A 57671-nucleotide genomic window follows, 5' to 3' on the forward strand; every position below is an offset into this window, starting at 1 on the left:
AGGCCGCTTCGTAATGATGTCCCGTCTCTTCTGCTTCATAAACGATGACAGCTTTTACATGCGGCTGTTTGCTTTCAAAATCGACTTCATTAATCCCGTAATTTCCAATGAGCGGATACGTAAAAACAATCATTTGATTTTTATACGACGGGTCTGTTAACACTTCTTGATATCCTGTCATTCCTGTAAAAAAGACAACTTCTCCCGCAATATCTCCCGTCCACGCTGTTTCTAAATTGCCGACAAACGTTTTGCCGTTTTGTAAATGTAAATACGCTTCCATTTCAACACCCCAACCGAATGTTTATTAAACAAAAAGAATTTTTATTCATTTATGCGTATAAAAAATTGCGTTCATATAACGTTAACGCTTCTTGTAACATATCAACTGCTTCATCAAGCTCTTCTTTCGTGACAATGAGCGGTGGTAACAGACGAATCACGTTCGGCCCTGCGGCTAAAACAAGCAATCCTTTATCGTGAATATGTGGTAAGATGTTTGCGACTGGTTCGCGACATACGATGCCAATCATTAACCCTAAACCGCGTACTTCTTGAACGATGTGAACGTCTTTTAATTGCTCGGCTAATTTACTTTTGAAATATATTCCTTTTTCCTGCACTTGTTGTAAAAATGACGGCTGTGCTACGATCTCAAGCGTTGCTTTTGCTGCTGCCATCGCCAAAGCGTTGCCCCCAAACGTAGAACCGTGTACGCCAGCGCTAAATGTTGAAACGACATGTTTTTTTCCGATCATCGCCCCAACAGGAAATCCGCTTCCTAACCCTTTCGCAATCGTAATAACATCAGGTGAAATGTCAAACTGTTCGTAAGCGAATAACGTTCCTGTTCGCCCGATGCCCGTTTGCACTTCATCGACAATCAACAATGCTCCATACGTTTGACAAAGCTGTTGTGCTGCCTGTAAAAATGATTTTTCTCCGACGACAACACCGCCTTCACCTTGCACGACTTCCACCATGACAGCCGCTACCGTTTCATCCATTTCTCTCTGAAGGGCATCGATATCGTTAAACGGTACATACACAAACGTCGGCAACAACGGGCCAAAGCCGTCATGAATTTTCGCTTGCCCTGTTGCTGACATCGTCGCAAACGTACGCCCGTGAAACGACTGTTCACACGTAATGATTTTCGAACGTCCCGTATGTTTGCGTGCAAGCTTGATCGCCGCTTCGTTTGCTTCCGCTCCGCTATTGCAAAAAAATACTGCATCGCCAACAGAATGTTGAACGAGAAGAGAAGCGACTTCTTCTTGAATCGGGAGATGAAATAAATTGGACACGTGCCATACTTCATTTAGTTGCGCCTCAAGCGCTTGTTGCACTGCAGGATGGCGATGACCGAGATTGCATACGGCAATCCCTGCGACAAAATCGAGATATGATGTTCCGTCTGTTGCGATAAGTTTCGTCCCCTCAGCTTTTGCCACCGTAATCGGGAATCGTTGATACGTTGGAAAAATCATACGTACACCTCTTTCTTCATCATCGTTCCATGCCACGTTCCTTCTTTATAAAATGAAGCCTTTCCGCTCACAATCGCCACTTCTTGAACCGAATGGAGCGCGTGAAGAGCAGCTTTTACTTTCGGAATCATTCCACCTGAAATTGTTCCATCAGCCATCATTGCCTCAATCGTTTGAGCAGTTGCTTCTTTAACAACTTCTCCATTTTTTAAAATACCAGCGACGTCTGTGACAAAAACGAGTTTGTCAGCCGAAAGCGCCTGCGCAATGGCAGAGGCGGCTGTATCGGCGTTAATGTTGTACGTTTGTCCACGTTCATCCACACCGATTGGCGCAATGACAGGGACGTATCCGTGACGCAACAACATATGCAACATTTTCGCATGAACGTGTACGACTTCTCCTACATAGCCGAGCGTTTGTACGTCGATCGGTTTCGCTTGTAACAAGCGATCGTCGACACCGGACAAACCAACCGCACGAATGCCGTTTGTTTGCAAAAGTGAAACGAGCGTCTTGTTCACTTTTCCGTTTAACACCATTTCAACAACGTCTAGCACGTCTTTTGTCGTTTTTCGCAAGCCGTTGACAAATTCGGACGGAATGTTGAGCGCCTGTAACAAATGCCCAATGTCTGGTCCACCACCATGAACGATGACAACATCAAGTCCACTTTCTCTTAGTTGTTTAACGCTCGTAAAAAACGATGGAGATAACTCATGAAGCACACTGCCGCCGCATTTAATGACAATCACAACGATCCCACCTTATGTGCGATAGCTCGCATTAATTTTAATGTAGTCGTACGTTAAATCGCATCCCCATGCGATCCCTTCTCCTTCGCCGACATGCAAATCGACTGTAATCACCACGACATCTTCCATTAGAGCGGCTTTCGCTTCTTGTTCTGAAAACGGCATCGGTTGGCTTTGTTTTAACATGTGAATCGAACCGATCCATACGTCGACACAATCTGGTTTGATGTATGCTCCGCTATGTCCAATCGCACCGATAATACGCCCCCAATTTGCATCTGCCCCATATACTGCTGTTTTCACCAAATTCGATCCGACGATATGTTTCGCCGCCCATTTCGCTTCTTCGTCTGTTTTTGCTCCTTTTACACGCGCCTCAATTAATTTTGTTGCGCCCTCACCGTCACGTGCAATTTGCTTCGCTAAATGTTCACACGTTTGGCGAAGCGCTTCATAAAAGTTTTCCCAATCCGGATGTTGCGGGGAAAGCGTCTCATTGCCTGCCAATCCGCTTGCCATGACGATGACCATATCGTTTGTTGACGTTTCTCCGTCGACCGTAATTTGATTAAACGACACATTTGTAATGGAGCGCAGCGCATCTTGTAATACGTCTGATGGGATGTTCGCATCCGTCGTAATAAAAGCAAGCATCGTTGCCATATTTGGATGAATCATCCCCGAACCTTTTGCCGCCCCTGCAATAGTCACGACTTGACCGTCTACAACCGTTTCGTAACACGTTTTTTTCATAACAAGGTCAGTCGTTAAAATGGCCGTTTGAAAATCAACTGCACTATCCCATTCCGCCTTCGGTTTCAATTTTGGAATGCTCGCACGAATTTTTTCCATCGGCAAATACTCACCAATGACTCCTGTCGATGCGACCGCTACGAGATGCTCATGAAGTCCAAATGTTTCCGCACACAACTTCCGCATTTCGTACGCATCTTGTAATCCTTGTTCTCCTGTACATGCATTCGCATACGCGCTATTGACAATGACTGCTTGAAGTTTTTGTTCTACCGCAATGCTTTGTTTCGTCACTTGCAAAGGGGCTGCTTGAAACACATTTTGCGTATACACTGCCGCACATGTTGCCGGCACGTCGCAAACAATCACCCCTAAATCTTTTTTCGTATAACGCAGTCCCGCATGCACACCAGCGGCTTGAAATCCTTTCGGTGTAACAATCGTTCCATCGGCTATATATTTTACTTTTTTTTCTTTCACTTTCACTTTTCTCCCCCCATTTACGGATACATCGGCATCGCCGTCAGTCCCGTTTGTTCGTCGAATCCAAACATCACATTTGCATTTTGAACGGCTTGCCCTGCCGCCCCTTTCATTAAATTATCGATCACGCTCACAACAGTAATGCGATTCGTGCGCTCATCATAAGCAATCCCAATATCACAATAATTTGAGCCATATACGTCTTTCGTACATGGGAACGATCCAGCTTCCCGCACGCGCACGAACGGGCAATGTTTGTACGTTTCTTCATATAACTCTATTATTCTATCAACCGATACGATACATGCCGCTTCCGCATATATCGTCGCCATAATGCCGCGCGTCATCGGAATTAAATGCGTGCTGAACGTAATCGGCCCAATTTGGTCATTCCAATCGCCTAACATTTGTTCAATTTCAGGAATGTGTTGATGCGTATTCACTTTGTATATTTTTACGTTTTCATTCGTTTCTGCAAAATGAACGCCAAGCGACACCCCGCGCCCTGCACCAGACACACCTGATTTCGCATCGACAATAATCGAATCAGAAACAACCCATTTTTGAATGACGAGTGGCGCTAATCCGAGCAACGTCGCTGTCGGGTAACAACCGGGATTGGCAACGATATTCGCCTTCGCAATATGCTCACGATTCCATTCCGTTAAACCGTATACAGCCTGCTTAAACATTTCTTCACTCGGTGGCGTTTTTTTATACCATTTCGCATATACGTTCCCGTCACGCAAACGAAAGTCTCCGGATAAATCGATGACTTTATGCCCTGCTGCCAGCAATTTCGGCGTCCATTCGCTCGATACGCCAGGCGGTGTCGCTAAAAACACAAGCTCGCCTTCGATATCATCGCTTCGAATATCACGCAAGACGAAACGCTCCTCGATATGCGGATACACGTCATGTAGCGAAACACCTGCTTGTGAAGATGAATGAACAGAAACGACATGCATATGCGGATGATGTTGCAATAAGCGAATGAGTTCAATTCCCCCGTATCCTGTCGCTCCAATAACGGAGACTTTCATTAACCTGTTCCCCACTTTCTGTATATTTTATAAATTTAGTTATCATTATAATACTGTATAAAAATAAAATCAAATGTATATTTAAATATTTTTCGTTTTTCCCATTCATTTATTGACGCCGCATCTGTTTTTCTTTTTAATGGAATTAGATAACAACAAAAGGTGGTTAGCATATGACAATTCAACCGATCTCCTTATCCGAGCTTCTTTCCCTCCCTCACCATACGATCGACATTCAAAAAGGAGAATATATTTTTCAAGAAGGGGAAGCGGCAAGTGAGCTGTATGTTGTATGTACAGGAAAAGTACAATTGAGTAAAACGACTGAGGAAGGGCGCGAACTGTTGCTTCGCATTTGTGAGCAAGGGGACGCGTTTGGGGAGATCGTTCCGTTTCAATCGATGTGCGTTTGTACCGTTAGCGCAAAAATGATGGAGGCGGGGACGTTAGCTGTCATCAACAAGCAACAACTCGAAGAAAAATTGACGACAGACCATGCGTTTGCGTTGCAGTTTATGCAATGGATTCATTTACAATTACAACGGATGCAAACAAAAGTGCGCGATTTAATTTTGCACGGAAAAAAAGGTGCGCTTTATTCCACACTCATTCGTTTAGCGAATAGCTACGGCGTTGAAACAGAAGACGGTATTTTTATCGATCTTCCGATGACGACACAAGAACTCGCCAATTTTTGTGGCAGTGCACGCGAAGTCGTCAGCCGCCTGTTGAAAGAATTAAAAGAGCGTGGCGTCATTTCTTTCGAGAAAGGGAAAATGACGATTTACGATATACAATTTTTAAAAGATGATATTCGTTGCGAAGGTTGTCCAATCGACATATGCAACATGAAATAAACGGGTGTCCGAAAAATGAAGACACCCGTTTTGCATCATATTAATAAACGATCATCACAACAAGCGCAAAATAAACAGCATTGACAATTTCATAAATCCCTACTTTTTTAATCGACAACGCTTTTCCATAAAAATAAATCGCCCGTACGGCGCTCGGCACATACGCGAAGGCAAGCCAACCGTTTCCTGTTGCAACACATACGACAACGACAAATAGATGAAACAACCATGACGCCCACTTATAGCGTGGATTGTTTTTTTCGCGAATCATCGTTTTCACGTAAAATGTGCTTCCGATGAAAAACAAGACGGAAGCAATAAATAAAAACAACGCTTTTTCATCCATATGTCCCGTACCGATGTAGTAACTCCCAAGTCCACCAATGGAAAAGTTGATAATGGCAGCGACATCGTTTACAAACGCACGCTCTTTTTTCTTTTTCGCAAAATACATATTTACAATAAAGAACGGAAGCATCGCTAAACCGAAATAAATGAGCGACGGTTTGTAAGCAAGTGGAAATGCGACAAAAATAAGCGCGATCAACATATATGTTGCAAACCATTTTTTATGACGAACAGTTGCTTGTTTTTTTATCATTAATGTCCATATATATGTGGCTAAATATAGGAAAAACCATGCGACAAATAACGGAAGATGAAGCCATGTCGCTTGACCGATATCGATGCCGAATAAAAACGGAATAAGTAACATCGCCCAAGCGCCATGTTGTTTTGGAATCATCGTATCCCCTCCTTCATCTTCGATTGTACCACTCTCCTTCTTTTTTCTTTGTGACGTCTGTCACATTTTTTTATAAATGTGTGACAAACCATTGAACCGTTTGTAAAAACGCTTCGCGCGTCACTTTATGTCCCGCATGTTCATCAATTAGCATCGTAAGCGGCTGATGAAACGGCTCAATTTGTTTATAAAAGGCGTATGTATAATCAAACGGAACGACATCATCTTGTTTTCCGTGCCAAATAAAAAGCGGACGGCCATTTAATTTTTCAGGTTGCAATGATAAATCGTATGTCATTAACGTGTTGCGCAACGATTCAAGTTGCTGCCTAGAGAGCGGCAACGTCATCCCTTTTCTTTCTGCAAATTGCAATTGTAAATCAAAAAACGTTTTATAGCACGGACTTCCCATCAATGAGCCGGCGACGCGAATCCAATCGTATTGCGTAAGTGCCCCGAACGTCACAATGCCCCCCATCGATGTACCAACGACGCCAATGCGCTCACGATCGACAAGGTTTCGTTCGACTAGTTCATTTTTTATGTCCTCTAATTCACGAATAGTCGTTAATACAATATCCCAAAACGACAAATGAAGTTCATCGTCAGAAAGCGGATTTGGACGTTCCCCATGATACAGCGCATCCGGCAACACGACGCGATATCCAGCTTCGGCAAGCAAATAGCCGAAATGAAGATTATGTTCTTTTGCGCTCGTAAAACCATGAATAAAAATGACAAGTGGACGCATATGATGGATATCATCTTCTTTTACGACATGTAAGCAAGGAATGTTTGCGATCGACTCGCGAATAATGGATACCATGTTCTCATCTCCCATATGATGTTTTAACATTATATTACCATATAGACAAATATTTTGGAAAAACGATACACTGAATGAGGAATAATTTTAACGAAAAGGGGAACGGTTATGGAACAACATTTAATTGCAATTGATTTAGATGGGACGTTGTTAAAAGATGATAAAACGATTTCTTCACGTTCTTATGATGTTATTCAAAAAGCAAAAGAGGCGGGACATGTCGTCGTCATCGCAACAGGTCGCCCGTATCGCGCAAGTAAAATGTATTATGAACAACTCGACTTAACGACACCGATCGTCAATTTCAACGGTGCATTCGTCCATCATCCGAAAGATGACAGCTGGGGAATGTACCATACGCCACTTCAGTTAGAAACAGTAAAAGAAATTGTTGAAGTAAGCCGAAAATATAACGTACGCAACATTTTAGCTGAAGTGATGGACGATGTTTATTTTCACGAACATGACGAGCAATTACTTGATTTGTTTAATTTAGGAAATCCAAATGTATATATCGGAAACTTACGTGACATTTTACGAAAAGATCCAACGAGCATTTTAATTTTATCTGACGAACAAAACGTCGGGCGCATTCGCACATATTTGTCTGAAGTGCACGCAAACGTCATCGACCACCGCAGTTGGACAGCCCCGTGGCACGTCATTGAAATCGTCCGAACCGGCATCCATAAAGCAGTCGGTCTTGAAAAAATTGCTTCCTATTACGGTATTCCACGCGAACGCGTCATCGCTTTTGGCGATGAAGATAACGATATCGAGATGTTAAAATGGGCTGGATTAGGTGTCGCGATGGGCAATGCGATTGAACCGCTAAAAGCGGTCGCAGACGATGTGACAAAAACGAACGAAGAAGACGGGATCGCTGTTTATTTGCAATCATTATTAAAGTTATAAAAAATTCCCTTACGTATTGTGACGTAAACATGAACAAACTATCATCGACGCCATATGCGTCACAAGCGGCAAACAAGGGGGCATATCGTGTGGGCAAACGAAATAAATCAAAACGTTTCGTTCAACAAGGTGCTGATGCGGTTTATAAACATGATGAGCGCATTCCGTATCATATGACGTATGAAGAAGCGGAACGACGCAAAGCAGAAGAAGCGGATCATACGAATCTCGGGGGATTTTAATATGGGTAATCCGTTATTTCAACAAGCAAAAAGAGCGGTCGCTAAAGCAAAAGAAGAAAAAACAGAACGCGCCATCGCTGTGGCGAAAAATGCGCTCTCATCCGCCTTTGCGAATGCGAACGATGCGGAGCGAAGACAGTTGCACGATTTGCAAGATGAGCTCGATACATTGTAAAAAGCTGCGCGTCACGCGCAGCTTTAATCTTTTCGGAAAAACCCGACAACTTCTGTCGTTTGCATAATGTTTGTAAACGCCTTTGGATCGACTTCTTTAATAATTCGTTTTAAATCAAACAACTCATAACGTGTAATAACGATCATTAGCATATCTTTATCTTCGTTTAGAAATGCCCCTTTTGCCGGAATGACGGTAATGCCGCGAATCATTTGTGACTTGATCGCTTGCTTCATCTCTTCCCCTTTTGTCGTAATAATAAGTGCGGTAAGCTTTTGATGGCGCGTATGAATCGCATCGATGACACGCGTCGTCACATACAGCGTCACAAGCGTATATAACGCCTTTTCCCAGCCGTACATATATCCGGCTGTTAAAATAATGATGGAGTTGAGTGCAAAAATGTACGTCCCAACAGAGCGATCGTTTACGCGCGACAACACAAGGGCAATAATATCTAAGCCACCTGTTGACGCCCCCCATTTTAACGTCCAGCCCGTTCCGACTGCCGCAATCACCCCGCCGAATACTGCATTCAGTAAAATATCTTCAGAAAGTGAACGAACCGGGATAAGCTCAAGAAAGAGCGACATGACTACAACGCTTAAAAAGCTATAAAACGTAAAAGATTTACCCACTTTCTTCCATCCTAAAATAGCGACCGGAATGTTGAATAAAAAAAGCAACAAACCTGTCGAAAGCGCATAAGGTGTGTAGTCGCCCACGACTTTGGAAATAAGCTGCGCCGCTCCAGCAAACCCACTCGTATATACGTTCGCTGGAATTAAAAATAAATTCATGCCGATGGCGTTTAATAATCCGCCAATGACGACGACAAACAGTTTTTTTACGTCCACAGAACATCCTCCTACAAAGCACTAAAATTGTTTTTTTTCCTTATAACCGCTACACTTAAAATAAGTATGTACATAGGGGTGATTGAAATGAATATTAAAATTATAGCGGATAGCGGGTGCGATTTGCCACTTTCTTTTATAAAAGAAAAACAAATTGCTTTTTTACCGTTAGCTGTTCATATAAACGGTCACGACTACGACGACCAACTAACGATTCAACCAAAGCAAGTGTACGACGCGATGCGTAACGGAGATGTACCGAAAACGTCGCAAGCAAAACCAGCGCAAATGGAAGAGCTATTTACGACGCTCGCCAAAGAAAACATTCCTGCCATTTATATCGCCTTTTCCTCTGCTTTATCCGGTACATATCAAACAGCGGTCATGATAAAAAACGATGTGCTTGAACGATATCCTGACGCGAAGTTAACGGTTATCGACTCGAAATGCGCATCGCTCGGTCTTGGGCTTGTCGTGAAAAAAGCCGTTGAGCTTGCAGAAAGCGGTATCGCATACGAAGATGTCGTGACAACCATTGAAACGTATTGTCGCCATATGGAACATATTTTTACCGTTGATGACTTACAATATTTAGCGCGCGGCGGTCGCGTCAGCAAAACAGCAGCATTTGTCGGTGGGGTACTAAACATTAAACCACTTCTTCATGTCGAAGATGGGAAGTTGATTCCGATTGAAAAAGTGCGTGGGCGGAAGAAAGTGCTAAAGCGCATGGTCGAGATCATGCGAGAGCGCGGAGCAGACGTACAAAACCAGCTCATCGGCATTAGCCATGGCGATGACGAACAAACGGCGCTCGAACTAAAAGCGATGATTGAAGAAACGTTCGGCTGCAAACAATTTTTCATTTCTGAAATCGGCGGCGCCATCGGAGCACACGCCGGACCGGGAACGATCGCCCTCTTTTTCTTGAATAAACAGCTTGCGCAATGACTACACTACCCTTTAAAGGGGGCGAACATATGACGAGCGATAACGACAAAAAAGCAAAAGACAATAACGCGAAACGACACGAGAAAAATATGGAGCGCGAAAAAAACCGCCAAGCTGGCAAACGCGCCTATTCAAAAGAAACGAACCATTTGTAAAAAAGATGCTCGCGCGGAGCATCTTTTTTACTTCATTTGAAACTTTGCCATCATTTTTTGTAAGTCGTCTGTTAGTTGGCGCAACGTCGTCACTTTTTCGCTCATTTTTTTGAACGCTTCTAATTGCTCAACCATCGACGCAGCAATTTCTTCGCTACCTGCTGCGGACTGTTCGACAACGGCACTAATGCTTTCGACGTTTTGCAAGACGTTTTTACCAAGCTCTTTCGATTCGTCCATACCGATCACAAGCGCTTGCATGTCTGTTGTAATATGTTGTACTTTACTTTCAATTTGTGCAAACGCATCGGTTGTCATCTCAATCGCTTTCGTTTGCGCTTCCGCAATATTTACCCCACGGCGAACCGCCTCGGTCACATTCGTTAACCCCGATTGAATGAGCTGCACCATCTCAAAAATTTGATTTGTCGCTTTCGACGATTCTTCTGCAAGTTTGCGCACTTCTTCAGCAACGACGGCAAACCCTTTCCCCGCTTCTCCTGCTCGTGCTGCTTCAATCGCTGCATTTAACGCCAATAAGTTCGTTTGTGTCGCAATATCAGATACCGCTTTTGCCATATCTTCAATTTTGCTTGCATACGTCGCAAACTGTTCCGTCGATTGTTCGATTGAGGCGGTCGCCTTTGCATTTTCATCAATAAATGCTTTTTGTTCTGCTAACGCTGCTTGACCGTGCACAATCGCTTCTACCGCTTCGTCACTATAACGCGCCGCTTGTTCCGTACGCGCAACGTTTTGTTGTACAGTTCCTTCCATGCGTTCAATGAGCTGTACTGCACTTTGCAAGTCTTCCGAAATGCTTTGCGCCCCAGCGGATAATTCATTCGTCGAGACAGCGACTTGATTGTTAATTTCTGTTAACATTTTTGTTTCTTCATCAATTTCTTTCGCAAACGTCTCGACTTGCTTACTTACTGTATCGACCGACTGAAGCAAACCGTTTAGTTGATCAGCCATCGTTGTAAACGCTGCATTTAAATCAGCAAGCTCATCTTTCCCATTATATTTCACAGGCTCGATGCGCAAATTGCCGCTTGCGATTTGCTTCGCGTTTTCAGCAATTTTTTTGAGCGGCGTTGTAATTTTTTGCGTTAGACGGAATCCGCTAAATCCAGCAAACAATAACACGATGACAATCGCAACGAGCGAAATGGTAATGACGCCTGAAATTTGCTTTTGTAACGTTTGTTGCATATACGTATAATATTCAGCGACATACGTGCTCACGACGTATATGTCGTTTAATACTCCTTCTGCCCGCATCGATTGGCGGCGAATTTCCGCTACATTTCGCGCATCAAGTGCCGCTTTCGATTCCGCATCAAGCGCCGCAAATTTTTTATTCGCCTGTTCAAGTGCAGAACGGAAATACGGTTGAGTTAATCCTTTATTTAACGCTTGAAGTAGCTTTTCCGATTCCGCTAAATGAACAAGCACTTCTTGTTTATTCCCTTCTGTCGGGCTATACGCATAGTTGCTTAAACTTTGCTTCGTCGCCTTCAATTCTGCTTGTAAATGTTGCGCCTTCATCATGAGTGGCACAAAATCTTGATTGGACGATTGAATCGACAGCATATTCATAATAATAAACACAATAATGGCGCCCGCAATAACTGGCGTGGCTAATGAATGAAATAACAATCGCTGTTTAATGGACATCGTATCCCTCCTTTATTGTGCGATGCCGTTCGTCGCTTTTTCTTTCCATTTTTCAAGCGTTGCTTGTTGTTCTGGAGTGAATGTCACAACGCGAATCGGTGCTAAATCAACACCGTTTTCTTTTAAGCCGAGTTCGACCGTCCCTTTAGGCACTTCTTTCTTTTCGACATATTGTTGAATAACCGTATATAGCGCCACATCGACATTTTTTAACATCGATGTCACAACCGCTTTTTCCGCATAAAAATATTGGTCGCTATCGACACCGATCGCATATTTTTTATTCATCTCTGCCTCGCGTAGCACCCCGACGCCTGTAAACCCAGCCGCCGCATACAACACATCTGCGCCAGCAGCAATCATTTGTTTTGCGATGTTTGCTCCGAGCTTGTCGTCACCGAAATTGCCTGCGTACACTTCTTGTACCTTCGCTTCTGGCTTCACCGCTTTTACCCCTTGAATAAAGCCGTTTGCAAATTTGCGAATTAAAGGTACATCCGCTCCGCCAACAAAGCCAACGTTGTTCGTTTTCGTCAACATGCCAGCGACGACGCCCGCTAAAAAGCTTCCTTCATCTTCTTTAAACGTAATCGAAGTGATGTTTGGTAAATCAGACACCGCATCAATTAATATAAATTGTTGTTTCGGATATTTTTTCGCGACTTTTTCTAAATCTTGTTGCACCATAAACCCAAGTCCGATGACGAGATCGTTTCCAGCTTCAACAAGTTCCGTTAGCCCTTTTTCATACGTTCCCGTTTCTTTTAACTCGCGATAATCAAAAAAGACGCCAAGTTCATCACGCGCCTTCATCAATCCTTTAAACGCCGAATCGCTAAACGATTGATCACCGAGTCCGACGTCCGACAACATAATGCCCACTTTTATTCGCTCTTTCGGTTGAAAGGAACTCGTTTGTGAACACCCTGCGGCAACGAGCAAAACGATTGCCACGATGAGTGAAAATACTTTTTTCATAAAATTTCCTCATCTCCTTACTATTCGATTAAATCTCACTTCATTTATTATATCGACATCGTTCGACGTTTTGTTTACTTTTTATATATAAAAATTTTGTAAAGTTGTTCGTATGCCAACAATCGACTATAATGGAAACACAACGAATTTATGCCGAGGTGATCAATATGTCAAAAGAAAGTTCATTTGATATCGTGTCAAAAGTCGATTTGTCGGAAGTCACAAACGCCGTCAACATCGCGTTAAAAGAAATTCAAAACCGCTACGACTTTAAAGGGAGCAAAAGCGACATTTCGCTTGAAAAAGATGAGCTTATTCTCATTTCTGACGATGAATTTAAGCTTGAACAACTGAAAGATGTGCTCATCGGCAAACTTATTAAACGTGGCGTCCCTACAAAAAACATTCAATACGGAAAAGTGGAAGCTGCGTCTGGCGGAACGGTGCGCCAGCGTGCGAAACTCGTTCAAGGCATCGACAAAGACAACGCGAAAAAAATTAACACAATCATTAAAAATACAGGGTTAAAAGTAAAAAGTCAAATTCAAGAAGACCAAATTCGCGTCAGCGGCAAAAGTAAAGACGATTTGCAAAAAGTAATCGCCGCGATTCGCGAAGCAGATTTACCGATCGACGTCCAATTCGTCAACTACCGTTAAGAAGGCGCGCTGCCTTCTTTTTCTTTTCTAATTAAAAATAGTTGAATATTTCTAAAAAATCAGTTACATTTATGAATAACTTCATACAACGTCTTATCGAGAGAAGGGGAGGGACTGGCCCGATGAACCTTCAGCAACCTGACGATCGTCAAGGTGCTAAGTCCAGCAAGCGATTCGCTTGGAAGATAAGAAGGAGCGCTTCACGTCTTCTTCTTATGAGGAAGACTTTTTTACTTTAAACGGAGAAATGGAGGAATGGACGTGGGATTGTTAAATGACTTAAAAGAACGCATCGTCATCGCGGACGGAGCGATGGGCACGTTATTATATGCACACGGCATCGATCGTTGTTTTGAAGAATTAAACGTCACAAAACCTGAAGAAATCGTTCATATTCATGAAGCGTATATTGATGCAGGTGCTGAAATCATTCAAACGAACACATACGGCGCTAACTACGTCAAACTGGCGCGTTACGGGCTACAAGATGACGTAAAAAAAATAAACGAAGCAGCGGTCAGTCTTGCGAAACAAGCCGCAAAAGGACGCGCCTACGTGCTCGGTACGATCGGAGGATTGCGCAGCACAAACAAAAGTACGATTTCCCTTGAAGAAGTGAAACGAACGTTTCGTGAACAGCTGTACGTCTTGTTAAACGAAAATGTTGATGGGCTTTTACTTGAAACGTATTACGATTTTGAAGAATTGCAAACTGTTCTGTCCATCGCTCGCCAAGAAACAACGTTGCCGATCATCGCCCACGTCACATTGCACGACATTGGCGTCTTACAACATGGCATGCCGCTTGCAGATGCGCTGTATCAACTCGAACAGCTTGGCGCCGATGTCGTCGGCTTAAACTGCCATCTCGGCCCATATCATATGTTGCGCTCGCTTGAAGAAGTGCCGATTCCATCGCGCGCCTTTTTATCTGTATACCCAAACGCAAGCTTGCCGCAATATCGCGACGGGCGATTCGTTTACGAAACGAGCGAACAATATTTTGAAGAAACCGCTCGTGCGTTTCGCGATCAAGGGGTGCGCCTCATCGGCGGCTGTTGCGGCACAACGCCAAAACATATTGCCGCCATCGCTCGCGCCCTTTCTGACCGCACACCTGTATATAAAAAGGAAGTCAAACAGCGGCATACAATCACCGTTCAAGAAGCGGAACAAACATCTGCACCTTCCCTAGCTGACATCGCGCGCATGCGTCGGTCAATTATCGTCGAGCTTGACCCGCCGAAAAAACTCGGCTTAACGAAATTTTTAGAAGGCGCAAAAGCGTTAAAAGAAGCACATATTGATGCGCTAACGCTCGCCGACAACTCGCTGGCGACACCACGCATTAGCAACGTCGCTGTCGGAACGATCGTCAAACAACAACTGAACATGCGCCCGCTCATTCACATTACATGCCGCGATCGCAACTTAATCGGCCTACAGTCGCATTTAATGGGGCTTCATACGCTCGGCATGACCGATGTGCTTGCTTTAACCGGCGATCCATCGAAAGTCGGCGACTTTCCGGGGGCAACGTCCGTATACGATTTATCGTCATTTGACCTTATTTCGTTAATTCGGCAATTTAACGAAGGGCTTTCGTATTCGGGCAAACCGCTCGGACAAAAAACGAACTTTTCGATCGCCGCTGCCTTTAACCCGAACGTGCGCCATTTAGATAAAGCGGTGAAACGGCTCGAGAAAAAAATTGAATGTGGTGCCCATTATTTTTTAACACAACCGCTTTATAGCGAAAAACAAATTGAAGACGTCTATGAAGCGACAAAGCATTTATCAACACCGATTTACATCGGCATTATGCCTTTGACAAGCGCGCGCAACGCCGACTTTTTACACCATGAAGTGCCGGGCATTACATTGTCTGATGACATTCGCGCTCGCATGGCCGCTTGTGCCAACGACCCGATTCAAGCAACAAAAGAAGGATTGGCAATCGCCAAATCGCTTATCGACGCAGCATTCGATTTATTCCAAGGCATTTATTTAATTACACCGTTTTTACGCTACGACATGACAGTCGAACTCGTTCGCTACATTCATGAAAAAGAACGGCTCGCAAAAGAAAGGACGGTTTACTATGGCTAGTTTATTTGCACAGCTTGAGAAAAAAATTTTAATTATTGACGGCGCGATGGGGACGATGATTCAAGCGGCCAATTTAACGGCGGACGATTTTGGCGGGGAAGCGTACGAAGGATGTAACGAATATTTAACGCTCACCGCCCCTCATGTCATCTCACATATTCACGAAGCATATTTCGCCGCAGGGGCGGACATCGTTGAAACAAATACGTTTGGCGCGACCCGCATCGTCTTAGACGAATACAACCTCGGGCATTTAGCGCTTGAATTAAACATTGAAGCAGCGAAACTCGCCAAACGAGCGGCTGAAAAATATACAACGAGCGATCACCCTCGCTTCGTTGCCGGTTCGATGGGTCCGACGACAAAAACGCTATCTGTCACAGGCGGAGCGACATTTGCCGAACTCATTTCTTCCTATGAAGAACAAGCGCGCGGTTTATTGCTTGGCGGCGTCGATTTGTTGTTGTTAGAAACGTGCCAAGATACGTTAAACGTGAAAGCTGCGTTTCTCGGCATTACGAAAGCGTTTCAAGCGGTTGGAAAACAAGTACCGCTTATGATTTCTGGAACGATCGAACCGATGGGAACGACGCTTGCCGGGCAAACGATCGAATCGTTTTTTATTTCCGTTCAACATATGAAACCTTTTGCTATCGGCTTAAACTGCGCCACAGGGCCGGAATTTATGACCGATCATTTACGATCGCTCGCTTCATTAGCGAACACCGCCGTCAGCTGCTATCCGAACGCCGGTCTTCCTGACGAAGAAGGACATTATCACGAAACGCCCGAGATGCTGGCGAAAAAAATTCGCCAATTTGCCGAGAAAGGATGGCTAAATATCGTCGGCGGCTGTTGCGGCACGACACCACAACATATTCAAGCGATCGCCGAAGCCGTTCGCGACATCCCGCCCCGCTCGATTCCGAAACAGTTTGCGATGCATGCTGTCTCAGGCATTGATGCGCTCATTTACGATGAAACGATGCGTCCGCTTTTTGTTGGGGAACGAACGAACGTCATCGGTTCGCGCAAGTTTAAACGGCTCATTGCGGAAGGAAAATATGAAGAAGCGGCAGAAATTGCTCGCGCTCAAGTCAAAAACGGGGCGCACGTCATCGACATTTGTTTAGCCGACCCTGACCGCGATGAAAAAGAAGATATGGAGCAATTTATTCAACAAGTCGTGAAAAAAGTAAAAGTGCCGCTTGTCATCGACTCGACCGATGAAGACGTCATCGCTTGCGCCTTGTCGTATTCGCAAGGAAAAGCGATTATTAACTCGATTAACTTAGAAGACGGCGAAGAACGATTTGAAAAAATTGTTCCGCTTCTTCATCAATACGGAGCAGCGGTCGTCGTCGGCACGATTGACGAACAAGGCATGGCGATCGAAGCGAAACGAAAACTTGATATCGCCCTTCGTTCATACGATTTACTCGTCAACAAATACGGTGTCTCACCGCACGACATCATTTTCGATCCGCTCGTTTTTCCGATCGGCACAGGAGATGAACAATATATTGGTGCAGCGAAAGAAACCATTGAAGGCATTCGCCTCATTAAACAACATTTGCCGAACTGTTTAACGATGCTCGGCATTAGCAACGTCTCATTCGGTTTGCCACCTGTCGGGCGCGAAGTGTTAAACTCCGTCTTTTTATACCATTGCACACAAGCTGGTCTCGACTATGCGATCGTCAATACCGAAAAATTAGAGCGATTCGCTTCCATTCCTGAAGAAGAAGTACGTTTAGCCGAGGCGTTGTTATTTGACACAAACGATGAAACGTTAAACGCTTTTATTCAATTTTATCGCGATAAAACGAAGCAACCGAAACAAACAAACGTTCATATGACGTTAGAAGAACGGCTCGCCGCATATGTCGTTGAAGGAACGAAAGACGGGCTCATTGAAGATTTAACGCTCGCATTACAAACGTACAGCCCGCTTGACATTATTAACGGTCCGCTTATGAACGGAATGGACGAAGTCGGTCGTTTATTTAACGACAACCAACTCATCGTCGCCGAAGTGTTGCAAAGTGCGGAAGTGATGAAAGCCGCGGTCGCCTTTTTAGAGCCGTATATGGAGAAAAACGAAACGAGCGTGAAAGGAAAAGTGCTGCTTGCAACCGTCAAAGGAGATGTACATGACATCGGTAAAAATTTAGTCGACATTATTTTAAGCAATAACGGGTTTCATGTCGTTGACTTAGGCATTAAAGTGACACCACAACAACTCATCGAAGCGGTGCGACACGAACAGCCCGATATGATTGGCTTATCAGGACTGCTTGTTAAATCCGCACAACAAATGGTGCTTACCGCCCAAGACTTAAAACAAGCCGGCATTTCGTTACCGATTTTAGTTGGCGGAGCGGCTCTGTCACGCAAATTTACCGATACGAAAATTGCCCCTGAATATGACGGTATCGTTTTGTACGCCAAAGATGCGATGGAAGGACTGACGCTAGCCAATCGCATCGTTCAACAAGATATCGTCTATGAGAAAAAAGAAAAAGTGGAACATGTAACAAAACAGCAAAACGCTGTCGCCGTCATGACAAAGTCCAATGTGAAGCAAGCACCTATTTACGTTCCGACCGATACAGAAAGGCATATATTACAACACATTCCGCTTTCACATATCGAACCGTACGTCAATTGGCAAATGCTTCTTGGTCACCATCTTGGCTTAAAAGGAAACGTCAAACAACTGTTGGCGGAAGGAAATGAAAAAGCGATCATGTTAAAAGAGCTCATCGATGAATTACTTGCCGAGGCAAAACGAACGAACTCGCTTGCGCCAAAAGCGGTATATCAGTTTTTCCCGGCAACAAGCGACGGCGATACGGTGATCATTTACGACCCACGCGATCAACAAACGGTCATTGAGACGTTTACGTTTCCAAGACAAACGAAAGCACCGTATTTATGTTTAGCAGACTATCTTTCTAGCGAACAAATCGACTACGTCGGGCTATTTGCCGTTACCGCTGGCGCAGGCGTGCGCGATTTAGCACAACGGTTCAAAGAAGAAGGGCAGTTTTTGAAAAGCCACGCCATTCAAGCGTTAGCGCTTGAACTAGCGGAAGGATTGGCGGAACGCGTGCATCAAATTATGCGCGACCGCTGGGGCTTTCCAGATTCGCCCGACTTTACGATGGAGCAACGGTTTGCGGCAAAATACCAAGGACAACGCTTTTCTTTCGGCTACCCTGCTTGTCCAAATCTCGAAGACCAAGAAAAACTGTTCCGCCTATTACGTCCAGAAGAAATTGGCATTCATTTAACAGAAGGCTATATGATGGAGCCCGAAGCATCCGTTTCCGCTATCGTCTTCGCTCATCCGGAAGCGAGATATTTTAACGTGTTGTGAAAAAGCTGATTTTAATCAGCTTTTTCACAACATCCATTCTTTACAAATCAATCCCTTTTATCGCATGAACGCCTTCACGGTAATAATGTTTCACTTCTTTCATTTCCGTCACTAAATCGGCAAGTTCGATCATTTCCTCTTTTGCCCCTCTTCCTGTCACAACGACATGTGTGTGTGCTGGCTTATTCGCCAATGTGTACACAACATCTTGAAGCGGCAAAACATCATCAATCGGAAAAGATGTAATCGCTAACGCAACATTTAATTCGTCTAAAATAACGACATCATACATACCTGATTGCACGCACTCTTTCGCTAGCGCCCACCCTTTTTGCAATGCTTCGCGATGCTCAGCCGGTGTTTTCGTCCATGTGAAACCAACACCTGTTTGGTGTACGGCGATGCCAAGTTGTTGGAATATTTTCGCCTCACCATATGGACGATGCGGCGATTTAATAAATTGAATGACAATCACTTTTTTCCCATGCCCCGCGGCCCGAACAGCAAGACCGACCGCTGCAGTCGTTTTTCCTTTTCCGTCCCCTGTATAAACAATCACCATGTTTCTTCCACCCACTTTAATTGATCGTGTAAACGTACAACGTCTCCGACAACAATAATCGCGGGGGAAGAAAGTTGTTTTTCATTGACGATGTCAACGATCGTTTGTAACGTACCGATAACTGTTCGTTGCTTATTTGTCGTTGCCCATTCAATGACGGCCACTGGCGTATGCCCATCTTTCCCATGACGTTGTAGTTGTTCACAAATGTAAGCGATATTTGCCATCCCCATATAAAATACGATCGTATCTGTCGCTTGACTTAATGCATCCCAACGAATGTGATCGCTCTCTCCGCTTTGATGTCCAGCGATGAACGTCACCCCGCCCGCATAGTTGCGATGCGTCACAGGAATGCCAGCGTACGCTGGCGCAGCCACACCAGCTGTCACCCCGGGGACAATTTCATACGGAATGCCGTGTGCCCGCAAATGTTCTGCCTCCTCTCCACCGCGACCGAACATAAACGGATCGCCGCCTTTTAATCGTACGACTGTTTTTCCTTGCAACGCATATTGTACAAGCCATTCGTGAATTTGTTGTTGAATATTTCCATGCTTTTTCGGTTCTTTTCCACAATATACAAATTCTGTCCCTTCTTTCGCGTAAGCCAACAGTTCGCGACTAATGAGGCGATCGTAAATAATAACGTCCGCCTTTTCAATACATTCTCGTCCATAAACAGTAATGAGCTTCGGATTCCCTGGGCCTGCCCCGACAATGTACACTTTTCCTTTATGCATCACCATATCTCCCCTTTTGAAATTCAATCATTTTTCGTTCAATCGTTCTCACATCGACATGTTTTTCGACGCAATCTGCTAGCTCGTCAAACGCTTCGTTGCGCAATCGCCGATAAAACGGTCGCTCTATAGGGAATAAAACGTGCTTTTTTCGCCGTACATCATTTAACAAATAATGACGAAACGCATCGTTATGAAATAAATCGTGCATATACGTTCCGATGACACGTTCATCTTTCGTTTTGCATCCATCTGTTTTCCCTTCCATAAAAATGAGCGGTTCGCCTCGTTTTACGCTTGAACGTCCCATATGAATTTCATAGCCTTCTACGTGGAACGTTTCGCCTTTGAACGTCAATATTCCTTCGCATAACACCGTCGTTTTTTCGCGAGCGAGCGTCGTCTCCATCGGCAATAAACTTAATCCGTCGATCTCATCAAGCGGTGTTTCGACATGAAAAGGGTCTTGAATGCGCTCGCCAAGCATTTGATAGCCGCCACAAATGCCGACGATCGTCACATCCGTTCGTTCATATAAGCGTCGGATAGCAGAAAATAAGCCCGTTTCTTTTAAAAAACAAACGTCTTCGATCGTATTTTTACTTCCAGGCAAAATGAGTATATCAGGCTCACCTAACATAGCATGATCGGTCACGAAGCGCACCGAACAATCTGCTTCAGCAAAAAATGGATCGATATCTGTAAAGTTCGACAGGCGTGGATATTGAATAACTGCGATGTCAATTGCTTTCGTCTCATCTTTTTTCGTCGCATAACGGGAAAGGACGACCGAATCTTCAGCATCGATGCGCGTATGCATGTACGGCACGACACCGATCACCGGCACACCTGTATATTGCTCAAACCAATGCAAACCGGGCTGAAGAAGCGAAAGATCGCCGCGAAATTTATTAATGATCACCCCGATGACGCGTTTCCGGTCTTCTTCCTCCAATAGTTGCAACGTACCAACTAAACTCGCAAACACCCCTCCGCGCTCAATATCACCAATTAGCACGACAGGGGCGTTTGCCATGCGGGCGATGCGCATATTCACAAGCTCGCGATCATTTAAATTTACTTCTGCAGGGCTTCCCGCTCCTTCAATGACAAGACGATCGTACTCGTTCATTAACACATGAAGCGATTGTTGAATCAGCTCCAATCCGAGATGAAAAAACTCGTTGCGATAAGTAGTGGCTTTCATATTTTCATACGGTTTCCCATGTACAACAATTTGCGCTTCTTGATCGCGGCTCGGTTTAATTAAAATCGGGTTCATATGCGTCGTCGCCAACACGCCTGCCGCTTCCGCCTGAACTCCTTGTGCACGTCCAATTTCTTTTCCGTCAATCGTCACGTACGAATTAAGCGACATATTTTGCGATTTAAACGGTGCCGTCTTCCAACCGTTGCGCGCAAAGATGCGGCAAAAAGCCGTTGCGATCACACTTTTTCCTGCATCTGAATGTGTTCCTTGAAACATAATCGGAAGCGCCTTACGCATCTCCCTTCACCTCGCTACATGCGTTCAACCATCGCTCAACAAGCAAAGGATTTGATGGAAAATAAAAATGAACGTAGCCGGCAATAAGACGTTTATCCATATAGCCATCTAATTTACATCCTCGCAACCCTTTCACTTCATATGCAAACTTTTCTTCTTTGCGTGGGACAAACGTCGAGTAATGAAATTCATGCCCTTTTGCTTTGTCATATTCAAGCAAAAAGTTCCCCTTTCGTCCCGTCACTTCGCGATATCCGAGAGCAGCGAGCTTTTGCTGCATACGTACGTATCCTGGGATGACGCCGACCATCTCGTAATATTGCCCATCTGTAGTCACAATTCCTTCCGTTAAATACATAAATCCCCCGCATTCTGCAAGCGTCGGCAAGCCGCGCTGAATCGCTGCGGCGACCGAGCGTTTTACTTCTTCATCACGCGCCAACTCCGCTGCAAATTCTTCTGGGAATCCTCCGCCAATATACAAACCGTGAACGTCATGTGGAACACGTTCACCTGCAAGTGGCGAGAAATAAACGAGCGTCGCCCCGCAAGCCTGAAGCATCTCTAAATTTTCTTCGTAATAAAAATGAAATGCAGCGTCCTTCGCCACAGCAATGCGCACATCGTACGTTTGCTTCGGCTGAAAAAATGGAGCGCTCGTCAGCTCATTCGCCTCGGCTAAGTCCCATATCGCATCCAAATCAACCGTTTTCTCTATTCGCTTGCCAAGCTCATTAAAAAACGGCTGAAGTTCTCCCCGCTCGACAGAAGGAACGAGCCCTAAATGACGCTCTGGAATCGTCAAGTCAACCTCTTTTTGTAAATAACCGACGACAGGAATACGGCATTGTTGTTCAATCGCTTCTTTAACGAGCCGAAAATGCCCTTCACTTCCGACACGATTCGCGATCACCCCAACGATGCGAACGCGCTCATGAAACGATTGAAACCCGCGCACGACAGCCGCCGCACTTCGCGCCATTCCTGAACAATCAACGACTAACAACACCGGGCTTTCCGTGATGATGCTAATTTCTGCAGTGGAACCTTCATCTGTCGTCGCTCGTTTCCCATCAAATAGCCCCATGACCCCTTCAATAATGGAAAGATGCGCTCCTTCGCTTCCTTTCTTGCATACGTAGCGCACAATGTCTTCATTTCCCATCCAACTATCTAAATTGCGCGAACGCCTCCCTGTCACCGCCGTATGATATGTCGGATCAATGTAATCAGGTCCACATTTAAACCCTTGAACAACATAGCCTTTTTGTTTAAACGCACTCATTAAGCCGAGCGTTATCGTCGTTTTTCCAACACCGCTCCCAGTCCCAGCCACGACAATTCTTTTCACCGCTCTCCCTCCCATAGCGCAACGGAAATCGTCACATTCCCACTCTTTTTTTTCGTTAAAATAAGCTTTTGTTGTCCGCTATATCGCTTTGCTGCAGGTTCGCTTACACCATATGCCCCAGTATAGCGAAATACTGTTTCAGACGGTTCATCAATCGGAACGTCGTTTAATTGTTCGGGCGTATAAAAAATAAGCGGCCACCCATATTTGTTTGCGACGGCTAATAAACCTTCTTCATCTTTTTTCAAATCAATTGTACATAACGCTTTCACGCTTTTTAGCGAAAAACGAAGCTGTTGTAACGTATCGCAAATGACTTGTTCAATTTCTTGTGCGCTTGTCCCACGATTGCACCCGATGCCAATAACAATCACTTTCGGACGATACAACACTCCATGTTGTAAAATGGCTTGTTCCTCTTTCTCGAGCAGCCGATGCGTCACAACTAATGCTGCATCAGGCCTTGCTTTCAGCGCTTCCGCAATCGACCCATATGTACGAATGTTCGCTGGAAGCGGTGCATCATACGTCCACCAATGCCGCTCCCCTGATTCTTGTACAATCGCGACGTGTTGCTCGTTCACAACGGCAGCGCTCACAGGTGTTAAGTTTTCTTCGTTCTCCCACACCCATCCGAACGAGCGGCCAATGCCAAGGTAAAAATCCTTCCATAACGTGCATCGCATATACTGAAGGTGAAAGCGCAAATAAAACGTAGACAGTCAAGCATGTACAAACGATCCACCATGCGTTTCGCTTCATTTTTCTTTCCCCCTTGTCGCAACGCTATGTTCGGGCATAACAAATCCTGTATGTTCATACGTATACGTGACGTAATCGCGCAATATGTTCCCGTCACGTACATGATTGCGTACAATGTCCCTCCCTATTTGTTCATCAATCGTACGATACCAAACACCTTCTGGATAAACGATGACAACACATGCATCTTCGCAGCGACCGTTGCATCGTGTACGCGTCGTATGAACGCGCCCATGTAACTGCAACCGATCAATTTCATCGCGAATCGCTTGCGTCACCTCTTCCCCTCCTTTTCTCATGCAGCTTCCTCCGTTGCAAATAAGCATGTGATGTGTCGTTCCTTGTAAATTCCATGTTGCCATATATGTCGCCCCTTTTTTCAAAATAAAAAAGCACCCCTAGGCAGAGGTGCAGAAAAAACGAAAGATTCAAAAAATAGAGCATACGTCACTAAGCATATATAACGTCCATCGTTCCCGCACGTCTACCTATATTCCCGTAGGCAGCCGACGTATCGCAAGCAGGCAGGTCTCCTGGCTGAGGTTCATCATTTCGTTGCGCCTTCCCTAAAAATCAGTGGCATCCTGCAACAAAACTCCCCATCACAGTGGCGGGTACCGCGACGGCTTTGCACCGTTCTTCCCTTTTAAGCATACAGACGTATGCACCGTACTTGCTTATCGTATATTGTTTTTCAAAGAGCATGAATGTTAAGAATATAATACACCATTTTTTTCTTCTCGCCTAGTCCATTTACAAAAAAAGCGCCCTCTATTGAGAAGGCGCTTTGTAGTAGTCGCATGAAAATCGTTTCACGAGCGTATGTGGGATAATAATTCGTTTAATTGGCTCGTTCGGATTTTCAATTTGTTGTATTAAATTTCTTGCCGCTTCAAAGCCGAGTTGAAAAATGTTAATGTCTACCGACGTGAGCGGCGGACGAGAAATTTCCGATAAAAGTACGTTGTTAAAGCTGACGATCGATACATCTCCCGGCACGCTTAAGCCCATTTCCGCAAGCGTATTTAATACTCCAAGCGCCATTAAATCGTCGGCGACAACGAGCGCGGTTGGCGGTTCAGCAAGTGAAAGCAACTCTTTCATCGCTTCTTGTCCGCCTTCTTTTAAAAATTCCTCGTGTACAATGTAGTCTTTTCGATATGCAAGCCCTGCCGATTTGAGCGCTTTTTCATAACCGCGCAGACGATCCATCGTCACGATGAGATTGACGTTTCCACCGACAAATGCGATGCGCTCATGACCGAGTTCAATTAAATATTCCGTTGCCTCACGTGCCGCCCGTACGTTATCGTTATCAACGTGGGTAATTTCTTCCGCTTTTTTATGCGGTTTCCCAATGACAACGAACGGCACATCTTCTTTTTGTAAATACGCCATAATTTTATCGTTCGCACGCGAATAAAGCAAAATGACACCATCAACGCGCTTTCCTTGCACCATATGCACGACGCCATCATAAATTTCCGCTTCCGTTTCCCCTGTCGATAACTGTAACGCATATTGCCGATCATGCACCGCTTTACTAATGCCGCGAATGACTTCCGGGAAAAACGGATTTTGAAACGCTTTATCGGCCGAACTTGGCATGACGAGCCCGATTACTTGCGTCGATTTATTTGCTAAACTGCGCGCGATAAAATTCGGATGATAGCCAAGCTCTTTCATCGCCTCGCGCACTTTTTTCTTCGTTTTTTCACTAATGCGCGGGCTATCGGCGATGACGCGTGAAACGGTCGATGGCGCCACATTCGCGCGCTTCGCTACATCTTTAATCGTTACTGTCATAAAAAATCCCCCATCTCTTACAAAACAAACGTGTTTGTCGCCTCATCGATGATACATCGTTCTCCATTAACAACAATTGTAGACGGTACATCGCCAACAAATGCGACACGCAATTGCCAAGGTGGTTTGTACGCACCTTCTCGTTCTATCTCAAAATGAACCGCATCGTCCGAAAACGTCGCGCGAATATGCATGCGGACATATTCTCCTTTTTCGTACGCAAACGTCTCACCATCATCATCATAAATCGTATATGTCGATGTTCCTTTTTTCATTGTATACACATATAACGTCAACTGTTCATCTACAATCATCGTAGATGGCTTCGCTTCGGCGTGGGCAATCATCGCCCCTTCTTTTACGTATATTGGCAAACGATCAAGCGGTGCTTCGACAATATATCGCTGACCGCCTTCAAACACTTCTTTCGTCCAATAATCAACCCAGCGTCCTTCTGGAAAATAAACGATGCGATGCGTTGTATACGGACGGATGATCGGTGCAATCATCACTTGCTCGCCAACCATAAACTGATCCGAAATATTCCACGTTTCGCGATCGTTCGGATATTCCATCATAAGCGGGCGCATCATCGGCACACCTGTTTGATGCGCTTCCACATATAACGAGTAGAAGTGCGGCAACCATTCGTACCGCAAGTCAATATATCGTTTTATGATTTGTTCATATCCTTCCCCGAACGCCCACGGTTCTTGCCGCGCAAAACCGATCGCACAATGATTGCGGAAATATGGGAAAAACGCACCGACTTGCGTCCATCGCGCAAGCAACTCCCCGTTCGCATGATGCGCAAAGCCACCAACATCTGCCCCGCAAAACGCAACAGCCGATAATCCTAAATTCAAACACATCGGTATCGACAGTTCAAGGTGCTCCCAAAAGCTTCGATTATCTCCCGTCCATACCGCTGCGTAGCGATGAATGCCGGAAAAGCCTGCGCGTGTCAATACAAACGGACGTTTTCCCTTCAGCTGTTTTTTCAACGCAGAATATGTCGCCTCGGTCATCATCATTCCGTATATGTTATGCACTTGGCGATGCGTTTTCCATCCGTCATGAACGACTTGTTCATCGATCGTTTTTGTCTCGTTAAATACCGATGGCTCATTCATATCGTTCCAAATGCCTTCGATGCCGATGTCCGTATAAAACGTATGTTGTTCGCCCCACCATTTGCGCACTTTTTTCTTCAAAAAGTCTGGAAATACGCTCGTTCCTGGCCAGACGTCTCCTTTGTATAACGTTCCGTCAGCATATTTACAAAAATAATCCTTTTGCACCCCATCGCGGTACGTCTCATACTCCGCATCAACTTTCACGCCTGGATCTACAATCGGAACGATATGAACTCCTTGTTCCTTCGCATATTGAACGAGCGATTCCGGACGTGGAAATCGTTTTTTGTCAAATGTAAATACGCGATATTCGTCCATGTAATGAATATCTAAATATACCGCATCAAGCGGAATACGTTTGGCGCGAAACGTATCAATCAGTTCACGCACTTCCTGTTCGGTTTCATAACTATACCGTGACTGATGATACCCAAGCGCCCATTTTGGTGGCAAAGGCATTCGTCCAACAAGATGCGTATATTGCCCTAACACATCTTTCGGGTGCGGACCAGCAAACACATAATAGTCAAGGGACCCGCCATCTGATGTAAACGTATAAAACGATTCGTGGCGTAAGTCAAACGTCGTTTTATACGTATGATCGAAAAAGATGCCGTGCGTATGTCCATTTTTTAACACCATCATATATGGATGCGACTCATATAGAGGATCTGTTTCTAAATTGTGCGGCGCATACACGTCCGTATTCCACATCGTCCATACAGAACCACGTTTATTCAACACCCCTGTTTTTTCTCCTAATCCATATACGACATCTGTCGGAGCAAGCGCATGAACGCAACGCATACGCCCTTTTGCTTCAAAACATACAGGTTGTTCATCACGCACGAGCAATATTCCTTCATTGTCGTATATCGCCAGACGAAACGGACGTCGTTCGATGACGACTGTCAACTGTTTCGTCCGCAACTCCCAGCCGTCTTCTTTTTCTTGAACGTGCACATCCACTTTTTTCGGCGTTGCGACCACTGCTGGACTCACAGAAACATACTTTCCGTCGAATGGATCGAGCGTCACTCGAACGATATCGTCACGATAAAAATGTATTTTACCCGACGCGTTCTCGCATGTGAATGCAAATATTTGCTTTTTTTCTTCAATTTTTTGCACATCGCCAACCGATTGCCACACATCTATTTCATTCGTCCCATTTGTCGGCCGAATCGCAAAGCTCGTCTCCTCTAGCATACATGCGCCTCCTATCGTTATGATCGCTTCCGTTTTCGCGCTAAATATAAAAACAGTCCAAACGAAGCATACACCGCAACAAGTGCCGCGATAAACGGAATGTTTAATCCTGTTTTTGGCGCAAGCACGTAAATTTCCGCCGTTTCACGATCTAAAATGATGTCGTACTTGCCGTCTTTGCTGCGCACTAAATCTCCCGCAAGCAACCCACGCAATTCTTTTCCTTGTTCTAATTCGTCATCGAGCGTCACTTTTTGCGTTTTTGACGTATTGTTAATCGCGATCACTGTTGTTTCGTTTTCGTACGTTCGTTTAAAAAGTGCCATGCCGTCTTTTTCATAAAGCAATTCAAAGTCGCCGCGACGAAGCGATGGAAGCTTCTCGCGCAATTCACCAAGCTTTGTCACATAATCAATGAGCTCTTTATCGGTACGGAAATTCATTAAACGACGGTTGTCTGGGTCTTCTCCGCCATCAAGCGCAATTTCCGTTCCATAGTACATAATCGGAATACCCGGCGCTGCAAACAAATACGTCAGTCCAAGTTTTAAACGCGTCACCGGATTGATGCGATTTTGCAAGGCTAAACGTGTAAACCGAACCGTATCATGATTATCTAAAAACGTCCCAAGCAAATACGGACGGTCATAAAAAGCCTCGTTTCGCTTCCATACGTTGTAAAGTGGTTCAAGCGATTGATCGACGTTTGAAAAAATCGTTGACGCTTCTCTATAAAACGGAAAATCAATGAGCGCATCAATTCCGTGCTTCCCATATTCCGCTACGTAACGCGGATCATCGTGCCATACTTCACCAAGCAAAAAAAAGTCTTCCTTCACTGACTTCACTTCTTTTGCGAACTCTTCCCAAAACCATTTCGGTACATGTTTAACCGTATCTAAGCGATATCCGTCAATATCCGTTTCTTGAATCCACCATTTCGCCACGTCAAATAAATACGCTTTCACTTCCGGATTTTCTTGCGCTAAATCAGGAAGGCCAAACAGCCAGCCGTTTTCAACTTCCTGTTGATCGGTCCAATTGAAAATGTCTTTTTTCTCATGAAACCAATCTTTTTTTGAAGGATCATTCAGCCACGGGTGGTTGTAGCCTGTATGATTGACAACGAAATCTAAAATGACTTTCATATCGCGCTTATGCGCTTCTTTCACAAGCCGTTTGAAATCATCGAGCGTACCAAAATGTTCTTCCACTTTATAAAAATCTTCAATCCAATAGCCGTGATATCCGCCTTTTTCGTTCGCAAAAATCGGCGTGAGCCAAATGGCTGTAAAGCCCATTCCTTTTATGTAGTCAAGCTTGTCAATAATTCCTTGCAAATCACCGCCATGATATGCTTTCGGATCATGCACGTTCACTTCATAATCATTTTTCGGATTCCCGTTATTGAAACGGTCGACCATAATAAAATAAATGCGTTCATCTTGCCACGTTCGCTCCGTTTTCGCACTTACTGGCGCCGTCACGGACAGCAACAAAACAAAAATAAGTAGCGCGCGAAATACACGTTTCATTTCATTTCACTCTCCATTCATTCCAAAGCTTCTTCTGTTAATATATCTCTAAATAGTAAGGAAGGAAAGAACCAAAACGATTCTTTCCTTTCGTTTCTCACCCTTTTGTTCCACCCGCCGTTAAGCCAGAGACGAAATACTTTTGGAATGAAAGGAAGAGAATAGCGATCGGCACCGCAATTAAAACGGAACCTGCCGCAAACGTTGTAAATTCGCTGCCGAACTGTTTTGCCACTAAATCGTATAATCCAACCGCAAGCGTATATTTTTCTTTGCTGCGAAGCAATACGCTCGCTAAAATAAAATCGCCAAACGGCGCGATAAACGTAAAGAGCGCCACAACCGCAATAATTGGCTTCGCAAGCGGCAAAACGATTTGGAAGAAAATGCGCAAATGCCCTGCTCCGTCAATTTTCGCCGATTCATCAAGCTCTTTCGGAATCGTATCTAAATATCCTTTCATTAGCCACGTATTCATCGGAATGGCACCGCCGACGTATACGAGAATTAACCCTAAATGCGTATCAACTAATCCCGTTAAAAGCGCTAAAATGAAAATCGCAATAAGCGCCGCAAAGTTTGGGATCATCTGCAAAATTAAAAACGTCATCAATCCGTTTTGGCGTCCGATAAAGCGATAACGCGAAAACGAATACGCTGTTAAACTTACTAAAATAACGGAAAAAATCATCGTCAACGTCGAAATTTTTAACGAGTTCCAATACCAAGTCAAATAATCGCTTTGCGATGTATCGAACAATTTTTTATAGTGCGCTAGCGTGGCGTTGTCTGGAATCATTTTTGACCCAGATAAGCTTTGTCCCGGATTAAATGACGAGCCAACGACCCAAAGAAGCGGATAGACGATAATGATCGTCATCACCAAAATGACGGCATACGACAACGTCAACCGAATGAGTTTTTGTCTTTTCATATCCATATTACATCATATCCTCTTCTTTAAATGATTTTGTTCTTCTAAACTGCCATAATGCGACAGATACGACAACGAGCGAAAGCAATAACGTAATTGCCGCCGCTTTCGAATATTGCGCAGACGTCATCGTTAAACGATAAATCCACGAAATTAAAATGTCTGTCGCACCAGCATTTTGCCCAGATACCGCAGGGCCACCACCATTAAATAAGTAAATGATGTTAAAGTTGTTGAAGTTAAACGTATATTGCGTAATTAAAATTGGCGCTGTCGCATACAACACGAGCGGAAGGGTAATTTTCGTAAACTTTTGCCAACTTGATGCGCCATCAACTGTCGCCGCTTCATACAATTCATTCGGAATAGCTTGCAATACCCCCGTTGTCATCGCAAAGACGAACGGGAAGCCGAGCCACGTTTGAATGAGAATTAACGCCACTTTCGTCCAAAACGGATCGGTCATCCATTCAATCGGTCCGATGCCTAACGACGCCAAAATCGTTTTATTAATCACTCCGAACGATTCGTTAAACATACCTGAGAAAACGAGAATCGTTACAAACGCTGGAACTGCCCAAGGTAAAATGAAAATCGTCCGAATGATCGCTTTTCCTTTTAAATCTTTTTGGTTCACGATAATCGCCAAGAAAATACCGAGCGCAATTTGTAACGTTGTTGCCCCAAACGTCCAAACGATCGTCCAAGCAAGTACGCTAATAAACGTTTTCCGCCAAAGATCGAGCTTCACTAGGTCAATGAAGTTTTGAAACCCAACCCAGTCAACAAGTTTCGCTGGCGGTGAATGATATAAGTCATAGTTTGTAAACGCCAATAAGACGACGAAAATAATCGGGAAAATAACGACAAACACAAGTAAAATAAATCCTGGTGAAATCATTAAATATGGAAAGCCGTTGTCAACGAGCGCACGATATTGCTCGCGCAACGAGCTAATTTTCAACCCTAAATCACGCTTTTGCCCGTTTTTATAGGCATCGCGCAAATTAAATGCATAAAACCCAAGTCCAAACACCGAAATAATGACCGCTAAAATGCCCTCAACGAGCAAGAAAATGGAATGGTCTCGTCCAACAACTTCACCGAGCGTAAATAACCCCCACCATCCCATATTTAACAAATCTTTAAACACGATAAGAAAAGACGCAGCTAAAATAAAAAACGAAATGCCTTTCACATATTGACGATTATACAATTGACCAAATCCCGGAATAAGCGATAAGCCGAGAGCCACTTTCCGATGGTTCGATTGATACATTGGTGTTTCCATTGATTTTTGTCTCCTTTCTAAACAATGGCGAGGAGCGCACTTAAATGTGAATGAATAAACAAAGAAAAGAAAGTTGAAGCAGTACCTCTACAAGAGAGGTACCGCTCGTTTTCTTAGTTGCTTGGATGGTTTGTTTCAATGTTCGTCTTAATTGTTTTTACAGCTTCATCAAGCGCTTGTTTCGGCTCTGCTTTTTGGGTCGCTACAAGCTGAAGCGCTGTCGCCATTGGACCCCATACTTCTGCCATTTCTGGAATGTTTGGCATTGGAATCGCGTATTGAGATTGAATTGCGACTGCTTTCGCTCCTTCGTCTTCCGCGATTAACGGATCGTTAATGAGCGATTTTACTGGCGGAATTTCACGCGTTAACTCAAAGCGTTTTTTCGCATTTTCTTCGTTTGTAATAAACTCGATGAGTTTTGTTGCCCATTCCGGATGTTTCGAGAAGGCAGATACGTGCCATCCTTTTACACCCATAAACGTTTTCACAGGCTCACCGTTTGGCAATTTTGGCATTGGCGCCACTCCGATATCGATACCTGCATCACGCATACCTTGGAACGCCCACGGACCGTTCATGACAGATGCCGCTTTTCCTTCGTTGAATAAACCGTCCATCGCTGAACCGCCGTTTTCACCGATAATACCTTTCGGGAACAATTCTTTATACCATTGTTGAATGTATTCTGTCCCTTTTACTGCACCTTCGTTATTTAAACCGATGTCGTTACGATCTAACGCACCGTTATTGTTTTTAAATACGTAACCGCCCATACCAGCGATCACACCGTGCGCGAAGTAGAAGTTATCCCAAAGCGCTAAGAAACCGTATTGGTCGCCTTTTGTAAACTCTTTTGAGAACTGATACAGTTCGTCCATCGTTTCTGGCGCTTTGTCCATTAATTTTTTGTTATAAATAAATACAGGTGTTTCTACTGCTTTTGGAAGTCCGTATAACTTTCCATCATACATTTGCGCCGTAATTGAAGATTCTGTAAACGTGTCTAATACCGCTTGATCAACGTTAATTTCGCGAATTAATCCTTCCGTCACGAGCTGACCGATTTGGTCGTGTGGAACAGTAATAACGTCAGGACCTGTTCCTGCTGGGCCATCCAAACGAAGTTGATCGCGCTGTTTTGTCGCCATTTCAACTTCTTTGTACTCTACTTTAATGCCATACTTTTCTTCGAATGCTTTAATTGCTGGCTCTAACGCTACACCGCGATCCACGTCTTCCCAAACGACAAGCTTTTCCGGTTTCGGCGGCATGCCTTCTTCCGTTACTTCTGTTTTACCTTCATTTTCGTTTTCCGCTGGTTTTGCCTCATCTTGTGGACCACAACCTGCCATGACACCTGCAAGCAATGCAAGCGATGAAAAAATAGATACCGTTTTTTTCATTTCGACCCCTCCTGTTTTCAAACATATACAAACGCTTTCACTATGTCGTTTTGTGAAAACGATTGCACAATCTTTATCTTTATTATACAATCATTTTCCGTTTTGACAACTATTTTTTCATCTTTTTTTTGAATGAATGTTGACTTTTTTATTCGTTTCATTTTACGCTTGACATAAGCATTGTATCCGCTTCCTTAGTTCAAAGAAGAGAGAGCGTACAAATATGTGGTAAGAAGCGCAATCGATTGCGCGATAAATAGAGAGGAGAGATTGAAACATGTTAAAAGAAGCGATTTATCACCGTCCAAAAGATGCGTTTGCTTATGCATACGACGAACGAACGCTACATATTCGTTTGCGGACAAAAAAAGATGACGTCGATGCCGTTTATTTGTTATTTGGCGACCCGTACGTATGGGAAGATGGCGCATGGCAATTTGACAAGCAACCGATGCAAAAAAGCGGAACAGATGCCTTATTTGATTATTGGTTCATCGCCGTTGCTCCACCTTATCGTCGCTTGCGGTACGGCTTTGAATTGCATGCGGAAAACGAAGTACTCATTTATACAGAAAAAGGATTTTATCAAGAAGCACCAACAGACGATACTGCCTATTACTTTTGTTTTCCGTTTTTAAATCATGCGGACGTCTTTTGCGCGCCCGCTTGGGTGAAAGATACGGTATGGTATCAAATTTTCCCTGAGCGCTTCGCCAACGGCAATCCACGTTTAAATCCGCCAAATACGCTCCCATGGGGAAGTATCGATCCGACAACGACGAGCTTTTTTGGCGGCGATTTTGAAGGCATTATTGAACGATTAGACTATCTTGTCGAACTCGGCATTACCGGCATTTATTTTACACCGATTTTCAAAGCGCCATCGAACCATAAATACGACACGATCGACTATTTTGAAATCGATCCACAATTTGGCGACAAACAAACATTTAAACGGCTCGTTGAAGCATGCCATGAAAAAGGTATTCGCGTCATGCTTGATGCGGTGTTTAACCATAGCGGCTATTATTTCGCCCCGTTTCAAGACGTGCTAAAAAACGGCGAGAAATCACGGTATAAAGATTGGTTCCATATTCGTGAATTTCCACTTCAAACGGAACCGATTCCAAATTACGATACGTTTGCTTTTGTACCAGAGATGCCGAAACTAAATACCGAAAACCCAGAAGTGAAGCAATATTTACTAGACGTCGCAACATATTGGATTCGCGAATTTGACATCGACGGCTGGCGATTAGACGTCGCGAACGAAGTCGATCATCAATTTTGGCGCGAGTTTCGCCAAGCGGTGAAAGCGATCAAACCGGACGTGTACATCCTCGGTGAAATTTGGCACGATGCGATGCCATGGCTAAGAGGAGATCAATTTGATGCGGTCATGAACTATCCGTTTACAAACGGCGCACTCAACTACTTTGCGAAAGAAAACGTAAAAGCAAGCGAATTTGCCCATACGATCGTAAACGTGTTGCATAACTATCCGCAAAACGTAAACGAAGTGGCGTTTAACTTGCTCGGCAGCCACGACACGCCGCGCATTTTAACGCAATGCGGTGAACGAAAAGAAAAGGTAAAACTCATGTTTACGTTCCAACTTTCGTTTAGCGGCTCGCCATGCATCTATTACGGAGATGAAATCGGCTTAACAGGCGGGCAAGATCCGCTTTGTCGCAAATGTATGGTATGGGAAAAAGAAAAGCAAGACCGCGATTTATTTACGCACGTACAAACGCTCATTGCGTTGCGCAAACAATATCGTGCCTTGCGCTTTGGCGAATTTCATGTGTTAGAAGCAAACGATGAAACGAATCATATCGCTTACGTCAAAACGTACGACGATGAAACGATCGTTTGCGTGTTAAACAATGCAGACGCATCGCTTACATGGACCGTTCCATTTTCACTTCAAGACAAAACGGTCATCAACCTTTGGACGAACGAACAAATGACTGAACAAACGATGACAATTGAGCCGTACAGCTTTCGTATGCTACTTGTACAGCCTACGTCCGCTGTATAAAACGGCGATACTCGCTTGGCGTCATCCCTTCTAATTTTTTAAATACACGCGAAAAATATGCACCATCTTCAAATCCGACTTGTTTAGCAATCGCCGCGACCGTCTCGTTGGTTGCGGCTAATTTTTTCTTTGCTACTTTCAGCCGATAATCATGTACATATTGCAGCGCACTCATTCCGATCGTTTTTTGCATACAGCGTGAAATGTAGTCAGGGTGAAGTCGGAGAGCATAAGCAAGATGCTCCATTTCAAACGATTGATCATAATGACGATGAATATATTCCATCGCTTCTCTACACACATGCTCCGCCGCTGATGGAATATGAAGCGTTTGTTTTTGCAATTGAACGATCCATTGTGCAAATAACAGCTGTTGCGCCAACGAATGATCCGGTGTTTGTTGCTCACGAACGATATGTTGCAACATCGTCTCCATTCCTACTTTGTTCAACTTTCCGTATTGTGGAATAAATAAACGATATTGCGCATAATCGACATACGTTGCCTCTCGTTCAATAATATCGCTCCATCCATACGGCTGTTTTTCAACAAGCTCGTATTGCGACACTGAAAAATGAATCCAAATAAAGTATGTATCTTCACCACACCGTTCATGCCCATAATGTTCAAACTGTGGGCATAAAATGACGTATTCTCCTTCCCGAACGGTAAACGTTTCTTCGTGTTCCGTCATATATAACGTTCCTTTTTGCACATACAGTAAATCAAATACCGAAAACGTGCGTCGAAAATGTTTCATTCCTTTTCGAAAAACCGCCTCACCACCTTTAATGAAAACGGGAAACGGCGGAACGGAAAACGATATATACATAAGCGCCCTCCTTTAAGTCGGAAATGTACAAAAGTTATCGTCTTTTTCTCTTTTTTTCATTATAACAATCCATTAAAATAAAAACAGTTTGCAAGTCGGAAAACGTAAAGGGGTTGTCTTGTTTGGCAAAAAAGCTTTCTTTATTTGCGCTCACTTGGCCCATTTTTATTGAATTGACGCTTCATATGTTGACGGGCAATGCCGATACGTTTATGCTCAGTCAATATGCCGATGAAGCGGTTGCGGCTGTCGGGGTAGCCAATCAGTTATTGTTTATGATCGTTGTCATGTTTGGCTTTATCGCAACAGGAACATCGATTTTAATTGCACAATATGCTGGGGCAAACGATGAAAAAACAGCTTCCTATATTGGAGCTACTTCCATTTGGGCAAATTTATTATTTGGCGTCGTATTAAGCGTTGCGCTTTGGATAGGAAGCGATCATCTCCTTCAAGTAATGAACGTTCCAAACGAGCTAATGGCTGATGCGCGTGCTTATTTATGGATTGTTGGTGGTTTTTCATTTGTGCAAGCGCTCATTATGACGCTCGGGGCGATATTGCGCAGCTACGGGTTTACACGCGATATGATGAATATTACGATTGGAGTCAACATATTAAACATCATTGGCAACTATTTCGTATTGTTCGGACCGTTTGGCTTACCGGTTTTAGGTGTTGAAGGGGTCGCTTGGTCAACAACGATCAGCCGGATGATCGGGCTTGTCATTGGATTTTTGCTTATCATGAAACGTCTCCCACATCCTCTCCCACTGTTATCGAAAGAGGCGTTTTCATTTGCTTACGTTAAACAATTATTAAAAATTGGCATTCCATCTGCCGGCGAACATGTCGCTTACAATACGTCACAACTTGTCATCACATATTTTATTACAATGCTTGGCACAGAGGCGTTAACGACGAGAGTATATACACAAAACATCATGATGTTTATTTTTTTGTTTAGCGTTGCCATCGGGCAAGGGACACAAATTATGATCGGGCATCTCGTTGGGGCAGAACGCTTTCATGAGGCATATACTCGTTGCTTACGAAGTTTAAAACTTGCGGTCATCATTTCGTTTACGATGGCAGCATTGTTTTCCGTCTTTTCCGACCAACTGTTTTCCATTTTCACAAACAACAATCGGATGATTGAAACAGGCGGGACGCTCATTTTACTCACGATGCTTCTTGAACCGGGGCGTTCATTTAACCTTGTAGTCATTAACTCGTTGCGCGCTGCGGGCGATGTGAAATTTCCTGTCTATATCGGCATCGCTTCGATGTGGGGAATAAGCGTCCCGCTTGCCTACCTCCTTGGCATTTCATTCGATCTTGGTTTAGTCGGCATCTGGCTCGCCTTTGCGGCGGACGAATGGATACGTGGCTTACTCGTCTATTGGCGTTGGAAATCAAACGTATGGCGCACAAAATCGTTCGTCAAAAAGGAAGCGACAGCTTAAAAACCCGAACAACGACGACGTTGTTCGGGTTTTCTCAGTTTTCTTTTAAATGAATGTTATAATGCTCAAACCATTCATGAAACTGAATAAAATACGCCAAAAGTTGCGGACCGGACATCAATTGCCCGAACCATGGAATGCGAAACGACTGTCCTTTCGTCTCCACTAATTCCTTTAACTTCTTTGCATCAAACAGTTCATATAAAACGGACGAGCGATTCGCTAAAATGGTCTCTAGTCGTTCCGCTACGATGTCTGTATAGCGCGGATGATGCGTTTTCGGATACGGACTTTTTTTCCGATACAATACGTCATCAGGCAACATGCCTTCTAACGCCTTACGCAAAATCCCCTTTTCGCGATTGTTATGCATTTTCATCTCCCACGGAATGTTCCATACGTACTCGACAAGGCGATGGTCCGCAAACGGGACGCGCACTTCTAAACTTGCCGCCATGCTCATTCGGTCTTTCCGGTCTAAAAGCGTCGTCATAAACCAAATCATATTTAAGTAAAATAATTCGCGTCGGCGCGCTTCTTCCTTGCTTTCTCCGTCCGCGTGAGGAACTTCACGAAGCGTTTCTTTATAACGCATATCGGCATACTCATGAAGCGGCAGTTTTTCACGCCACGTTTCATTGAGAAGATCGAATCGTTCATGCAATGAACGCATCCACGGAAATCCGTCTCGCTCAAAGTCTTCTTTTCTATGGAACCATGGATAGCCTCCAAAAATTTCGTCGGCACACTCTCCAGATAGACTCACAACAAACTGTTGCTTAATTTGGCGACAAAACCAAAGAAGCGATGAATCAATATCCGCCATGCCCGGCAAATCGCGCGCAATGACTGCTTCTTTCAATTCATCAGCTAATTGTTGTTGCGAAATGACACACGTATGATGAACGGTTTGAAACGCATCAGACATTTGTTTAATCCAAGGACCATCGCTATTCGGCTGAAAGGCGTTCGCAGTAAAATATTGTTCATTTTCTTCGTAATCAATGGAATAGGTATGAAGCGGTCCTTTTCCTTCTCGTTCAAACGCCTGCGCCGCAATCGCCGTAATGGCGCTTGAATCGACCCCACCCGATAAAAACGTACACACAGGGACGTCTGAAACGAGTTGGCGCGTAACGGCATCAATAAGCAACGTGCGAATATGCTCGACCGTTTCGTCAAACGAATGAACGTGCGGGGAGCTTTTCACGTTCCAGTATCGCCATTGCCGTATCCCCTCTTTATTCACGATCATCGCATGCGCTGGGCGCAGTTCATGAATCGTCCGAAATACGCCATGCCCCGGTGTGCGCGACGGACCGAGCGCTAAAATTTCACATAAACTTTCGCGATCAATTTCGGCACGAACGTTTGGATGCGCTAAAATCGCTTTAATTTCCGAAGCGAATAAAAACTCTCCTTGTTCATAGCGATAAAAAAGCGGTTTGACTCCTAAACGATCGCGTGCTAAAAACAACTGCTTTCGTTCACCGTCCCACACCGCAAACGCAAAAATGCCATTCAAATAATCGACACATCGCTCGCGCCATTCCATGTATGCCGTAAGCAATACTTCCGTATCCGAATGTCCTTGAAACGTATATCCTTCTTTCAATAATTGCTTACGAATATCTTCCGTGTTGTATAGCTCACCGTTATAACAAATCGTATAACGATACCCATTTTTCATTCGCGTCATCGGCTGTTTACCGCCTGTTGGATCGACGACGACAAGCCGTTTATGGCCAAAGGCGACATGGTCATCAAGCCACACATTCGTATCATCCGGCCCTCGAAAAGAGAGCGTATTGGCCATCTTAAGCACCGTTTCTTTCTCTTTTTGTAAATGACGCTCAAAATGAACCCATCCGGTAATTCCGCACACGTCAATCATTCCCTTCTGTTGTGAACAAGTATGAAGCATGCTTTTATTTTATGCATCGTTTATATAAATGATGAGTTGTCTATAATGGCGTACGAAGGGAATTGACACAAAAGGAGTGAAATAAATGGATCGCCTTGCATCATTGCGCGCACAAAAACGAGCTTACATATACGGCGTTGTTGAACAAGTAAATGGGGAATGGGTGTTTTTTGACGAAGAGGATGAAGCGCATGAACTAACAAGTTTACCGGAGGAAGTCGAGCTTTTCCGTTTCGGTCAATGGATAAAAGGGTGGCTTGGAGAAGATGGGGACGTGTATATGACCGAACGGTACGCATTAAAAAACGGTGACCGTCTCCGCTACATGAAACCGTTGTCGCACGCATACGAACAATGGCTTTCTCAGCTACCCGATCACGCGTTTTTTCATTTTATTCACTTAGTTAACGAGTGGTATTTTTCCGTATATGACTGTTTGTATTGTTATAACTATATGTTATTTGCTGAAAAAGGGGTTAATTTTTTAATATTTGATAACTCGGTTGACATGTGTAGTGTTCACCATTATTTTGACGAAAAACAACATCGCTTTGAACTGACGTTACAAACAGGGAAAAAAGTGATCGGTGTCCAACTCGATTATTGAATGACCACGTTCCCTTGTAACACTTGTTGTTCAAATTGTTCCGCAGAAAGCGGCTTAAAAATGGCATACCCTTGCGCATAATGACATTTTAATCGCTTTAACAATTTCATTTGTTCAGCCGTTTCTACCCCTTCGGCGACAACTTTTAAACGTAATCCATGTCCCATCGTAATAATCGATTTGACGATCGCAATGTCCGAACGATCTTTATGAAGTTGGTAAATGAACGAACGGTCAATTTTTAACGTGTTAATTGGCAAAACTTTTAAATAACTGAGCGAGGAATATCCTGTACCGAAATCGTCAATCGATACGTGTACACCTAGTTGTTGCAGCTGTTTCATCACCTGAATGCTGTAATACATGTTACGCAACATCGAGCTTTCCGTTAATTCTAAATGTAAACAATGCGCAGGTAGTTGCGACTGTTTGAGCGCTCGTTGCACATCTTCAAAAAACATCGGATGTTGAAATTGCGATGCAGAGACGTTGACCGAAACCATTAATGAATGGAAACCAAGATCGTGCCATTTTTTCGTTTGCATGCACGCTTCTGTTAATACCCAACGACCGAGATCGTGAATGAAACCAATTTCTTCGGCAAGCGGAATAAATTCGAGCGGGGAAACGAAACCGATTTTCGGATGCTTCCAACGCAGCAGCGCTTCACTTCCAACAATTTTTCCCGTCACTAAATCAAGCAACGGTTGATAAACGAGAAAACATTCATTTTTTTCGAGCGCTTTTCGTAAATAACGTTCAAGCTCAACGCGATACATCACTTGTTCGTTCATTTTTGTTGCGTACAGCATCACGCTGTTGCCACCTTTTTGTTTCGCGCGATTCACCGCCGTATCTGCATTTTTTAAGAGCGACTGGGCATCAACACCGTCCGCAGGATAAAAACTGACACCGACGCTTGCCGTTAAAAAAAACTCTTTTTCTTCATATACAATCGGAAGCGCGATATGTTGAAGCAATTTTTTCGTCCACTCAATAACTGTCTGAGCATCTGTTTGCTTCGTCAGCAACAAGCTAAACTTATCCCCCCCGAAACGACCGAAATGCGCACCGGCTGGCAATATTTTTTTTATTCGCTCCGCCATTTGTTTTAATATGTCATCCCCGCCGTAATGACCGATCGTATCATTTACGATTTTAAACCGATCCATATCAATAAATAATACCGCAAGTGTCCCCCTTGTTCCTTTCGCCTCGTTAATGGCTTGTTTTACGATGTTCGTAAATTTTAACCGGTTCGGTAGCCCCGTATCGACATCGTGATAGGCGATATATTTCATATGTTCTTCCGCCCGCTTTTGTTCCGTAATGTCCCGTCCGATGCCATAAATCCCCACCTTTTTTCCATCAACGATAATCGGGACGTTTTTAATTTGGAATAAATACACTTCTCCTGATTTTGATGGAATTTCTAAATTGTACTGTTGCACTTTTCCTTTTAACGCGCGATAAAAGTACCGGCGCACACGCGGAATATCTTCTCTTTTAATGTAATCAAGCGAGTTCGTATGCAAAATTTCGTTTGCCTTATACCCGAACACTCGCTCAAATGCAGGATTGACGCTCGTAAAATTGCCTTCTAAATCGGTGGAATATACAATGTCTGGATTATGTTCAAATAAAGAGCGGTAATATTGTTCAGATATTTTCATTTTTTGACGCATCTCGTCTAAGTCTGCGCGACATTCATCAAAAACAAGCGCACAAATGACTGCTTGTTCCGATGCATCCCCAACCATCGGAAGCAGTTGTGCTTGAGGCAAATGATGTTGTACGTATCGGTCGACTTGCATGCGAAACGAAGGGGAAAGCGAAGAAATGAAAATCGTTAGTTGGTCATACTCATATAAACGATAGTCGCTTACCCACCGTTCCCAATCCGCAAACGTGTTGCAAACTGTTTGAAATAATTTCATCCCCTTTTTCCCACTCTTTCTTTCTCTTTTTTAGAATTATCAATCAATTTATATTATAACATATTTCTATATGATGGAAAAAGAAAAAAGTTGGCACATATGCCAACTTTACGAAAAGAATGAAAAACCGAACGGCAATTTAAAGCCAAGATATAACACAACAACGAATGCGACAATGAACTGAAGCCAAAGAACGTTCGTATTTTTTCCTTTTGCTGTTCGAACGAGAATCATTTCCATCGTTCCGATGACCCATAAACCGACAACCACTTTGACGATATACAAAAATGGAAATGCGGACATGCTATGTAAAATCCACGCACCTGTCGCAATGATTAAAATGTAAAATAAGCGCAACAACATGTGCAACATTTTCGTTTTTTCATGTCCTTTCGCTTGAAGCGCAATCGCCACGACAAATAAAATAAGCGCAACGACCCACGTTGTAATATGTGCATGTGTCATAACTATGCTCCTTTCTTCACTTCATATATGCTTATAATAGCACGTCCGTACGTGAATTGAAAAAGAAAACGCTCTCCTTTTCTATTTACTTTCTATATGCACTTCAAGTATGTTATATATGTGACGATCGAAATAGGAGGGATTGACGTGAAAACAACACAAATCATCGAACTAACAGAAAAATACGGCGCAAATAACTATCATCCACTTCCAGTCGTCTTATCAAAAGGCGAAGGTGTATGGGTAGAAGATCCAGAAGGGAATCGTTATATGGATATGTTAAGCGCTTACTCAGCGGTCAACCAAGGACATCGCCATCCGCGCATCGTGCAAGCGCTTATTGAACAAGCAAATAAAATTACATTAACATCGCGCGCATTTCATAACGACCAGCTCGGTCCATGGTATGAAAAAGTGGCAAAATTAACGAACAAAGAGATGGTTTTACCGATGAACACAGGAGCGGAAGCGGTCGAAACAGCCGTCAAAGCTGCGCGCCGTTGGGCATATGACGTCAAAGGCGTTCCTGCCGACCAAGCGGAAATTATCGTTTGTGAAGATAACTTCCACGGACGGACGATGACAGCTGTATCGATGTCATCGAACCCAGAATATAAACGCGGATTCGGTCCGATGCTTCCTGGCATTAAAGTCATTCCGTTCGGTGATGTAGAAGCGCTCAAACAAGCCATTACACCAAATACAGCAGCGTTTATTTTCGAACCAATTCAAGGGGAAGCAGGCATTAACATCCCACCAGAAGGATTTTTAAAAGCGGCATACGACGTATGTAAACAACATAACGTGCTATACATCGCCGACGAAATTCAATCAGGGCTTGGCCGCTCAGGTAAAATGTTTGCGTGCGATTGGGAAGAAGTCGAACCAGACATGTACATTCTCGGTAAAGCGCTCGGTGGTGGTGTATTCCCAATTTCATGCGTAGCTGCAAATCGCGATATTCTTGGTGTATTCAACCCAGGCTCGCACGGATCGACATTCGGGGGTAACCCGCTTGCTTGTGCCGTTTCGATCGCTGCGCTTGATGTAATCGTAGAAGAAAAATTGCCAGAGCGTTCATTTGAACTCGGTCAATATTTCCAAGAAAAATTGCGCGAAATCAACCATCCAGACATTAAAGAAGTGCGCGGCAGAGGGTTGTTTATCGGCGTCGAATTACACGTCCCTGCTCGTCCATATTGTGAAAAGCTACAAAAAGAAGGGCTATTATGTAAAGAAACACATGATACAGTCATCCGTTTCGCTCCGCCACTCGTCATTACAAAAGAAGAGCTCGACTGGGCGATTGAAAAAGTGAAAAAAGTATTTGAACAATAAAAGCTGGGGCATCCCAGCTTTTATTTCACGACATTTCGCAACGTTCCAATTTGTTCAATTGTAATTTCAATGACATCCCCCGACTGTAAAAAGCGTGGCGGATTCATGCCTTTTCCGACTCCTGCTGGCGTTCCTGTCGCAATCACATCTCCCGGCTCTAACGTCATTCCTTTCGACAACGTCGCAATGATCGTTGGAATGTCGAAAATAAATTGCGCTGTCGTGGCCGATTGTCTCACTTCGCCATTTACTTTCGTTTCAATATGTAAAGCATGCGGCTCGGTCATTGCTGAACGATGAACGATCCACGGTCCCATTGGACATGACGTATCTAAGCTTTTGCCAAGCAAATATTGTTTATGTCTCTCTTGTAAATCGCGGGCCGTCACATCGTTTATAATCGTATAACCGAACACGTAATTAAGCGCTTGATCTTTCGGAATCGCCTTTCCTTTTTTTCCGATGATAATCGCAAGTTCCCCTTCATAATCTAGCTGGTCGGTTACATCCGCATGGCGTAAAATCGGTGCTTCATGTCCGATGACCGTCGTTGGCGCTTTCGAAAATACGATCATATTTTCGCGATCCGCTACGCTTCCCATTTCTTGCGCGTGATCGGCATAATTTTTTCCGATGCAAAAAATATTTTTTGTCGGCCGCGGAATCGGCGCAAGCAACTGCACATCATCGAGGGCGTACATCCATTCCAATTGCACGTTTCTAAGCACACGTTGCACTTTTTCAATAAACGATTCACCAAGTTCGAGACATTCGATCATCGTATTCGGTATCGTTTCATCCGCTTTCGATAAATGAACGACTTTTTGCTCGTGAACAACCCCGACAAACACGTCCGATCCGGCGTGCGCTGTAACAAATTTCATCTCCTCATCCCCTTTTTCGTATGATCGAACATTACCATTTTCTCTTTTTCACATGTAAACTCCTTTGTAAAAAAATTATTTTTCAGCACATTATCCTATTTCCTTTTTCTTCAGAATATGTATAATAGTTTATACGTACAGTTGTTTACAGACTGTTGACGAAAATGAAAAATGTTGGTGAACATTATGTCTCTTTCCCTTATCGAAAAGAAAAGACGACAATTAATTGAATTGGCGCAAATGTACGGTTTTTCGGCGAAAGAAACGATCCAATGCAGTCAAGAGCTCGATGAATTGTTAAATAAACATTTGAAAGAAGCCGTGCTTTTCCATAAAGAAAAAGAGGACAAGCCATGTACGACATGATGCATTCATGTCGTTTTCTTTTTTCCATACGTCATCCATCGCCATACGCGCTCCAGCGGCCCGATGCGATGTCTTTTCAGCCACCAATGACTCCAACATATTTGCATAGCATATACACCGAGCGCCACAGCGAGCGCTTGTTTTGGCGTTACTTTCCCATATAATCCGAAGCCGTAAGAATAAAAAATCGTTGTACAAATAATTGATTGCATCAAATAGTTTGTGAACGCCATTTTGCCAACAGGGGCTAAAAAACGAATCACTTTCGCTGATACAAACAAGAAGGCGGTCAAATAAAATAAAGCGAGGGCAGGCCCGCCAATCATATCTTGGGCATACGTTGTGACGATATTTTTTTCAATATACGGCAACAATTTAAAAATAATACCAACAATAAGCGCGCCGATGCACCATTTTTGTATGGTGGAACGATGCTGATTAACATCATGAAACCACTTCTCTTTTGCAATATATGCACCAAATAAAAAAAATGGTAAAATCGTTAAAACAAAAATGAATGCTTGTGTCAATGAGTTGACGTACAACCAATCATATGCTCGCTGCATAAAAATTTGTTCCCATGTGCCTTGTTGATAATTTGCGATCGCCTGCCTTGCCAGCTCTGGCTCTGAAAAATCGACATCGCCGCTTACTTTCCACATCAGCCACATGAGTATCGTTGAACCGAAAGCCCAACTGCTCCAAAGCGAAAGCGCCCAGTTACGTAACGTGTTTGCGCTCGCTTGAAAAAACGGAAAAAGAAACAAACCAACTATCGCATACCCGATTAAAATATCGCCATGCCAAATAAAAAACGCATGAATCATACCAAATAACAACAACGCAAGCAATCGACGTAAAAAAGTCGCTCGAAACCGCTCGCCCCCTTTTTCAAACATCACCCATGCTCCCCAGCCGAACAATAACGAAAAAAGCGGATAAAAGCTCGCTTGCGCAAATATATCTACAAATGCGAGCAGAAAACGATCAACCCCATCTTTCGCAAATACCGACGCATCAACATATAACATCGGAAGCGAAAAATCAAGAACGTTTACAAGCAAAATACCAAATAATGCCAAACCACGCACCGCATCTATTGTTGCAATACGCATATTCCCCCTCCTTTTCCATTTCAGCGTAAAGAAAAGAGAGCCGTCTGTCAATCGACAACGGCTCTTCCTTATTAATTCACATATCTTCCCGCCTTCCCAAGCGATTGCCAATATTCGTTGCGCAAATGTACTTTTTGTATTTTTCCTGATGCGGTTTTTGGCAATTCTTGAACGAATGTCACCCCGGTAATCGCTTTAAAATGTGCAAGTTTTTCACGTGAAAAAGCGATGAGTTCTTGTTCGGTCACTTCTTTTCCTGGACGGACGACGACAAACGCATGCGGCGTTTCACCCCATTTTTCATGCGGAACGGCGATGACAGCTGCTTCAAGCACAGCTGGGTGCTCGTACAACACCCCTTCCACTTCAATTGATGAAATGTTTTCCCCACCGCTAATAATAATATCTTTTTTCCGATCAACAATGTCAATGTTTCCGTATGCGTCAATCGTCGCCATGTCTCCTGTATGCAGCCAACCGTTGCGAATCGTCTCCATTGTCGCTTCTGGATTTTTCCAATATCCTGCCATCACCCCGTTGCTGCGCACAATGACTTCCCCGATCGTTTTCCCGTCGCGCGGCACTTGTTCGCCATGCTCATTGACGACTTTTACTTCACAGCCAATCATCGCATAGCCTGCTTTTGCTTTCATTCGATATTGATCGCTAAGTGGTAAATGGTCGAGATGCGCACGAATCGTCGACACCGTACTTAATGGCGATGATTCCGTCATGCCGTATACTTGAATAAACTCCCAACCTAATTCTTTCTCCACACGCGTCACAAACGCTGGTGGCGGCGCAGATCCTGCAATAACGACACGCACATCATGCTCAATTGTCGGTACATGTTGCTCATAATATTGCAAAAGCGTATTTAACACCGTCGGCGCCATATGCATAACGGTTACTTTATATTGATTGACGTACTCAAAAATGACTTCAGGAATCGCTTTCCGCAAGCAAACGTGCGTCGCTCCGTTCGCTGTGTAATAAAACGGCGCCCCCCAGCCGTTTACGTGAAACATCGGCAAAATGTGCAAATATACATCGCGGTCTGACACGCGCAAATGGTGCATTGTACTTAACGCATGCAAGTAGTTGTTGCGATGTGTGAGCATGACCCCTTTTGGATTTCCTGTCGTTCCGCTCGTATATAGCAAACTACATACATCATTTTCGTCAATATCCGGACGTTCAAACGGTTCTTTCGTATACTGCGCAAGCCATGTATCGTAAGCGATTTCATGAATGTCGTCTGCTTTCCCATGTACAATAATATACTCAATCGTTTGTAGCTCGTCTTTAACTGGTGCAATTAAATGATATAACTCATAATCAACGAACAACACTTTACTTTCACTATGATTTAAAATAAATACGTAGTCGTCCGATTTTAAGCGGATGTTGAGCGGCACCATCATTGCTCCTGTTTGAAATACCCCGTAAAATCCTTCGAGCATCTCTAACGTATTTGGCGCTAAATAAGCGACACGATCCCCCTTTTTTACTCCTAAATCGCTTAACCCGTGCGACAACTGATTGACGCGCTCACTAAGCTCGCGATATGTAAGCGACTTCCCTTCGCTAATCACGCCAACTTTATCGCCATAAAGCGATACGGCACGGTCTAAAAAATGCGTTAATACTAATGGCACATTCATCCCCAATCCCCCACTTTTATATCTAAAAATTATCATTTTTCAGAAATATTATAACATATCTTTCTTTTGGTGGAGCACATTTCTTTTCTTGTTTTCATATAATTGGGTAAGGGAAAGAATGAGAGAAAGGATGATGGCCATGCCTTCCTATATTGCAGGTCCAATAAAAATTACGAACGTCAGCAGCGATGCGACCGTCAATTTCGGCGATACGTTGCAAATCGCCCCAAAAAGTTCATCGAAATCGCTTGCAGGTGCTGGTGGCGGAAATACAGGAGACTTTTTACAAACGAATACATTCATTAGCTTTACAAATACAATCGACCCCGACATCGCCGATGGCAACGTAAAAAGCAAGGGATAGCCAATGCCTGCCATTGTTGGAGCAGTTCAAATTAACAGCATTGGAAGCGGCGGCGTATTTCACATTGGCGATGTATTTGCTATCTCTCCGTATAGCGTTGCCAAAACGTTTGCTGGGGCGGGTTCATTTAATACGGGAGACGGGTTGCACATTTACAACCAATATAGCAATACAAATACGAATGACCGCGATATTGCTGACAGCAATATCGCTGGAAACGCCTAGCGAGGTGAAAAGATGAACTTTTACATTCAACAAACGATTTCGATTCATCAATTAAAAATCGGTTCGCTCACAAACTCATCCGTTCTTCAAATCGGAACAACTGGAAAAGTACAACCACTCGCCACATTAAGCAATACCGGTCAATTTACACAACCAGCACCAGAAGCGAAAATCAATATTCAAGGAGAAAAAGGACCGTTCGTTCCACTCCAATCCCCTGTATAAAACTGTGCTACTTCTTTCTGCTCGACCATACATTAGAAAGCAAAAGGGTCGGCGAAGAAGGAGGCATCATACATGTGGCACGATTATTTTAAACAACTTGAAGCTTATTTAAAATGGCAACAACAAAAAATGCAATCGCTTGAACAAGCAGTAAACGCTTTACAACAGCAATATGAACAATTAAAAAAAAAGCCGCATACAACGATCGAAAAAATTGAATATCATTTTGATCAATTAAAAGTGGAAACGTTAGAAGGAACGTTAAATATCGGTTTAAATCCTGCCACGTTTGGAGAAGATACGATCGAAAATTTTGCGGTTCCAAAAAGCCAAACAATCATTCCGCAACCAACACCTATTTTCCGCAACATTCAAACGGCTGTCCATTCATATTTACAAGAAGAAGGAGAAAACATCATCGCCCGCATCGAACAAACATATGGACGTTCACTCGATCCCGCATACCGCGAATTTATACTGCAAGATATTGCGCGGCAAATCGATGATCGCATTCATTTTTATTTGCGCCAATACGGGGAACATGAACAAGCAAACGATGCATTACAACAAACGATCGTTTCTTATTTAAAGAGAGATATTGAACATTCGATTGACACGTTTTTAAAACATTTACCACGAGAGGAGACGAACGAATGAATATGACAGTTGTGAATCATCATCTATCCGTCGGTCATATTGCCATCGGAGGCGTAGCGAGCGCTTCGCTCGTATTAGTTGGTGATAGCGAAACGATTCAATTAGCTTCCGCATTTGATACACCACCTGAATCGTTAATTATCGGTCCGTTTCCGCCAAAACAAAACAATAAAAAAAATGAGGAAAAGCGATGAGCCGCCTTTCCGTCGTTCACTTGCTTCGCGCCAACGCTGTTTCCTTTAGCTCCGTCGTACAAATTGGGGATAGCCAAGAAATTCATCTGTCAGCGCGAGTACTTGCTGTTCAGCGACAGCTCGAATATGTGGATAGTAGGGAATTTCCACTTACTTTTCCGATTTTTGCAAAAACGATTCCCGCTCCACCAATCGATGCTGAACCGCTTTGTCGCCATACGTTGCACGATTGTCCGCTCATCGCTGTTCATTCTATGCGCATTATCGGGGTTTCTTCTACATCTGTCGTGCATATCGGTTCAACAAAAACAGTAGAGGCAAATTCACGTGTCAAACATATTCGTCAACTAGAAGGGGGGAAGCCGTATGCCCGCTCTCGTCGGTCCGATTAAAATTAATCTCGTCGCTAGCGGCGCCGTCATGCAAGTGGGGGACACGTTATATGTGTCACCGAAAATCAGTTCGAAAACATTTGCTGGCGCAGGCGCGTTTAATACGGGAAACTTTATTATTACTAACAACGGCATTAGCTTCACAAACACGCTTGATTCCGACGTATTTGATCAAAACGTTGTCAGCAATGCTTAACGCTTTTGCCGCTTTGCTTTTTTTATTTTCGGTATCCGCCCAGCTGGTTGTTTGCGAATCCAGCGAACAAATGACGCAATTTGTTCATCATGTTGTAGCTGTTCCATTGTGTATAGTCGACTGGCTAGCTCCTCGTTTGTATATAGGGCGTGAATTTGTTTATGGCACGGGATGCATAACTTTGCTGTTTCTGTGCCACCGTACTCTTTTGGGGTTAAATGGTGAACAGTTAATACAACACCTTCTCTTCCGCAAAGTTCGCACATCCCTTTCATTGCAAATCTCCTTTACATCACTTCAAGATAAACGGTCGTTCCTTTTCCAGACGGTTCTGCTGGCTTCACAATGAGCCGTTTCGGCATGCGTGCGTGCAACTCTTGCACGTGGCTAATGACGCCAATCGCCATATTGTCTGCCCGTAATCGTTCCAATGCGCTCATCACGACATCTAGCAACTCTTGGTCAAGCGTACCGAACCCTTCATCTAAAAAGAAAAATTGAAGCGGATATTCTCCGCGCAACTGAATTTGCGCCGATAACGCTAACGCTAACGATAAAGATGTTAAAAACGTCTCTCCGCCAGACAGCGTCGTCACCGGACGACGTACACCACCGTTTGCGTCATCACGAATAACAAAACCGCCTTCGGAGTCTAATTCAATCGCATAGCGCTGTCTCGTTAATTCGCCAAGTCGTTCGGAAGCATAGCGCGTCACATGAACGAGCTGTTCCTCGGCAATAAATTCAACAAAACTGTTGCCGCGCAAAACTTTTTGCAATTCTTCATACTGACCAACGACCTTCTCTAGTTGCATTCGCTCTTGTTGCAATTGCACAAAGCGCACATGTTTCGTTTCCAAATCGGCGACGATTGCTTCGAGCGAACCGAGTTGACGCATATGTTCGTCTACTTGTTGCTTCACTTGTTCGTATGCGTACATCGTCTCTTCCCATTGCTGTTTCGTCATAACCGCCCCATTCATCGCTTCATGTAATCGTTGCCATTCGTTTTGCAACTTCGTGAGCACATCGTTATATTGTTGAATGCGTTGAGCGATTTGTTGTTTCGTTTGTTCATCTAAACGAGAAGCGCGTACGTCATCGACCGCTGTAAAAGAGCTAGTCTGCAATTGTTCAGCCAAAGCATATTCTGCTTCTTTTTTTCTTTTTTCTGCTTCTTGTAAAGCGACATCTGCTGCTTGTTTATCGGCTTGTAACGTTTGCAATTGTTGTTGTAAGTTCATCCAGCGCGCATACGCTTCTTCTTCTTCCCGTTTCATACGTTGTAGCGATTGTTCCATAAAAACGATCTGTTGTTGCACACGCTCCTCGTCTATCTCTTCGGGTAGCGTTCGTTTATATTGTTCGTATTGCTGCTTGTGCATATTCCATTCGGTCATACATTGTGCTTTTTGTTTCGTCATGTCTTGATATGTTTCTTTCCATCGCTCCAATTCAACTCGTTTATCATCTAGCACAATGACGCTTTTTTCAATACGCTGTTGTAGCTGTTGAGCTTCGCGTTCCCGTTCGCGAAGATCAGAAAGCATCGCATCTACTTGTTCGAACGATACATCTGGATACGCCTCATGCCACATCTTTTTTTCTTCTTCAACTCGTGCACGTTTTTCTAAACATTTTTCTTCCCATTCACGAATTTGTTGACCGATCGTTTCCATTTGGTATGCATATTGCTGTTGTTTTTGTTTTTGTTCGTTCCATTGTTCCATGTAGTGACGCACACGTTCCCGACATTCCACGTAATCTTGATACAGCGCCTTTCGTTCGACTTCAGCCTCTTGTAACGAACAAAGCGGTGTTTCTTCAACTTCTCGTTTCACTTTTTCGACATCAACATGCTGCGGCAACGGTTGCTGCGCCATCAGTTCGGCCAATTGCTCCACTTGCACTTTGATTTGTTGCATAGCGATCATGAGCTGTTCCCCATGTTGAATGGAATGCTCCATTCGTTTCATCACTTCTTCCTCGAGCGCCATTTCTTTTCTTTTTGCTCGATTCGGATGATGCGTCGAACCACAAACAGGACAAGCCTCGCCATCACGCAAACGTTCGGCTAACGTTGCCGCTAAATCATGTAACCGCGCCGCTTCCATTTGCTTTCTTTCTTCTTTCTTTTGATAAACGAGTACCGCAACTTGCTTTTCGCGCTCACATACACGATGATACAACGATTCGACATAACGAAACGTTGCAACGAATCGCGCTTCGGTTTCTTTCATTTGTTTCATTACTTCGTCGTACGTTTGTTTCAACGTTTCGTACATTTTTTGTTTGTTTTCTTTTTCCTTTTCTAGCTCTTCAAGCTGTTGTTGCTGCAATTGAATTCGCTTTTTTATCTCGTATGCTTGCTCCAATCGCTCTTTGACATGTACGTCTACTTTTTTTTCTTCCCATTGTTTTTTCAACTCTGCTTGTTTCGCACTCCATGTCGTATATTCTTTCGTGCACATTTCAACCATTTGGAGCGCTTGTTGTTCTTTTTGCTCGATCTCTCGCAAGCTCGCGCGCAGCTTTGCTTGTTGTTGTTCAAGCGATCGCATAAGCGCCAACGTTTGCAACGCTTGTTTCAACTGCTCTTTTTTTTGCAACGCTTTCGGTTCTTCTTCGTTCTTTTTCACACGACATTGTTCATATTGTTTACTTGCTTGTTCATACATCACGCTTGTTTGTTGTAATTGGGAAGCTAGTTCACTTGCTTTTTTTTGCCAACTTACAACTTCTTGTGCACTTCGTTCGACTTGTTCCATATACGGCACAAGTCGCTCCGCCTCTTTACTTCGCTCATACGTTTGCGCAAGCTGTTTCATCTGTTCTTCTTGTTCGCGCCATTTGTTTAGTTCATGTTCAACTTTTTCTTTTTCACATTGCCATTGCCATAATTGCTTTTCTTTTTCGTATTGTTCATGGATGTGACGCAACTTGTTTTTCGCTCTCTCTAACTCCTCTTTTTTTTCTGCTAATGCTTGCTTTTGTTTCTCGACTTGTTCTTTTGACGCATCGCCAAGCCCTGCTTGTTCCCCTTTAATCGCCTCGAGCTTTGCTGACGCCTCGGCTAATTTATTTTTTAATTTTTTATTTAATTCGTCTCCATACCGTTCGAGATGAAACAACCGCTGCAACATTTGACGGCGCTCTGACCCTTTAAGCGATAAAAATTCCGCGAATTTTCCTTGTGGTAACACAACGGCTCGTGTAAAGTCTTTCATTTCTAAACCGAGCAATTGTTTTACTTGCTCATCGACAAGCCGTGTTTTATCTGCAATGACGACTCGTTCCGCTCCTTCTTCAATTAGGCGGCTGACGACGGAGCGAATGCGCAACGCATCCGCACGCTTAAACGAGCGCTCAACGGTATATCGTTTAGCCCCACTTGCATTTTGCAACTCAAACGTAAACGAAACGAATAATTCGTTTTCTGCATGATTCATAATTCCGTTCGTTTGATTGGACGCACGCTCTACATTTCCGTATAAAGCGAGCGTCATCGCATCTAAAATCGATGACTTCCCGCTTCCTGTCGGTCCGAAAATGCCAAATAATCCACCTTCGCATAGTTTTTCAAAGTCAATCGTTTCTTTTTGACGAAAACTATGCAATCCTGCGATCGTTAAACGAATCGGCTTCATTGTTCGTCCTCCTCGGCAACGAGCTGTAAAAATAGTTGAACGATCTCTTCGGACGGTTTCCCTCCACCTGTTTGTCGTTCATAAAAACGCGTAAATAACGTTTCGATTGGCACATCGGTATGCACTTCACGAATAACTTCTTCTTTCTTTAAATAGTTCGGGCGAATATGAACAAATCCATCATACAATTTGCGTAGTCGATGTGTTTCTTCTAACGTTAACGATTGCTCGACATCAATTTCTAAATCAATCCACGCGCCGCGATCGCGCCCTTCCTCAATCCAACGATACACTTGCGCAAGCCCTTCTGCCCTCCATTTCACGAGTGGTCGACCTTTTGACAATAAATATTCTGAAATGATCGGTGTGCAACGTGGCTGTACATCAATGATCGTGACAGACTTGCTGTATCCTGCTTCGGAAAAACTGTAAGCAAGCGGTGAACCGGAATAGCGCGCCGGCATGACCGCATGTTTTACATCTTGCGGACGGTGCAAATGACCGAGTGCGACATATTGCGCCTGCGCAGGAAAGCTTGCCGGCGATACGGTATACGCCCCACCGAGCTCAATCGGACGCTCGGAGTCGCACGTTGCCCCGCCTGCAACATATAAATGGCTCATCGCAATATTCACCGCATCCTCTCGAAACGATTCGTTCATTTTCGCAAAAATGGCTCGAATGCGTTCATCATATCGTGCGCGCAACAACGCTTCGTCGCACTCCTCCGCCAACAATTCATTCAGTCGCGCCTCTGACGGATAGGGAAGCGCTCCGACCATTAACGTCTCATCGCTTGATGGAACGTAAATTTGTTGCACACGATCGGTCGGAAACCCTAGCAACGTAATGGCGTGCATATTTGCAATCGGAGCGGCAGCGCTTAAACGTCCCGGATGATCATGGTTTCCTGCAATGACGACAACGTGACGCTTACCGTAATCGCTTAACCGCGAAAGCGCTTCATAAAAAAGCTTTTCCGCATCAGCAGGCGGATTGACTGTATCGAACGCATCTCCTGCAAGCAATACGACATCAATGTTTTCTTTTTGTACGATTTCGACCATTTCATCGATGACCGCTTCTTGCTCGAGTAAGCGGCTCCGTCCTTCAAGTGTTTTTCCTAAATGCCAATCGGCTGTATGTAAAATACGCAAATTAATTTCCCCCCATCGCTACAAGTAGCGCACCATCAAAAGCGTACACATACGTTTCTGTTACTTTCTTTCCCCAAATCGCTTCAATCGCTTCCCGATATAACGCCAATTGCCCTTTATATCGTCGCTTTAATTGTTCTTTCGGGTCGCTCATCCATGACACGCGATCGGTTTTATAGTCAATTAAAACGAGCCCATGTTCATCTTCAAACACGCAATCAATAACCCCTTGAACGACCACTGTTTCCCCTTCCATTTCGTGCGCCAAATAAAACGGTACTTCCCGTTCAAGCCGAGTCGCACGTTGCATTCGTTTACCAATCGGAGTGTGGAAAAAAGCGACGATGCTCTCTACATCAATAACCGTTGCCTGTTCTTCCGTTAACCATTCACCGTTCACCATGCGCGCGATTTGCTCCCGCACCGTATCAATCGTCACTTCTTTTGTGACATCAACATGTTGCATGACAAGGTGCATCATCGTTCCTCGCTCCGCTGGCGTCATCATTTTCGCTTGCAAAAAGCGCGGACGGTCAACAAGCTCTTTTCGAAACGGCTGTTCTGCATGATCACCGTATATGTCGCGTTGCCGCTTTAACTCCGATACGCTTTGTTTCGCTCTTAACACAGTCGCAGGAGCGTGCGTATACGTCCAAAATAGACGACGATTCACTTCTTCTTCGTATTCGCTTTTTATCGCCACAGGTTGCAGCTGTTGAATCGCCTCTACGATGTCACGATGTTCATTCGCTTGCTCGTCTTCTTGTTCGAGCGTATGCGCTGGCACGATGTGTATATCCCATAATGATGGATCATGAAGCACCGTTGAAGACGAACATATCCCTTGTTGGTGCCGAACTAATGCATAGCCAATCCAATCCGCATAGCTTTTCGCTTTTTCGATCACATAAGATGGCAATTCCCACGTTTGTATATAAGCAACTTCTTGCCATTTTTTCTTTTTCGCTTCCATATCTTTTGCGGTACAGACGATGTACAATTTTTCTTTTGCTCGCGTTAAGGCGACATATAAAATACGCATTTCTTCCGCTAGCAGTTGCCATTTCATTTTTTTCTTTATCGCCAATTGTGCAACCGTCGGGTAGCTTGCTCGCCACGCCGGGTGAACGAAGCGCATCCCTAGTCCGAAATCTTTATCTAATATATAGTCGCTGCGCAAATCTTGCATATTAAACGATTTTGCTGCACCTGCTAAAAAGACGATCGGAAACTCAAGCCCTTTACTTTTATGAATCGTCATCATGCGTACAACGTCTTCTTGTTCTGTCAACGATCGTGCAGCACCGAAATCGTCTTCTCGCTCTTTTAGCCGCTCAATAAATCGTAAAAAGCGGAAAATGCCGCGAAACGACGTTTGTTCATATTGTTTGGCCCGATCGTATAACGCGCGCAAATTTGCTTGTCGCTGTTTTCCGCCAGGCATCCCACCGACGTAATCGTAAAAATTCGTTTCTCGATACAATTGCCAAATCAAATCCGCAAGCGGTTTTTGTCTCGCCGCTGTGCGCCATTCTGATAAGGACGCAAGCCAACGTTTCATTTTTTCATGCAGTTCATCATCATGTGGCTCCTGTACAAAAGCACGCAACGCCTCATAAAAAGCTCCATCTTTCTTCGCTAAGCGAATGCGCGCCAACGCTTCTTCGTCTAAGCCGACAATCGGAGAGCGAAGTACCGCCGCAAGCGGAATGTCTTGATACGGATTGTCAATGACTTTTAAAAGCGACAACATGACCGACACTTCCGTCGCAGAAAAGTAACCGCTCGATAACTCGGCGTATACAGGGACGTTTTGCTTACGAAATTCTTCTAACATCGCTGAAGCTGATGACATCGAACGGCATAAAATAACGATGTCGCGATACATTAAACGTCGCTCTCCTTTTAAGCGACGATCGTAAACGAAAAACGGCTCAGCAAGCAACTGCTTAATTTTTTTAGCGATCCAGCGAGCTTCAAGCTGAATGGCCGTCACGTCCTCTTGTTCTTCTTCATCGCTTTCTTCTTTTGCTTCATTTATCCATACGCATTCAACCGGTACTTGTTTGTCAGGATAATCCTGCGCACCAAAGCGAAGCGCAGCATCGTCATCATAACGCATATCGCCGACCGTTTCGGTCATCAGTTGTCGAAAAATAAAATTTGTGCCGTCCAATATTTCTTTTCGGCTGCGAAAGTTTTTCGCTAAATCGATGCGAAGTCCACCGTCGCCATCTTTCGTAAACCGATTATATTTTTGTAAAAAAAGCGACGGTTCCGCAAGACGAAAACCGTAAATCGATTGTTTTACGTCTCCCACCATAAACATGTTGCCCGTTGCTTCATCATCGTTCGATACGAGCCGTAAAATCGACTCTTGCACCATATTTGTATCTTGATATTCGTCAACGAGCACTTCCGCAAATTGTGCTCGATAATAAAGAGCCGCTTCTGACGGCTTTAGCTCATGCTCGAGAGAAGGAGCGCGTAAAATGCGTAAACAGTAATGTTCTAAGTCAGAAAAATCGACGACGCCTTTTTCATCTTTTTTCGCTTGCAGCAAATCAGCAAACCGTTGCACCATTTGTACGATCGTTGCCACAATCGGCTTCATTTCACGCAAATGACGCACGTATGTCGCAGGTTGAAACGAAAACAATTCCTCTGTTAAACTACTT

At 44.0% G+C, this 57671-nt stretch carries 53 protein-coding genes, 2 pseudogenes and 2 riboswitches (2 of these 57 running past the window's edge); of the genes and pseudogenes, 21 read left to right on the forward strand and 34 right to left on the reverse strand.

From position 1 onward, the window contains the following. The 5 genes in view from BO219_RS00330 to argC are tightly spaced (at most 49 nt apart) and all read right to left on the reverse strand, a layout consistent with a single transcriptional unit that may run on beyond the window. Positions 1-283 carry the beginning of a carbamoyl phosphate synthase small subunit gene (locus BO219_RS00330; protein WP_077427648.1) on the reverse strand. The gene continues 785 nt to the left of window position 1, outside the view, so the window shows 283 of its 1068 coding nt (coding positions 1-283); the start codon lies at positions 281-283; its stop codon lies beyond the left edge, outside the window. Between the two features lie 49 nt (positions 284-332). Next, positions 333-1490 carry an acetylornithine transaminase gene (locus tag BO219_RS00335; protein ID WP_077427650.1) on the reverse strand — a complete coding sequence of 386 codons (1158 nt, stop codon included), beginning with the start codon at positions 1488-1490 and terminating at the stop codon, positions 333-335. Further along, positions 1487-2245 (reverse strand): acetylglutamate kinase, encoded by a 759-nt coding sequence (argB, locus tag BO219_RS00340; RefSeq protein WP_077427652.1) that lies wholly within the window; start codon positions 2243-2245, stop codon positions 1487-1489. Before argB ends, BO219_RS00335 begins: the two co-directional genes overlap by 4 nt. A gap of 12 nt (positions 2246-2257) precedes the next feature. Further along, the gene (argJ, locus tag BO219_RS00345; protein WP_077427654.1) at positions 2258-3484 is read right to left on the reverse strand and encodes a bifunctional ornithine acetyltransferase/N-acetylglutamate synthase; all 1227 of its coding nucleotides are present in this window, start codon (positions 3482-3484) and stop codon (positions 2258-2260) included. A 14-nt stretch (positions 3485-3498) separates the two neighbouring features. Next, positions 3499-4524 (reverse strand): N-acetyl-gamma-glutamyl-phosphate reductase, encoded by a 1026-nt coding sequence (argC, locus tag BO219_RS00350; protein WP_077427656.1) that lies wholly within the window; start codon positions 4522-4524, stop codon positions 3499-3501. A 173-nt stretch (positions 4525-4697) separates the two neighbouring features. On the opposite strand from argC, the gene BO219_RS00355 reads away from it, so the two are divergent. Further along, the gene (locus BO219_RS00355; RefSeq protein WP_077427658.1) at positions 4698-5381 is read left to right on the forward strand and encodes a Crp/Fnr family transcriptional regulator; all 684 of its coding nucleotides are present in this window, start codon (positions 4698-4700) and stop codon (positions 5379-5381) included. A 40-nt stretch (positions 5382-5421) separates the two neighbouring features. On the opposite strand, the gene BO219_RS00360 is transcribed toward BO219_RS00355, so the two are convergent. Together BO219_RS00360 and BO219_RS00365 are read right to left on the reverse strand one after the other, a co-directional pair. Next, on the reverse strand, positions 5422-6126 hold the full coding sequence (locus BO219_RS00360) for a YwiC-like family protein (RefSeq protein WP_077427660.1): 705 nt from the start codon (positions 6124-6126) through the stop codon (positions 5422-5424). Between the two features lie 70 nt (positions 6127-6196). Next, a complete protein-coding gene (locus BO219_RS00365) occupies positions 6197-6952 on the reverse strand; it encodes an alpha/beta fold hydrolase (RefSeq protein WP_164970089.1) in 756 nt (251 codons plus the stop codon). Positions 6953-7060: 108 nt separating this feature from the next. Between BO219_RS00365 and BO219_RS00370 the strand changes: the two genes are divergently transcribed. The 3 genes from BO219_RS00370 (at position 7061) to BO219_RS00375 (ending at position 8284) form a co-directional block, all read left to right on the forward strand. Further along, entirely contained in the window at positions 7061-7867 is an 807-nt protein-coding gene (locus tag BO219_RS00370; RefSeq protein WP_077427664.1) for a Cof-type HAD-IIB family hydrolase, read from the forward strand. An 89-nt stretch (positions 7868-7956) separates the two neighbouring features. Continuing rightward, the gene (locus tag BO219_RS14605) at positions 7957-8109 is read left to right on the forward strand and encodes a hypothetical protein (protein WP_198936602.1); all 153 of its coding nucleotides are present in this window, start codon (positions 7957-7959) and stop codon (positions 8107-8109) included. A 1-nt stretch (position 8110) separates the two neighbouring features. Further along, entirely contained in the window at positions 8111-8284 is a 174-nt protein-coding gene (locus BO219_RS00375) for a DUF3813 domain-containing protein (protein WP_077427666.1), read from the forward strand. Between the two features lie 23 nt (positions 8285-8307). Here the strand turns inward: BO219_RS00375 and BO219_RS00380 are convergent, their stop codons facing one another. After that, positions 8308-9141, reverse strand: coding sequence for a YitT family protein (locus BO219_RS00380; protein ID WP_006318886.1), 834 nt, complete (start codon positions 9139-9141; stop codon positions 8308-8310). A gap of 87 nt (positions 9142-9228) precedes the next feature. Between BO219_RS00380 and BO219_RS00385 the strand changes: the two genes are divergently transcribed. Continuing rightward, complete coding sequence (locus BO219_RS00385) at positions 9229-10092, forward strand: DegV family protein (RefSeq protein ID WP_077427668.1); 864 nt, start codon at positions 9229-9231, stop codon at positions 10090-10092. A gap of 29 nt (positions 10093-10121) precedes the next feature. After that, a complete protein-coding gene (locus tag BO219_RS00390; protein WP_003395443.1) occupies positions 10122-10247 on the forward strand; it encodes a DUF3941 domain-containing protein in 126 nt (41 codons plus the stop codon). A 27-nt stretch (positions 10248-10274) separates the two neighbouring features. On the opposite strand, the gene BO219_RS00395 is transcribed toward BO219_RS00390, so the two are convergent. Next, positions 10275-11927 carry a methyl-accepting chemotaxis protein gene (locus tag BO219_RS00395; protein ID WP_077427670.1) on the reverse strand — a complete coding sequence of 551 codons (1653 nt, stop codon included), beginning with the start codon at positions 11925-11927 and terminating at the stop codon, positions 10275-10277. A 12-nt stretch (positions 11928-11939) separates the two neighbouring features. Then, positions 11940-12905, reverse strand: coding sequence for a BMP family lipoprotein (locus BO219_RS00400; RefSeq protein WP_077427672.1), 966 nt, complete (start codon positions 12903-12905; stop codon positions 11940-11942). A gap of 167 nt (positions 12906-13072) precedes the next feature. Here BO219_RS00400 and BO219_RS00405 point away from each other — a divergent pair, with 167 nt between their 5' ends. From BO219_RS00405 to metH, 3 genes are all read left to right on the forward strand, one after another. Beyond that, on the forward strand, positions 13073-13564 hold the full coding sequence (locus tag BO219_RS00405) for a YajQ family cyclic di-GMP-binding protein (protein ID WP_021094041.1): 492 nt from the start codon (positions 13073-13075) through the stop codon (positions 13562-13564). Positions 13565-13654: 90 nt separating this feature from the next. Then, positions 13655-13756: riboswitch (SAM riboswitch) on the forward strand. 69 nt (positions 13757-13825) lie between these two features. Further along, entirely contained in the window at positions 13826-15673 is a 1848-nt protein-coding gene (locus BO219_RS00410; RefSeq protein WP_077427674.1) for a bifunctional homocysteine S-methyltransferase/methylenetetrahydrofolate reductase, read from the forward strand. Next, positions 15666-19055, forward strand: coding sequence for a methionine synthase (gene metH / locus BO219_RS00415; RefSeq protein WP_077427676.1), 3390 nt, complete (start codon positions 15666-15668; stop codon positions 19053-19055). The genes BO219_RS00410 and metH overlap by 8 nt, the downstream gene beginning before the upstream one ends. Positions 19056-19095: 40 nt before the next feature. Here metH and cobO read toward each other — a convergent pair whose 3' ends face one another. The 13 genes and pseudogenes from cobO to BO219_RS00475 form a co-directional block, all read right to left on the reverse strand. Then, positions 19096-19617 carry a cob(I)yrinic acid a,c-diamide adenosyltransferase gene (gene cobO / locus BO219_RS00420; RefSeq protein ID WP_077427678.1) on the reverse strand — a complete coding sequence of 174 codons (522 nt, stop codon included), beginning with the start codon at positions 19615-19617 and terminating at the stop codon, positions 19096-19098. Then, a complete protein-coding gene (gene cobA, locus BO219_RS00425; RefSeq protein ID WP_077427680.1) occupies positions 19611-20360 on the reverse strand; it encodes a uroporphyrinogen-III C-methyltransferase in 750 nt (249 codons plus the stop codon). The genes cobO and cobA overlap by 7 nt, the downstream gene beginning before the upstream one ends. After that, positions 20353-21867, reverse strand: coding sequence for a cobyric acid synthase (locus tag BO219_RS00430; RefSeq protein ID WP_077427682.1), 1515 nt, complete (start codon positions 21865-21867; stop codon positions 20353-20355). Before BO219_RS00430 ends, cobA begins: the two co-directional genes overlap by 8 nt. After that, positions 21860-23218, reverse strand: coding sequence for a cobyrinic acid a,c-diamide synthase CobB (locus BO219_RS00435; RefSeq protein ID WP_198936604.1), 1359 nt, complete (start codon positions 23216-23218; stop codon positions 21860-21862). The genes BO219_RS00430 and BO219_RS00435 overlap by 8 nt, the downstream gene beginning before the upstream one ends. After that, positions 23215-23865, reverse strand: a pseudogene (locus BO219_RS00440) (cobalt-precorrin 5A hydrolase); the annotation flags it as partial. The pseudogene BO219_RS00440 and the gene BO219_RS00435, both read right to left, overlap by 4 nt. Further along, positions 23855-23980 (reverse strand): annotated as a pseudogene (locus tag BO219_RS15085) (cobalamin biosynthesis protein CbiM); the annotation flags it as partial. The pseudogenes BO219_RS00440 and BO219_RS15085, both read right to left, overlap by 11 nt. Continuing rightward, positions 23977-24342 carry a (2Fe-2S) ferredoxin domain-containing protein gene (locus BO219_RS00445; protein ID WP_077427686.1) on the reverse strand — a complete coding sequence of 122 codons (366 nt, stop codon included), beginning with the start codon at positions 24340-24342 and terminating at the stop codon, positions 23977-23979. The pseudogene BO219_RS15085 and the gene BO219_RS00445, both read right to left, overlap by 4 nt. A gap of 144 nt (positions 24343-24486) precedes the next feature. Next, positions 24487-24668, reverse strand: a riboswitch (cobalamin riboswitch). An 83-nt stretch (positions 24669-24751) separates the two neighbouring features. Next, the gene (locus BO219_RS00450) at positions 24752-25786 is read right to left on the reverse strand and encodes a LacI family DNA-binding transcriptional regulator (RefSeq protein WP_006318965.1); all 1035 of its coding nucleotides are present in this window, start codon (positions 25784-25786) and stop codon (positions 24752-24754) included. Positions 25787-25803: 17 nt separating this feature from the next. Beyond that, a complete protein-coding gene (locus BO219_RS00455; RefSeq protein ID WP_077427688.1) occupies positions 25804-28131 on the reverse strand; it encodes a glycoside hydrolase family 31 protein in 2328 nt (775 codons plus the stop codon). 17 nt (positions 28132-28148) lie between these two features. After that, a complete protein-coding gene (locus tag BO219_RS00460; RefSeq protein ID WP_077427690.1) occupies positions 28149-29666 on the reverse strand; it encodes an alpha-amylase family glycosyl hydrolase in 1518 nt (505 codons plus the stop codon). Between the two features lie 97 nt (positions 29667-29763). Further along, entirely contained in the window at positions 29764-30606 is an 843-nt protein-coding gene (locus BO219_RS00465; RefSeq protein WP_009361935.1) for a sugar ABC transporter permease, read from the reverse strand. A gap of 1 nt (position 30607) precedes the next feature. After that, the gene (locus tag BO219_RS00470; protein WP_077427692.1) at positions 30608-31891 is read right to left on the reverse strand and encodes a carbohydrate ABC transporter permease; all 1284 of its coding nucleotides are present in this window, start codon (positions 31889-31891) and stop codon (positions 30608-30610) included. 113 nt (positions 31892-32004) lie between these two features. Then, positions 32005-33297, reverse strand: coding sequence for an extracellular solute-binding protein (locus BO219_RS00475; protein ID WP_077427694.1), 1293 nt, complete (start codon positions 33295-33297; stop codon positions 32005-32007). A gap of 277 nt (positions 33298-33574) precedes the next feature. On the opposite strand from BO219_RS00475, the gene BO219_RS00480 reads away from it, so the two are divergent. Next, positions 33575-35338 (forward strand): alpha-glycosidase, encoded by a 1764-nt coding sequence (locus BO219_RS00480; protein ID WP_077427696.1) that lies wholly within the window; start codon positions 33575-33577, stop codon positions 35336-35338. Here BO219_RS00480 and BO219_RS00485 read toward each other — a convergent pair. Further along, positions 35322-36170, reverse strand: a complete 849-nt coding sequence (locus tag BO219_RS00485; protein ID WP_077427698.1) for a helix-turn-helix domain-containing protein — start codon at positions 36168-36170, stop codon at positions 35322-35324. The genes BO219_RS00480 and BO219_RS00485 overlap by 17 nt on opposite strands. Before the next feature lie 113 nt (positions 36171-36283). Here BO219_RS00485 and BO219_RS00490 point away from each other — a divergent pair, with 113 nt between their 5' ends. Beyond that, on the forward strand, positions 36284-37636 hold the full coding sequence (locus BO219_RS00490) for an MATE family efflux transporter (RefSeq protein ID WP_171699864.1): 1353 nt from the start codon (positions 36284-36286) through the stop codon (positions 37634-37636). Between the two features lie 34 nt (positions 37637-37670). On the opposite strand, the gene asnB is transcribed toward BO219_RS00490, so the two are convergent. Continuing rightward, positions 37671-39521, reverse strand: coding sequence for an asparagine synthase (glutamine-hydrolyzing) (asnB, locus tag BO219_RS00495; RefSeq protein WP_077427902.1), 1851 nt, complete (start codon positions 39519-39521; stop codon positions 37671-37673). Between the two features lie 124 nt (positions 39522-39645). Between asnB and BO219_RS00500 the strand changes: the two genes are divergently transcribed. Then, positions 39646-40167 carry a DUF2777 family protein gene (locus BO219_RS00500; RefSeq protein ID WP_077427702.1) on the forward strand — a complete coding sequence of 174 codons (522 nt, stop codon included), beginning with the start codon at positions 39646-39648 and terminating at the stop codon, positions 40165-40167. Here BO219_RS00500 and BO219_RS00505 read toward each other — a convergent pair. Both BO219_RS00505 and BO219_RS00510 read right to left on the reverse strand, forming a co-directional pair. Further along, positions 40161-42104, reverse strand: a complete 1944-nt coding sequence (locus tag BO219_RS00505; RefSeq protein ID WP_077427704.1) for a putative bifunctional diguanylate cyclase/phosphodiesterase — start codon at positions 42102-42104, stop codon at positions 40161-40163. The genes BO219_RS00500 and BO219_RS00505 overlap by 7 nt on opposite strands. 108 nt (positions 42105-42212) lie before the next feature. Then, a complete protein-coding gene (locus tag BO219_RS00510) occupies positions 42213-42569 on the reverse strand; it encodes a YisL family protein (protein ID WP_077427706.1) in 357 nt (118 codons plus the stop codon). Positions 42570-42665: 96 nt separating this feature from the next. Between BO219_RS00510 and BO219_RS00515 the strand changes: the two genes are divergently transcribed. Continuing rightward, positions 42666-43907: an ornithine--oxo-acid transaminase gene (locus BO219_RS00515; RefSeq protein ID WP_052023524.1), complete on the forward strand. Its 1242-nt coding sequence runs from the start codon at positions 42666-42668 to the stop codon at positions 43905-43907. 20 nt (positions 43908-43927) lie between these two features. Here BO219_RS00515 and BO219_RS00520 read toward each other — a convergent pair whose 3' ends face one another. Then, positions 43928-44791 carry a fumarylacetoacetate hydrolase family protein gene (locus BO219_RS00520; protein WP_077427708.1) on the reverse strand — a complete coding sequence of 288 codons (864 nt, stop codon included), beginning with the start codon at positions 44789-44791 and terminating at the stop codon, positions 43928-43930. Between the two features lie 186 nt (positions 44792-44977). Between BO219_RS00520 and BO219_RS00525 the strand changes: the two genes are divergently transcribed. Beyond that, positions 44978-45157 (forward strand): aspartyl-phosphate phosphatase Spo0E family protein, encoded by a 180-nt coding sequence (locus tag BO219_RS00525; protein ID WP_035046237.1) that lies wholly within the window; start codon positions 44978-44980, stop codon positions 45155-45157. Between the two features lie 5 nt (positions 45158-45162). On the opposite strand, the gene BO219_RS00530 is transcribed toward BO219_RS00525, so the two are convergent. After that, positions 45163-46272 carry a DUF418 domain-containing protein gene (locus tag BO219_RS00530; protein WP_077427710.1) on the reverse strand — a complete coding sequence of 370 codons (1110 nt, stop codon included), beginning with the start codon at positions 46270-46272 and terminating at the stop codon, positions 45163-45165. Positions 46273-46343: 71 nt separating this feature from the next. Further along, a complete protein-coding gene (locus BO219_RS00535; RefSeq protein WP_077427712.1) occupies positions 46344-47936 on the reverse strand; it encodes a long-chain-fatty-acid--CoA ligase in 1593 nt (530 codons plus the stop codon). A gap of 139 nt (positions 47937-48075) precedes the next feature. On the opposite strand from BO219_RS00535, the gene BO219_RS00540 reads away from it, so the two are divergent. The 7 genes from BO219_RS00540 (at position 48076) to BO219_RS00570 (ending at position 50189) form a co-directional block, all read left to right on the forward strand. Further along, on the forward strand, positions 48076-48300 hold the full coding sequence (locus BO219_RS00540) for a spore germination protein (RefSeq protein ID WP_009361956.1): 225 nt from the start codon (positions 48076-48078) through the stop codon (positions 48298-48300). A 3-nt stretch (positions 48301-48303) separates the two neighbouring features. Further along, a complete protein-coding gene (locus tag BO219_RS00545; protein WP_006319006.1) occupies positions 48304-48525 on the forward strand; it encodes a spore germination protein in 222 nt (73 codons plus the stop codon). Positions 48526-48537: 12 nt separating this feature from the next. Beyond that, positions 48538-48750: a spore germination protein GerPB gene (locus BO219_RS00550; protein ID WP_077427714.1), complete on the forward strand. Its 213-nt coding sequence runs from the start codon at positions 48538-48540 to the stop codon at positions 48748-48750. 72 nt (positions 48751-48822) lie between these two features. Further along, positions 48823-49407 carry a spore germination protein GerPC gene (gene gerPC / locus BO219_RS00555; RefSeq protein WP_077427716.1) on the forward strand — a complete coding sequence of 195 codons (585 nt, stop codon included), beginning with the start codon at positions 48823-48825 and terminating at the stop codon, positions 49405-49407. Continuing rightward, entirely contained in the window at positions 49404-49601 is a 198-nt protein-coding gene (locus tag BO219_RS00560; RefSeq protein WP_021093988.1) for a hypothetical protein, read from the forward strand. Before gerPC ends, BO219_RS00560 begins: the two co-directional genes overlap by 4 nt. After that, complete coding sequence (locus tag BO219_RS00565) at positions 49598-49993, forward strand: spore germination protein GerPE (protein WP_077427718.1); 396 nt, start codon at positions 49598-49600, stop codon at positions 49991-49993. The genes BO219_RS00560 and BO219_RS00565 overlap by 4 nt, the downstream gene beginning before the upstream one ends. Then, positions 49968-50189 carry a spore germination protein gene (locus tag BO219_RS00570; protein ID WP_077427720.1) on the forward strand — a complete coding sequence of 74 codons (222 nt, stop codon included), beginning with the start codon at positions 49968-49970 and terminating at the stop codon, positions 50187-50189. Before BO219_RS00565 ends, BO219_RS00570 begins: the two co-directional genes overlap by 26 nt. Here BO219_RS00570 and BO219_RS00575 read toward each other — a convergent pair. The 4 genes in view from BO219_RS00575 to addA are tightly spaced (at most 12 nt apart) and all read right to left on the reverse strand, a layout consistent with a single transcriptional unit that may run on beyond the window. Beyond that, complete coding sequence (locus BO219_RS00575; RefSeq protein WP_077427722.1) at positions 50186-50464, reverse strand: HNH endonuclease; 279 nt, start codon at positions 50462-50464, stop codon at positions 50186-50188. The two genes, BO219_RS00570 and BO219_RS00575, sit on opposite strands and share 4 nt — an antisense overlap. Positions 50465-50476: 12 nt before the next feature. Next, on the reverse strand, positions 50477-53836 hold the full coding sequence (locus tag BO219_RS00580; RefSeq protein WP_077427724.1) for an AAA family ATPase: 3360 nt from the start codon (positions 53834-53836) through the stop codon (positions 50477-50479). After that, positions 53833-54993 (reverse strand): exonuclease SbcCD subunit D, encoded by a 1161-nt coding sequence (locus BO219_RS00585; protein ID WP_077427726.1) that lies wholly within the window; start codon positions 54991-54993, stop codon positions 53833-53835. Before BO219_RS00585 ends, BO219_RS00580 begins: the two co-directional genes overlap by 4 nt. A gap of 1 nt (position 54994) precedes the next feature. Continuing rightward, positions 54995-57671 carry the 3' portion of a helicase-exonuclease AddAB subunit AddA gene (gene addA / locus BO219_RS00590; RefSeq protein ID WP_077427728.1) on the reverse strand. The gene runs 953 nt beyond the window's last position, so only the last 2677 of its 3630 coding nucleotides appear in the window; its start codon lies beyond the right edge, outside the window — the gene reads right to left on this strand; it ends in the stop codon at positions 54995-54997.

It is taken from the genome of Anoxybacillus kestanbolensis (assembly GCF_001996285.1).
Classification (GTDB): domain Bacteria; phylum Bacillota; class Bacilli; order Bacillales; family Anoxybacillaceae; genus Anoxybacillus; species Anoxybacillus kestanbolensis_A.

Bases quoted from the DNA above. Each gene is read 5' to 3' on its own strand.
- BO219_RS00335 (WP_077427650.1), bottom strand. From the start codon at position 1,490: ATGATTTTTCCAACGTATCAACGATTCCCGATTACGGTGGCAAAAGCT.
- argC (WP_077427656.1), bottom strand. From the start codon at position 4,524: ATGAAAGTCTCCGTTATTGGAGCGACAGGATACGGGGGAATTGAACTC.
- BO219_RS00355 (WP_077427658.1), top strand. From the start codon at position 4,698: ATGACAATTCAACCGATCTCCTTATCCGAGCTTCTTTCCCTCCCTCAC.
- BO219_RS00360 (WP_077427660.1), bottom strand. From the start codon at position 6,126: ATGATTCCAAAACAACATGGCGCTTGGGCGATGTTACTTATTCCGTTT.
- BO219_RS00365 (WP_164970089.1), bottom strand. From the start codon at position 6,952: ATGGTATCCATTATTCGCGAGTCGATCGCAAACATTCCTTGCTTACAT.
- BO219_RS00370 (WP_077427664.1), top strand. From the start codon at position 7,061: ATGGAACAACATTTAATTGCAATTGATTTAGATGGGACGTTGTTAAAA.
- BO219_RS00375 (WP_077427666.1), top strand. From the start codon at position 8,111: ATGGGTAATCCGTTATTTCAACAAGCAAAAAGAGCGGTCGCTAAAGCA.
- BO219_RS00385 (WP_077427668.1), top strand. From the start codon at position 9,229: ATGAATATTAAAATTATAGCGGATAGCGGGTGCGATTTGCCACTTTCT.
- BO219_RS00390 (WP_003395443.1), top strand. From the start codon at position 10,122: ATGACGAGCGATAACGACAAAAAAGCAAAAGACAATAACGCGAAACGA.
- BO219_RS00395 (WP_077427670.1), bottom strand. From the start codon at position 11,927: ATGTCCATTAAACAGCGATTGTTATTTCATTCATTAGCCACGCCAGTT.
- BO219_RS00400 (WP_077427672.1), bottom strand. From the start codon at position 12,905: ATGAAAAAAGTATTTTCACTCATCGTGGCAATCGTTTTGCTCGTTGCC.
- BO219_RS00405 (WP_021094041.1), top strand. From the start codon at position 13,073: ATGTCAAAAGAAAGTTCATTTGATATCGTGTCAAAAGTCGATTTGTCG.
- metH (WP_077427676.1), top strand. From the start codon at position 15,666: ATGGCTAGTTTATTTGCACAGCTTGAGAAAAAAATTTTAATTATTGAC.
- cobO (WP_077427678.1), bottom strand. From the start codon at position 19,617: ATGGTGATTGTTTATACAGGGGACGGAAAAGGAAAAACGACTGCAGCG.
- cobA (WP_077427680.1), bottom strand. From the start codon at position 20,360: ATGCATAAAGGAAAAGTGTACATTGTCGGGGCAGGCCCAGGGAATCCG.
- BO219_RS00430 (WP_077427682.1), bottom strand. From the start codon at position 21,867: ATGCGTAAGGCGCTTCCGATTATGTTTCAAGGAACACATTCAGATGCA.
- BO219_RS00445 (WP_077427686.1), bottom strand. From the start codon at position 24,342: ATGGCAACATGGAATTTACAAGGAACGACACATCACATGCTTATTTGC.
- BO219_RS00450 (WP_006318965.1), bottom strand. From the start codon at position 25,786: ATGACAGTAACGATTAAAGATGTAGCGAAGCGCGCGAATGTGGCGCCA.
- BO219_RS00455 (WP_077427688.1), bottom strand. From the start codon at position 28,131: ATGCTAGAGGAGACGAGCTTTGCGATTCGGCCGACAAATGGGACGAAT.
- BO219_RS00460 (WP_077427690.1), bottom strand. From the start codon at position 29,666: ATGAAACGTGTATTTCGCGCGCTACTTATTTTTGTTTTGTTGCTGTCC.
- BO219_RS00465 (WP_009361935.1), bottom strand. From the start codon at position 30,606: ATGGATATGAAAAGACAAAAACTCATTCGGTTGACGTTGTCGTATGCC.
- BO219_RS00470 (WP_077427692.1), bottom strand. From the start codon at position 31,891: ATGGAAACACCAATGTATCAATCGAACCATCGGAAAGTGGCTCTCGGC.
- BO219_RS00475 (WP_077427694.1), bottom strand. From the start codon at position 33,297: ATGAAAAAAACGGTATCTATTTTTTCATCGCTTGCATTGCTTGCAGGT.
- BO219_RS00480 (WP_077427696.1), top strand. From the start codon at position 33,575: ATGTTAAAAGAAGCGATTTATCACCGTCCAAAAGATGCGTTTGCTTAT.
- BO219_RS00485 (WP_077427698.1), bottom strand. From the start codon at position 36,170: ATGTATATATCGTTTTCCGTTCCGCCGTTTCCCGTTTTCATTAAAGGT.
- BO219_RS00500 (WP_077427702.1), top strand. From the start codon at position 39,646: ATGGATCGCCTTGCATCATTGCGCGCACAAAAACGAGCTTACATATAC.
- BO219_RS00505 (WP_077427704.1), bottom strand. From the start codon at position 42,104: ATGAAATTATTTCAAACAGTTTGCAACACGTTTGCGGATTGGGAACGG.
- BO219_RS00510 (WP_077427706.1), bottom strand. From the start codon at position 42,569: ATGACACATGCACATATTACAACGTGGGTCGTTGCGCTTATTTTATTT.
- BO219_RS00515 (WP_052023524.1), top strand. From the start codon at position 42,666: ATGCACTTCAAGTATGTTATATATGTGACGATCGAAATAGGAGGGATT.
- BO219_RS00520 (WP_077427708.1), bottom strand. From the start codon at position 44,791: ATGAAATTTGTTACAGCGCACGCCGGATCGGACGTGTTTGTCGGGGTT.
- BO219_RS00525 (WP_035046237.1), top strand. From the start codon at position 44,978: ATGTCTCTTTCCCTTATCGAAAAGAAAAGACGACAATTAATTGAATTG.
- BO219_RS00530 (WP_077427710.1), bottom strand. From the start codon at position 46,272: ATGCGTATTGCAACAATAGATGCGGTGCGTGGTTTGGCATTATTTGGT.
- BO219_RS00535 (WP_077427712.1), bottom strand. From the start codon at position 47,936: ATGAATGTGCCATTAGTATTAACGCATTTTTTAGACCGTGCCGTATCG.
- BO219_RS00540 (WP_009361956.1), top strand. From the start codon at position 48,076: ATGCCTTCCTATATTGCAGGTCCAATAAAAATTACGAACGTCAGCAGC.
- BO219_RS00545 (WP_006319006.1), top strand. From the start codon at position 48,304: ATGCCTGCCATTGTTGGAGCAGTTCAAATTAACAGCATTGGAAGCGGC.
- BO219_RS00550 (WP_077427714.1), top strand. From the start codon at position 48,538: ATGAACTTTTACATTCAACAAACGATTTCGATTCATCAATTAAAAATC.
- gerPC (WP_077427716.1), top strand. From the start codon at position 48,823: ATGTGGCACGATTATTTTAAACAACTTGAAGCTTATTTAAAATGGCAA.
- BO219_RS00560 (WP_021093988.1), top strand. From the start codon at position 49,404: ATGAATATGACAGTTGTGAATCATCATCTATCCGTCGGTCATATTGCC.
- BO219_RS00565 (WP_077427718.1), top strand. From the start codon at position 49,598: ATGAGCCGCCTTTCCGTCGTTCACTTGCTTCGCGCCAACGCTGTTTCC.
- BO219_RS00570 (WP_077427720.1), top strand. From the start codon at position 49,968: ATGCCCGCTCTCGTCGGTCCGATTAAAATTAATCTCGTCGCTAGCGGC.
- BO219_RS00575 (WP_077427722.1), bottom strand. From the start codon at position 50,464: ATGAAAGGGATGTGCGAACTTTGCGGAAGAGAAGGTGTTGTATTAACT.
- BO219_RS00580 (WP_077427724.1), bottom strand. From the start codon at position 53,836: ATGAAGCCGATTCGTTTAACGATCGCAGGATTGCATAGTTTTCGTCAA.